Here is a 56493-nt window from a genome sequence, read left to right as displayed (position 1 = left end):
GAAGGCGGCCGGATCGAGCTGGAAGAGGGTCAGCAGTTCCTTGACCTTGGCGTCGATGCGGCTCTTTTCCCAGCCGAGCAGCGTTGGCACGGTGGCGATGTTTTCGCCGACCGTGCGATGCGGGAAGAGACCATGGCCCTGGATGGCATAGCCGATGCGTCGGCGCAGCTCGTAGCCGGGGATCGCGCTGTTCGGCTCGCCGTCGATCAGGATCTTCCCGGACGTCGGCTCGACGAGGCGGTTGATCATACGCATCAGCGTCGTCTTGCCCGAGCCGGACGTGCCGACGATGACGGTGATCGTGCGCGGCGCAATGGTCATCGAGACATTGTCGACGACGGTCGTATCGCCATAGCGCTTGGTGATGCTGTCGATCTCGATCATGCGGCCCTGCCGGGTTTGTTGCTGGAAAGTTCGGTCGCGGCATCGAGCACGATGGCGGCGGCGAAGGCGAGTGCGACGGTCGGCACCGCGCCGAGCAGCACGAGGTCCATGGCCGTCTGGCCGATGCCCTGGAAGACGAAGACGCCGAATCCGCCGCCGCCGATCAGGGCGGCGATCGTCGCAAGGCCGATGTTCTGCACGAGCACGATGCGGATGCCGGTGAGGATGACCGGGAAGGCGAGCGGCAGCTCGACACCGAACAGCCGCTGGCGATCCGTCATGCCGATGCCGCGCGCGGCGTCGTTGGCATCGCGCGGCACGCCGGCAAGGCCGACGACGGTGTTGGCGACGACCGGCAGCAGCGAATAGAGGAAAAGGGCCACGAAGGCAGGGGCCGCGCCGATGCCGCGAATGCCGTGCGCCTGAGCCCCCGGCACATGAAGCGCGATCCAGCCGAGCGGCGCGATCAACAGGCCGAACAGCGCGATCGACGGGATGGTCTGGATGATGTTCAAGACGTTGAGCACGCCGGCACGCAGCGCCTCGACGCGGTGGCAGAGGATGCCGAGCGGCAGGCCGACGAGCGTCGCCGCGGCAAGCGAACCGAGCGCCAGCACCACATGGCGGCTCGCCTCCAGCCAGAAGGTTTCGGCGCGGCTGCCATATTCCTTGAGGATCGACAGGCCGTCCCAGGCGCCGGACATCAAGAGCGCCGCAATGGCGCCGGCGACAGCCGCGAGCAGCGCGACACGGGCGAACGGCGAGAGTTTTAGCCGCGCCAGCGCATCCGCCGTCACCAGCGCGAAGGCAAAGCTGAGCAACCAGAAGCCGGAGGCCGGCGACACGCGGGCATAGGTGTTTTCCGGTGGCGTCAGGTGGCCGGCCGAAAGACCGATGAGGACGGCGAGCACGAGAAGCGCCACCAGCCCCAGCACCAGCCGGACGATCGTCGGCGTCTTCAGCACGATGAGGATGATGGATATCATGACGAAGGCGAGAAGTGCCGCGCCAAGCCCTGCGGGCAGTGCCTCAAGGATCGACCGCGCCTCGCCGGGCACGATGCGGTTTGCCCTGAATTGCGCAAACGGCGCCAGAAAGGCGCCGTAAGCCAGCAATGCGGCGATCACCACGCCGAGCTTGTCGATTTTGAGCCGCATGAACGCTTTCTGGGCGAGAGGTCCTCCGCCCGACCGGACGGAGGACAGACGGGCTTACTTGAGGAAGCCGTTCTTCTTGAGGAAGTCCTCGGCGACCGCCTTGGCCGGCTCGCCGCCGACCTGGACGCGGCCGTTGAGATCCTGCAGCGTCACGAGGTCGAGTTTTTCGAAGACCGGTTTGAGGATTTCCTCGATCTGCGGGTTGGCCTTCAGCACCTCTTCGCGGATGATCGGCGACGGCTGGTAGACCGGCTGCACGCCCTTGTCGTCTTGCAGAACGACGAGGCCCGACGGGGCGATGCCGCCATCCGTGCCGTAGACCATGGCGGCGTTGGCGCCATTCGTCTGGTTGGCAGCGGCGGCGATCGTCGCGGCGGTGTCACCGCCGGACAGCGTGATGAGCTGTTCCGGCTTCAGCGTGAAGGCGTAGGTCGTCTGGAAGGCGGGAAGAGCGGCCGCGGAATTGACGAATTCGGAGGACGCGGCAAGAACGACCTGTCCGCCGCCGGCCACGTATTTGCCGAAGTCGGTCAGCGTCACGAGCTTGTTCGGCTCGGCGACGTCCTTGCGCAGCGCGATCGCCCAGGTGTTGTTGGCCGGCGACGGTGTCAGCCAGACAATCTTGTTGGCATCGAAATCGAGCGTTTTCGCCAGCTCATAGGCCTTGGTCGCATCCTTCCAGGCCGGGTCCTCGGCCTTTTCGAAGAAGAAGGCGGCGTTGCCGGTATATTCCGGATAGATATCGATCTCGCCGGCGATGATCGCCTGGCGCACGACCGGCGTCGCACCGAGCTGCACGCGGTCCGTCGTCTGGATGCCGTTGGCGTTCAGAACCGACAGGATGATGTTGCCGAGCACCCCACCCTCGGTGTCGATTTTCGACGAGACGACGACCTGGGCCTGGGCGGCGCCGGCTGCAAGGCCGAGCGCCAGAGCTGCTCCTAGGAATTTGACGGTTGGGCGCATGTGAAAAACCTCTCGTTCTGTGCGGGAACCCATGGCGGCATTCAGACCACGTTTCGAAAAGCCCGTCCGGGCAAAGCATTCCATATATGGCGGCAATTCGCAAAAAACAGACCGCGCCGACGGTGCAATGCACGGCGTTTGTTGCCGCGTTCAAAGCGCTTTCAGGATTGTACGAAGAGGCGGCCTTTGGCAACAGAAACGCGTTGCAATTCACGGTCGCGTCCGACACTCTCGCAATCGGCCCACTCGCTTTCCGATACTGCATTGATCACCTGCCGGGAAACATCCCGGGCCGATGTCCGGCGCGGATTCTTCTGGGGGACACATGAGCATTTACATTCTCGCATTGCTGATCGGTGTCGTGGCGGGGCTTCGGGCGATGACGGCGCCGGCCGCCATCAGCATCGGCGCCGCCCTCGGTTGGCTGCCGGTCTCCGGCACCTGGGCAGCCTTCCTGGCCTATCGTTTCACGCCCTATATTTTCGGCGCGCTGGCGCTCGTCGAATTCGTCACCGACCAATTGCCGAGCACGCCGAGCCGCAAGGTGCCACAGCAGTTCGGCGCCCGCCTCGTCAGCGGCGCCTTCTGCGGCGCGGTCATCGGCACGGTTGGTGGCTCGCTGGTCGGCGGGCTCGTGGCCGGCATCGTCGGCGCGGTCATCGGCACGCTCGGCGGCGCCGAAGCCCGCCAGCGCCTCGTCGCCGCAACGGGCGGCCGGGATTTGCCCATTGCATTGCTCGAGGATGCGGTTGCCGTTCTACTCGGCCTCTTCGTCGTCTCGTCGGTGATCTGATGCAGACCTTCGATGCCATCATCATCGGCGCGGGCCAGGCCGGCCCGTCACTTGCCGGCCGGCTGACTGCCGCGGGGAAAAAGGTCGCGCTCATCGAGCGAAAACTCGTCGGCGGCACCTGCGTCAACACCGGCTGCATGCCGACCAAGGCCATGGTCGCCAGCGCCTATGCCGCCCATCTCGCCCGCCGCGGCGCCGACTACGGCGTGGTGACGGGGGCGGTTTCCATCGACTTCGCCAAGGTCATGGCCCGCAAGGACAAGGTGCGGTTTGACGCCCGCAAGGGCAACGAGGACTGGCTGAACGGCATGGAGGGCCTGACCTTCCTGCGCGGCCATGCGCGCTTCGAAAGCCCGACGGAGATCCGTGTCGGCGATGCGCTGCTGTCGGCGAAACAGATCTTCCTCAATGTCGGCGGCCGCGCCGTCGTGCCGGATTTTCCGGGTGTCGGGGACGTGCCCCATCTCGACAACGTGTCGATGATGGACCTGGCCGAAGTGCCGAAACACCTGATCGTCATTGGCGGCAGTTATATCGGGCTGGAGTTCGCCCAGATGTTCCGCCGCTTCGGCTCCGAGGTGACGGTGATCGAAAAAGGGCCGCGGCTGATTGCACGTGAAGACGAGGACGTCAGCGCCGCGGTGCGCGACATTCTCGAGCGCGAGGGCATCCAGATTCGCACCGGGGCGGCGTGCATCCGCTTCTTCCGGCAGGAAAGCGGCGTCGGGGTCGGCGTCGATTGCACGGCCGGCGCCCCGGAAATCAGCGGCTCGCACATCCTGCTCGCCACCGGACGGCGGCCGAACACCGACGATCTCGGCCTCGACAAGGCAGGCGTCGCAACGGACAAACGCGGCTACATCACCGCCGACGAGCGGCTGGAAACCAACGTGCCCGGCATTTTCGCGATGGGCGATTGCAACGGCCGCGGCGCCTTCACCCACACCGCCTACAACGACTTCGAGATCGTCGCCGCCAACCTGCTCGACAACGAGCCGCGCAAGGTGAGCGACCGTATCCAGACCTACGCGCTTTACATCGACCCGCCGCTCGGCCGCGCTGGCATGAGCGAAACGGAAGCGCGCAAGACCGGCCGCAAACTGCTGATCGGCACGCGGCCGATGACGCGGGTCGGCCGCGCCAAGGAAAAAGGCGAGACGCTCGGCTTCATGAAGGTGATCGCCGACGCAGACACCCGGGAAATCCTCGGCGCGTCGCTGCTCGGCACCGGCTGCGACGAGGCGGTGCAGAGCATTCTGGACGTGATGTATGCGGGCAAGCCCTACACGACGATCACGCACGCCGTGCACATTCATCCGACTGTGGCGGAACTGATCCCGACGGTTTTTGGCGACATGCAGCCGGTGGAATGAGAGAGGCCCGGGATCGCTCCCGGGCTCTTGTTTCGGAGACGAAGCCCCTCATCCCGCTGCCGCGACCTTCTCCCCGCAAGCGGGGAGAAGGCGAAGGACACAAACGCTCGCTCAAAAACGCCGCATAGCAATGCGGTAAGCCTGGCCGTGTGTCCCTTCTCCCCGCTTGCGGGGAGAAGGTGCCGGCAGGCGGATGAGGGGCAGCGCCTGCCGCGTTTACTTCCGAATCGTCAGCGCCGGGTTATGGGCGAAGAAGTTGTGCGGCATGATGTGCACGGTCTTCCACTCGGTCGACATGACCGGCCAGTCCTCCATACGTGGGATGTGGTGGAAGCCGGCGGAGAACCAGGTGACGATGTCCTTGCCCATCAGGCTCTGGTCTTTCTTCACCCATTCCGCGAGCGTATCGGAGCCATCGCTCTGCATGGCGAACTTGCCGCCGGCATAACGCTGTTCCGGGTCATAGACCGTGTTCCACACCGAATATTCGATATAGGCGTTGCGCTTCATCGGCGGGTCATTCTCGAAATCGAACGGGCCGTAGGACACATCGCCATGGTGGATCATGTAGCCCGGTTCATGGCCAAGATACCCTTCACGCGACGGATCGGAGATGTGGAAGTAGCGCGGCTGCGAGGACGAGAGCTTGTAGCGCGCTTCCATCTCCGTCATCGGCATCTTGTGCTCGACTGTCCACATCGACTTCCGCGGGCTCGACGCGTCGAGCTTGGCCGGCACGATGTCCATCGTCGAAAAATGATTGATCGGCTGGTCGACGTCGAAGTCGATGCGGAAGTTGAAATAATGGTCGTGGTTGGCGGCGACGAGGTTCGGCGCGATCAACGTACCATAGGCCGTATCCGCCTTTGCCGTCGGGTCCTTCATCGAGGTGGAGGCGACGCCCTTCACCGCATCGAGGCCGGTCGCGCCGACATAGATGTTGACCTGGCCGTTCTGCTGCAGGCGATAGTCGATGAGATAGTCGTAGTTGCCGACTTCGGAGGCCGTGCGCACCACGAGTTCCGTCGCAGGCCGCCCTTCCGCCGGCACCGGTTTTTCCGGCGTCTGCGCAAAGACTTCGAAATGGCGCCAGGCCGGATCGCCGATGCTGCGCTCGAAGACGCAGATCGCATCGGGAATGACGAGCGGCGAGCCCTTGTCGTCGGCAATCGTCGCCGGCAGGAAGGTCGCGTGCGAGGGGCAATCGATGCCGGCGCGAAGCGGGCTCAGGAACAGGCCGAAACCATATTCCCCGCTGTCCATATAGGTGCGCCAGTACCAGCCTTCCGTCGGGTCCATATAGGGCACGAAGACTTCGGAGAGATGCGCCTGGTAGATGACCGAACGCCAGGTGCCTGCATCGTTGACATCGAGATTGGAGACGACGAGACCGGGGCGTTTGTCGACGCGGAAATTGAAGCGCCACATGTCCCATTCGATATGGCTGCCGTCGATCTTGTAGTTCGGGCCGCCCTCCTGCACCAGCTTGACAGGGTTCGTCTCGGCCCGCAGCGGCAGGCGCTTGGCGACCTCTTCCTCGGTGTAGCCCCAGGCGTCCTTCGGCCCCTTGACGACGCCCGTATCGATGACGCGCTGCACTTCCTTCTTGCCGATGTCATAGATGGCAAAGAGGCCTTCGACCGGCTTGGCGTAGAAGTTGGAGCCCTCCGGAACCTGATAACACGGCACCTTCATCAGGCGGGAATTCTGGTATTCCTCGGTGAAGAAGTTGCCGCCGGTCAGCGGCAGGCAGAAGGCCTGCTCCGGCTTCAGCCCGCGCTTGGCAAGTCCCGCCACCATGTCCGGATGGCCGAGCGCGCCTTCCAGCGCGTTCATGAACTCGGTGAACAGCACCATCGGCTGGCCCGATGTCTTGGCATTGCTCTCGACCTTGCCCTGGGTGATATTGACCACCGCCTCGCTGAAACCCTCGGCGCTGGTGAAATAGACGGTCGCCTTGCGATCGAGGCTATCGCCCTCCTTCCACGCCAGCACGTCGGCCTTGGCCGGTTCCTTCAGCTCGATCAGCGGATAGAGCGTGTTGTCGTCCGCAACCTTCTCAGCGCGCAGGATCTGGTTGATCTTCTGGTATTCCTCGGCCGTCAGCCCGTCGAGCGGGTGGGCGGCGGCTGCGCCTGCGGCAAGGCCGAGCACCAGCGCCGTCGAGGCCAGGTGTTTGATAAGTCTCATGATCGTTCCCTCTTCTTGTTTGGTTCCGTCAGGCGAAGACCACCTGGATATCGGTGTATTCGGCAAGCCCCTCTTCGGCGAACTCGACGCCGATGCCGGAGGCCTTCACGCCGCCGAAGGGCGCATTGGGCTGGATGGCGCCATGTTTGTTGATCCAGACCGAGCCGCAGGCGAGCCGGCTCGCAACCGCCTTTGCGGCCGCGATATCAGACGACCAGACGGAGCCGCCGAGCCCGTTCGGGCTGTCATTGGCAAGCCGGATCGCCTCCTCAACATCGGAATAGCGGATGATCGGCAAAGCCGGGCCGAACTGCTCCTCGTCGACCAGCGCATCGCCGTTGCGAAGCCCGGCAACGATGGTCGGCGGGAAGAACAGGCCCTCGCCCGGCGCACCGCCGAGCAGCACCTTGCCCCGCCCCTTGGCATCCGCAACGAGCCGCGAAACCTTGTCGAACTGCATGCGGTTCTGGATCGGGCCGAGAATGCTCGCCTCCTCCATGCCGTTGCCGACCGGAATGTTTTTCGCATAGGCGACGAGCGCATCGCAGACGGCGTCATGGATCGTGTCGTGCACATAGAGCCGCTTCATCGCCGCGCAGGTCTGGCCATTGTTGATGAAGGCACCCCAGAACAGGCCCTCGGCAATCGCTTGCGGGTCCGCGTCCGGCAGCACGATGCCGGCATCGTTGCCGCCGAGTTCCAGCGTAAGCCGCTTCATGGTCGCGGCAGCAGACTGCATGACCTTCTGGCCGGTGGCGCAGGAGCCGGTGAAGACGATCTTGCGAATATCCGGATGCACCGACATGGCACCACCGAGATTGAAGGCCTTGTCGTCGCCCGTCACCACGTTGACGACACCCGGCGGCAGGACCTCGTTCATGATCTCGACGAGGCGCAGCGTCGACAGCGGCGTGTAGGGCGAAGGTTTGACGACGACCGTATTGCCGGTGCGTAGCGCGGGAAGAATATGCCAGACGGCGATCATCACCGGGAAATTCCATGGTGTAATCGAGCCGATGACGCCGAGCGGCTTGCGATGCAGCTCCACCCGGCCCGCCTCGTTGTCTTGCAACACCTTGACCGGAAGCGACAGTCCGGTCGTATAACCCGCCCAGGCGACGGCACCGCCGACCTCCCAGCGCGAGCCGAGGCCGTTCAGCGGCTTGCCCTGTTCCAGCGTGATGATCTCGGCGAGTTCCGCCGCATGCTCCTCGATCTTCGCCGTCACGGCCGCGCAAGCGGCCTGCAAGGCCGCGTCGGTCTGTGCCGACCACGTCGCGAACGCCGCCTTGGCGACGGCAACGGCGGCGTCCAGCTCAGCGCCGCCCATGTTCGGCGCGCGGCCGACCTCCTCGCCCGTCGCCGGGTTCAGCACGGCGAAGTCCGAGCCGACATGGGCCGGCTTGCCGCCGATGGTTGCCTTGAATTCCATCATTTCCGCCTCCTCCAAGGAATGGCCCACCTCCGGCGGGCACATCTGGTGGCAGAGATTAGGCGTTGGCGGGGCGTCAGACTTGGACGGCGCCGTCCCGCCTTTTGGACAAAAGCGTCAATGGCAGCGCGCGACCGCACCCGGCGTCGTGCCGTATTTCTTGCGGAACTCGCGGTAGAAATAGGAAAGGTCGTTGAAGCCGCAGTCGAAGGCGACGGCGGTCACACCCTCTGCCACCTGATTGCGGGCGGACAGCCGCGCATGGGCAAGCTCCAGCCGGCGATTGAGCAGCCGATGCCCCGGCGTTTCGCCAAGCGGCCGGAAGTGTCGCTGCAAGGTACGTTCCGGCACGTTGAGGCGGGATGCCAGTTCGCGCGGGCCAAAGGCCGGGTCCGCGCGGTGGCGGTCGATCATCGCCAGCGCCCGCGAGAGCAGCGTCTCGGCGGGGTTCGCAGTCCCCATCCCACGCGTCGAATGCAGGTAGGCGCCCATCAGGCAGAGGAACGCCTCGCCAAGCTGCGCCTGCGCGCCCTCCTCCATCAGCATCTTGGCGATGACGGCGCGCATGGCGAGCCAGAGCGGATCGTCACGCGAAATCGAAAGCCCGCCGGTGCAGGCATTGCCGAAACGATGCACCATCTCGTCGCGCGGGATGTGCAGCGACACCTGGTTGGAGCGTTCGCCGCGATAGAGAAAGCTCGAGGGTTTGACGGAATCGACGAGGAACATGTCGCCGGGCAGAAGCTCCGCGACCTGATCGCCCTGTTCGACGCGACACTGGCCGGCATCCTGCACCAGCAGGAAAAAATGCTCGCCGGGGTCCTGCCGGATGGAGCGGGTGTTGCGCGCCACCTCGGAGGCATCGAGCGCCACGATCGCCGTATCAAACGGGCCGACGCGCCGTGTGGTGACATCGCCGTTGACGACGCCCGTGCGCCGCATCGGCTCCAGATCGAACGAACCGCAGACCCGCCGGATCTCCGCCTCGAGAATTTCCACCTGTACCGGCTTGTGCCCCGGCGTCATCAGCGACTGCATCGCGCCCTCCCCGGCTCCAGCAGAATGCCTGTTCTCCCAAACCTATCTCATCACAGACCGCAGCGCTTGCCTATCGTTCAAGCGCCGAAAACCCGCCGGCCTCCGCTGCCCGGCGCAAACCATCGCAGGGCGGATCGGCAAGACCATCCGCCGCAAGGCGGTCGAGCACGGCCACGACGTCGCCAAGCCCGCGCGCTTCGGCATAATGCATCGGCCCGCCGCGCCAGCGCGGAAAGCCGTAGCCGTGGATTTTCACCAGGTCGATATCAGCGGAGCGCAGCGCCACGCGCTCCTCAAGAATGCGCGTCGCCTCGTTGACCATCGGCAGGACAATGGCGTCGGCGATGTCGGCTTCGTTCCACACGCGCTGCCGCTTACCCGCCGCCTCTTCGGCGATGATCGCCGCCACGGTTTCGGACGGTTTTGGCACACGGTCGCCCGGCTGGTAGTCGTACCATCCGCCGCCCGATTTCTGGCCGAAGCGCTGAAGCGCACAAAGCCGCTCCGCGACGGGCGCGAAAGGTATGTCGCCCCGTTCACGCGCCGCCTTGCGCTGGAAGGCGGCGATGTCGAGGCCACCGAGATCCTGTGCCTCGAACGGCCCCATCGGCAGGCCGAAGGCACGCAGGGCGGCGTCGACCGCCGAAGGCGTCGCGCCGGAGAGCAGCAGCCGCTCGGCCTGCGCGCGCGTCACCTTCAGGATGCGGTTGCCGATGAAACCATCACAAATGCCGGCGCGGACGGGGATTTTGGCAAGCAGGCGCGCGAGCGCGAAGCCGGTTGCCAGAACCTCCGGCGACGTCGCCCCGGTCGGCACGATCTCCAGCAGCTTCATGATATGCGCCGGGCTGAAGAAATGCAGGCCGAGGAAACGTTCGGGATGGCTTACGCCGTCGCTGATCGCATTCGGATCGAGATAGGAGGTGTTGGTGGCCAGAACCGCATCCGGCCGGCAGGCCGACGAGAGTTTTTCGAAGACCGCGCGCTTGACGGCGAGGTCCTCGAACACCGCTTCGATGACGAGGTCCGTATCGGCCAGCAGGGCATAATCGTCACCACCGGTGACACCGGCCATACGCTCATCGGCAATCGCCTGCGTCATACGCCCGCGCTTCACCGACCCGTCATAGATGGCCCGAACGTTGACAAGCCCGCGCTCGACTGCCGCCGCATCGCGCTCGATGAGAACCACCGGCAGGCCGGCATCGCGCAGCGCGGCAGCAATGCCCGCGCCCATCGTGCCGCCACCGATGACGGCCGCAGAGCGGATATCGCGCGGCGCTATCCCGGCAAGCTCCGGGGGGCGCGGCGCGGCGCGCTCGGCGAAGAACACATGGCGCAGCGCCGCCGCCTGTTCGGAACCGCGCAGGGCAAGAAACGTCTCGCGCTCGAAGGCCATGGCATCGGAAAAGTCCGCCTCGCTGGCCCTGCGCACGCTGGCAAGTGCCCGCAGCGGCGCGACTTCGCGCTTCGCCTTGGCAGCGACGGCCTTTTCGGCATTCTCCCAGAAGCCGGACTCGACGGCCGGTACCGCGCGGCGAGAGATCGGTTCCGGCAAGGGTTTTTCAGCAATGCCGTTTGCGAAGCCGATAGCGCCGGCGCGCAGGTCGCCATCGACAAGGGCATCGACGAGACCGAGCCCCTCGGCCTTCTTCGCGCTGACCGGGCTGCCGCTCGTCACGAGATCCACGGCCGCGGCGGGACCGATCAGGCGCGGCAGGCGCACCGTGCCGCCGGCACCCGGAATGATGCCGAGCTTGACTTCCGGCAGGCCGAGGCTCGCGGAGGCAAGCGCCACCCGATAGGCGCAGCCGAGCGCGACTTCGAGCCCGCCGCCAAGCGCACTGCCGTGGATCGCGGCGACCCAGGGCTTTTTCGCGCCCTCGATGTGCGCCACCACATCCGGCAGGTGCGGCGGCTGCGGCGGTTTGCCGAACTCGTTGACATCGGCGCCTGCAATGAAGGTCCGCCCGGCGCAGATCAGCACGACGGCCTTCACCGTCGCATCCGCATCGAGTTCCGCCACCGCCTCGACCAAACCCTGACGCAACGCCTGTGACAGGGCATTGACGGGCGGGTTGTCGACGGTGACGACGGCGGTGGATCCCTCGCGGGCAATGGTGGCGGTCATGGTCTCATATTCCCAGGTAAGCGGCGCGGATGCGTTCGTCCGCGATCAGGTCGGCGGCGGGGCCGGACATGGTGATGCGCCCCGTCTCCATGACATAACCGCGATCGGCGACGGAGAGCGCGCCAAAAGCGTTCTGCTCGACGAGGAGCACGGTGACGTCGAGCGCCTTCAGGCTTTTTACCACGTCGAAGATCTGCGCGACGAGGATGGGGGCGAGGCCCATGCTCGGCTCGTCGAGCAACAGGCACGAGGGGCGCGCCATCAGCGCACGGGCAATCGCCAGCATCTGCTGCTGCCCGCCGGAAAGACCGCCCGCAGCAAGGTTTCGCTTCTCCTTGAGGATCGGGAACATCGCGAAGGCGTCCTGCATGTCGCGCTCCACCTTGTCGTCGGCGAAGAGATAGGCGCCGAGCCGAAGATTTTCCTCCACCGTCAGGTTGGTGAAGATCTGCCGGCCCTCGGGCGACTGAGCGAGGCCGCGGCGCACGCGGGCATGCGCCGGCACGGTCGTCAGCGCCTCGCCGCGGAAGACGATAGAGCCCGAAGAAACCGGCTGGATGCCGGAAAGGCATTTCAGCAGCGTCGTCTTGCCGGCGCCGTTCGCGCCGACAACGGTGACGATTTCACCCGAGGCGACATCGAGATCGATGCCGTGCAGCACCTCGATGCGGCCGTAGCGCGAGCGCAGTCCCTCAACCGTCAACATGCTTCGCCTCCGTCGCCTGGGCACCCAGATAGGCTTCGATCACGCGCGGATTACGCGCAATCGCCGCCGGCTCGCCTTCGGCGATCTTCTCGCCGTGATCGAGCACCACGATATGGTTGGAAATGCGCATGACCATTTTCATGTCGTGCTCCACCAGGAGGATCGACACGCCTTCGGCCGCGACCTGCGCGATGAGGTGATCGATCTCCTCGGTTTCGACGGCATTGCAGCCGGCGGCCGGTTCGTCGAGCAGCAGCACACGCGGTTTCAACGCCAGCGCACGGGCGATTTCCAGCCGCTTCAGCGCGCCGTAGGAGAGCGAGCCCGCCTCCTGCTCGGCAGCACGGCCAAGGCCGACGCGGTCGAGCAACGCGCGGGCGCTTTCTCCCGACGCCTGGCTGCGGCGGCGCGCGGCGGGCAGCGCGAAGAGATCGGCAAAGACCGAGCCGCGCTCGTGCAGGTGATGGCCGGCGACGGCGTTTTCCAGCACGCTCATCGACTGGAAGATTTGCAGGTTCTGGAAGGTGCGCGACAGGCCGCGGCGGGCGAGCAGATGCGGCGGCATGCGGGTGACATCCTCGCCATCCAGCACGACGCGGCCGCGTGCCGGGGCATAGACGCCGGAGATCATATTGAACAGCGTCGTCTTGCCGGCACCGTTCGGGCCGATGACGGAGACGATCTCGCCGGGTTTCAAGGAGAAGCCGACATCGTGGACGGCACGCAGGCCGCCGAAATCGATGCCCAGGCCTTCGATCTGAAGCAGGCTCATTCCGCCCTCCCCCGGATGCGGCGCGTGATCGAGGGCAAGAGCCCCTCGCGCATGAAGATCATCACCAGCATCATGACGAGGCCGAGCATGAGCTGTTCGTATTCCTGGAAGATCGTCAGCACCTGCGGCAGGGTCGTCAGGATCGCTGCCCCGAGAATGGCGCCAAGCACGGAACCGGCACCACCGAGCACCGTCATGGTGACCATCTCGATGGAATGCATGAAGCCTGCGACATCCGGCGTGATGAACTTGTTCTGCAGCGCCAAGAGCGAGCCCGACACCGAGGCATAGATCGCCGAGAGCACGAAGGCGACGAGCTTGTAATGCGCGACATCGACACCGACCGTGCGGGCCGCGACCTCCGAACCATGCAGGGCGCGCAGCGCCCGGCCGGTCGGGCTATGGTAGAGATTGAGCGCCAGCCACGCGCCGAGCACCAGCACGAGGCCGGAAAAGGCATACCAGAACTCGGTGTTCGACAGGTCGATGCCGATCGCCTTCAGCACGGCGCGCAAGCCGAGCTCCGGCACCGCCATGCCATCCGGCCCGCCGGTCAGTTGCGCCTCGTTGGACAGCACCATGGAGACGAGGATGCCAAAGCCGAGGCTGGTGACGGCGAGATAATAGCCCTTGAGCCGCAGGATCGGCCGGCCGACGAGATAGGCGATAGCCGCCGACAGAAGCGCGCCGAGCACGGCGGCAAGCGCCGGGTGCAGGCCGAGATGAACGGGCGCCAGGGCACAGGCATAGGCGCCGATGCCCGCGAAACCGGCATGGCCCAGGCTGATCTGGCCGGCATAGCCGATGAGGATGACAAGACCCGTCACCGCCAGGCCGTTGACGAAGATCAGCGAGCCGACCCGGAAATAATAGGACGACGGGAAGAAGACCGGCGCGATGGCGATGACCGCGGCGAGGATGAGAAGCGTGGTCGCCTTGCTGGAAAGCCGCATGGTCACACCCGATCCGTCGACTTGCGGCCGAACAGGCCCTGCGGCATGGCGAAGAGCACGGCAAGAATGACGACGAAGGCCGCCGCATCCTTGTATTGCGAACTGATATAGCCGGCCGTCATGGCCTCCAGCACGCCCAGCAGCAGGCCACCGACCAGCGCGCCCTTGGGATTGCCCATGCCACCGAGCATGGCGGCGGCAAAGCCCTTGAGGGCAAGGGCCAGGCCGACATCGTAGCTCGTCAGCGTGATCGGCGTCACCAAGACGCCGGCCAGCGCGCCGATGGCGGCGGACATGGCGAAGGAAAGCGTCATCACGTACTTGGTGTTGATGCCGACGAGCTGGGCGGCGACGCGGTTGTTGGCGGTCGCCAGCACCGCGCGGCCGATCAGCGTGCGGGTGAAGAACAGCCAGAGACAGACGAAGACCGCAAGCGCGCCGGCAATGACCCAGAGGCTCTGCGGCAGGATGGTCGCGCCGCCGATGAGGATCGGCTGGTCGCCGGAAAAGGCCGGGAAGCGGTGCAACTGCTTGTCGAAGACGAGCTGTGTCGCGCCCCGGATAAAGATGGAGGCACCGATGGTGATGATGATCAGCGAGACGACGGGCGCGCCGCGCGCAGGCTCGATGGCGAGCTTGTTGAGCGCCACACCGATTGCCGCCGTCACGATGATGGCGATGAGGGCGGCAAGCGGCAGCGGCAGGCCGGCTGCATGCGCGAAGAAGGTGATCATGCCTCCGAGCATGACGAACTCGCCCTGGGCGAAGTTCACGACGTCGGAGGCGTTGTAGATGATCGTGAAGCCGAGGGCGACCAGCGCATAGACGGCGCCAACCGTGATCCCGGACAGAAGGAATTGCAGCAGTTCGGGCATGGAGGCCTCCGCTTCGCGCACGACGATTCCGCCGGCCTGCGCCCTAAAGCGCTGGCCGGCAGGTTCGATTACTCGACGATCTTCCAGCCGCCCTTTTCGATCTGCAGCATGCGGAAGGCCGAGAGGTCGAGGCCGAGGTGATCCTCGGCCGTCATGGTGACGGTGCCTGTGGTGCCGACGAGACCCTTGGTGCCCTCGATCGCATCGCGGATATCGGACGGCTCGGCGCTGCCGGCGCGCGTGATGGCATCGACGAGGATGCGCAGCGCATCATGGGCATAACCGCCGAAGGTCGAGACCGGCTTGCCGGTCGCCTTCTCATAGGCTTCCTTGTAGGCGACGACCACGGCGCGCTGCGGGTCGTTTTCCGGCAGCAGGCCGGCAACGAGCAGCGCCGTGCCCGGCAGGCGAACACCTTCCGCGGCTTCCGCGCCGGCAAGCTCGATGAAGCCGTCCGAGGCAACACCGTGCGACTGGTAGAGCGGCAGGCCGACGGCGAGCTGGGCATAATTGCGGGTCACGATCGCCGGGCCCTGGCCGAAGCCGGGGTTCAGCACGGCCTGAATGCCGTCCTTGCCCTTGATGTTGGTGAGCTGCGGCGTCATGTCGGCATCGGTCGGGCCATAGGTCTCGTCGGCCAGCACCTCGATGCCATAGTCGCCGACGATCGACAGGCACTGCTTGTGCATGGAGGCGCCGAAGCCGTCCGAACCCGAGATCATGCCGATCTTGGTGATGGCGTTCTTCTTCATGTCTTCAAAGATCTTCGCGCAGGCCATGCGGTCCGTGTGCGGCGTCTTGAAAGTGTAGGTCTTGACCGGATCGATGATCTCGATGGCGCCGGCGAGCGAAATGAAGGGCACTTCCGCATCCTCGAAGACCGGGATGATCGCCATGGAGGTGCCGGTCGTCGTGCCGCCGATCACGGCCACCACTTCGTCGTCTTCCACGAGGCGGGTCGCGAAGGTGCGCGCCTTGTTCGGGTCGCCGCCGTCGTCATAGATGACGAGTTCCAGCTTCTCGCCGTTGACGCCGCCGGCCGCATTGATCTCCTCGACCAGCAGCTTCAGCGTCTTGGCTTCCGGATCGCCGAGGAACGAGGCAGGGCCGGTTTCGGAAATGGTGGCACCGATCTTGATGTCGGCGAAAGCGGGGGCCGCAAGGATCAGGGCAAGGGCGGTGGTGGTGAGCACAAATTTCATGTCGGTTTCTCCTCCCAACAAAGACAAAGGGTTAAAGCGAAAACTCCTCCTACGCCGCGACAGGGCGGCGCCACATGACCACGCGGAACCGGTTGGCGACAAAAGCCGCATCCGTCAGGCTGGCATTGCCCGCGGGGTTTGCACCGGTGACGTGGAAATCGCTGAACGCGGCACTCTGGTTGACGTAGATGCCGCCGGTCAGATTGACCGAGAGATTGACGCCCGCCGTAGCGAAGCGGTCGGCGGCGGCAAGGATCTGCGCCTCGTCGGTGGCATAGAGGGCGGCGGTGATTGCGCCCTTGCGCTCGGCGAGGTCCGCCGCGCGGTTCACGCCATCGACGACGTCATCGACCGCGACGACGAAGGCGATGGGGCCGAACCTTTCTTCCGCATAGGTTTCGCTGTCCGCCACATCGACGGCGAGGATCAGCGGGGTTGCCGTGCGGGCATCGTCGAGGCCGTCGACGGGTGCGGAATCGCGCACGAGACGGCCGAGGGAACGGACGGTGGCGATGCGGGCAAGCGTCGCCGGATTGGCAATGGCGCCGCAGATGCCGGCGGCGCGGGCCGGGTCGGCCAGCAGGCCATCCACTGCGGCGGCGATGCCGGATGCCACATCGTCGAATGTCTTGTGGCCCTCATTGGTCTCGATGCCGCCGCGCGGCACAAAGATATCCTGCGGAGCGGTGCACATCTGGCCGGAATAGAGCGACAGCGAGAAGGCGATATTGCTGCACATGCCGGGAAAATTGTCGGTGGCGCCGATGACAATGGAGTTGACGCCCGCCTCTTCCGTATAGACGTCGGCGGTGCCGGCATTTTCACGGACCCAGGTCCCAAAACTGTTGGAACCTGTGTAGTCGACGATGGCGACGGCCGGATGCTGCACGAGGTCCTTGGTGATTTCGGAACCGGGCGCATCGGCCGCGAGCAGCACGATATCGGCGGCAAACCCCTCTTCCACCAGCACCTGACGGGCGATCTCGACGGTGATGGCGAGTGGCAAGATGGCGGCCGGATGCGGCTTGACGATGATGGTGTTGCCGGTGGCGAGGCTGGCGAAGAGGCCGGGATAGCTGTTCCAGGTCGGGAAGGTGTTGCAGCCGATAACCAGCGAAACACCGCGCGGCACGACACGCCAGTGTTTTTCCAGGACGATCGGCTCGCCCTTGCCCTGCGGCTTCGTCCAGGTCGCCGTCGCCGGCGTGCGGGTCATCTCGGCATAGGCGTAGGTGACGGCTTCAAGGCCGCGATCCTGCGCATGCGGGCCGCCGGCCTGGAAGGCCATGGCGAAAGACTGGCCCGTCGTGTGCACAACCGCATTGGCCATTTCGAAACTGCGGGCATTGAGGCGGGCGAGGATTTCGAGACAGATGCCGGTGCGCACCTCCGGCGAGGCGGCGGCCCATTGCGGGGCAGCGGCACGCGAGGCAGAGACAAGCATATCCACGGAAATGGCGGGATAGGTGATGCCGAGAGACGGTCCGTAAGGCGAGACTTCCGCACCAACGGAGCCTTCCGCCGGATGATCGGCGAGGACAAAGGCCTTGCCGATCCGCGCCTTGTAGGCAGCGAGCCCGTCATCCTTGGCGGTCTCGCCATAGATCTTGCCGCTCGGCACTTCGGGATAGGCAGACCAGAAGTCACGCTTGGCGGCCGCTTGCAAAGCTGCGTCCAGCGTCGGGCGATGGCGCTCGAAAAGTCCGGTCATGGCTGTTCCTCCCAGTCAGTGCTTTTATAATTGACTGACCGGTCGGTTTATGCAAGAGTTTTTTTACGGTCGCCGCTGGGAAGGGCGACAGGGAGGAAAAATGTCCACATCCGACACCATTCTGTCGGCGCTTGCCGATGGCGTTCTCACCCTCACGCTGAACCGCCCGGACAAGCTCAACGCCTTCAACGAAGAGATGCACCTGGCCCTGCGCGCCGGCTTCGAGCGGGCGCATGCGGATGAGGCTGTCCGTGCCGTCCTGCTCACCGGCGCCGGCCGCGGTTTTTGCGCGGGGCAGGATCTGGGCGACCGCGATCCCAAGAAGGGCGTGCCGGATCTCGGCCACACGATCGAGACCTTCTATAATCCGCTGCTGCGCCTGATCCGCAGCCTGGAAAAGCCGGTGATCTGCGCCGTCAACGGCGTTGCCGCCGGTGCTGGCGCCAATATCGCCTTTGCCTGCGACATCACGCTCGCCGCCCGTTCCGCCCGCTTCATCCAGGCCTTTTCCAAGATCGGCCTCGTGCCGGATTCCGGCGGCACCTGGAGCCTGCCGCGGCTGATCGGCGAAGCCCGCGCCAAGGCGCTGACGCTGACCGCCGAACCGCTCGGCGCCGAAACCGCCGCCGACTGGGGCCTGATCTGGCGCGCCGTCGACGACGACACGCTGATGGAAGAGGCCACTGCACTCGCCACTCGCCTCGCCGCCGGCCCGACGCGCGGTCTCGGCATGACCAAGCGCGCCATCCAGGCCGCCGCCACCAACTCGCTGGACGAACAGCTCGACCTCGAACGCGACCTGCAACGCGAGGCCGGCCGCAGCGCCGACTATGCCGAGGGCGTTTCCGCCTTCCTCGAAAAGCGCAAACCAGAGTTCTCCGGCAAATGAGCGCCGCGAGCCTCTCCCCCCAGGCCCTGGCCGAAGCCTGCGCCAAGGCCATGTGGGACGACGACAATGCCACCCGCCATCTCGGCATGGAGTTGATCTCCGTCGCTCCTGGCGAGGCGACGATCACCATGACGATCGCCGAGAGCATGACCAACGGCCACGGCACCTGCCATGGCGGCTACATGTTCACGCTGGCGGATTCGGCCTTCGCCTTTGCCTGCAACACCTACAACCAGCGCACCGTCGCCCAGCACTGCTCGGTGACCTTCATCGCACCGGCCTTCAGGGGCGACCGGCTGACGGCGACGGCGCGTGAAGTGTCGCGGCGGGGGCGCGGCGGCATCTACGATATCCGCATCAGCAATCAGGAGGGCGAGCACGTCGCGGAATTCCGCGGCCACTCGCGAACAGTCAAGGGTACGCACCTGCCGGAATGAGGCAGACCATCCCCACATTCTTGCCCCACATTCTTGGAGGAGAATTTCATGGAAGACCTGTCCCCCCGCCCCGGCGAGCTCGAAGCGATCGAGACGGCGTCGCGCGACGAGATTTCCGCGCTGCAGCTTCAGCGCATGAAATGGTCGCTGACCCACGCCTACGAGAATTCCCCCTTCTATCGCCAGCGCTTCGACGAGGCGGGCGTGCACCCTTCCGACCTCAAGACCCTGTCGGACCTCGCGAAATTCCCCTTCACCACCAAGAAGGACCTGCGCGATACCTATCCCTTCGGCATGTTCGCCGTACCGCGCGAAAAGCTTGCGCGCATTCACGCCTCCTCCGGCACGACCGGCAAACCGACCGTCGTCGGCTACACCAAGAACGATATCGACACCTGGGCGACCGTCGTTGCCCGCTCGATCCGCGCCTCGGGCGGCCGGGCCGGTGATATCGTGCATGTCGCCTATGGCTACGGCCTGTTCACCGGCGGGCTTGGCGCGCATTACGGCGCCGAAAAGCTCGGCTGCACCGTCGTGCCGATCTCCGGCGGCATGACCGAGCGCCAGGTCACGCTGATGCAGGATTTCAAGCCGCGCATCATCATGGTCACGCCTTCCTACATGCTTTCGATCCTAGACGAGTTCCGCCGCCATGGCATCGACCCACGCGAAAGCTCGCTCGCCGTCGGCATTTTTGGCGCGGAGCCCTGGACGAACGCCATGCGCGAGGAAATCGAGCAGGCCTTCGACATGCATGCCGTCGATATCTACGGCCTTTCGGAGGTCATGGGTCCGGGCGTCGCCAACGAATGCGTCGAGACGAAGGACGGCCTGCACATCTGGGAAGACCATTTCTACCCGGAAATCATCCATCCCGAGACCGGCGAAGTGCTGCCGGATGGCGAGATCGGCGAACTGGTCTTCACCACGCTCACCAAGGAAGGCCTGCCGATCATCCGCTACCGCACGCGCGACCTGACGCGCCTCTTGCCCGGCACCGCCCGCTCCATGCGCCGCATGGAAAAGATCACCGGCCGCTCCGACGACATGATGATCCTGCGCGGCGTCAACGTCTTCCCGACGCAGATCGAGGAACAGATACTGAAATGTCGCGGTCTTGCGCCGCATTTCCAGATCGAGCTGTCACGCGCCGGCCGCATGGACAACATGACGGTGCATGTCGAATGTACGGTCGAAATGGCCGACGAAGGCGCACGCGCCGGTTCGGCCAAGGAGCTTGCCCACCACATCAAGAGCATCGTGGGTGTTTCCACCAAGATCACCGTGCACGAGCCGGGCGGCGTTGCCCGCTCGGAAGGCAAGGCGAAACGGGTGGTCGACAACCGCCCGAAAGAATGAAACGCCGGACAAAACAATTCCAGCAAATTGCAGGGCGGTTTTGCATCCGGGATTGTGAAGAAACAAAGAGCCAGCGTCTCTCCGTTGCTACAGGACGAACAGAGAGACGCTAGCCCGGCACCGGCTTGACTGTGTATAGGGAGGGCGGCCGCCCTTCCGCGCAGCCGCAGCCCGAATGAGCAGAGCAGGACGACATGGCACGCACGCGCGCAGTGGATTTCGAGGAAAAACAGCGAGGCATTCTATCGAGTGCCGCGGCGGTGTTCGCCGAGATGGGCATGGAGAAGGCTTCCATGTCGCTGATCGCCTCGCACAGCAATGTCTCCAAGGCCCTGCTCTACCATTATTATCCCAGCAAGGACGCCCTGATCTTCGACATCGTGCGCACGCACCTGTCGGAGCTGGAAGAGGCGATCGAGGCGGCAGACCGCACGGACGTCGCGCCGCAGGATCGGCTGCGCCTGCTGGTGAAGGCCGTGCTGGCGAACTATGAGGGCCGCGATAACGAGCACAAGGTGCAGCTCAACGGCACCAGCGCGCTCTCCGAGCCACAGCTTGCCGAATTGCAGGCGATCGAGCGGCAGATCGTCAAGCGCTTCTCCGGCGTCATCCGCGACATCAACCCGGACCTCAACAAGGATCGCCCACTGCTGATGCCCGTCACCATGTCGCTCTTCGGCATGATGAACTGGGTCTATATGTGGTTCCGCCCGAACGGGCCGATCACGCGGGACGAATATGCCGATATCGCGACGACGCTGATCCTTGAGGGCGTCAAGGCTGTAAGTTGAGGCTTACGCATCTCACGTTCGATCTCTTAGATGAACGCGCCCCTCTCCGCCGTCATCCTCGGGCTTGACCCGAGGATCCAACCGCTGGGGCGAGGAGGCGTGGATCCTCGGGTCAAGCCCGAGGATGACGGAGAGGGGAGGTAGCGCCGGGCACAAAAGAGCGCTGCCTACTCCCCATCCCGCTCCACATCCTTGCCAGTCGTCGCAACCGACTCCAGTCGCTCCGCGAATTCGCGCCGCAGCGTGCGGCGAAGCTCGGCCGCCTTGTAGCGCCTGACATCAACCGTGCTTTCCGGCTGCAATTCCGGCACCCTTACCGGTTTGCCGGCCTCATCCACGGCGACCATGGTGAAATAACAGGAATTGGTGTGCCGGCGGTGGCCGGAGCGGATGTTTTCCGCCTCCACGCGGATACCAATCTCCATGGAGGTGCGGCCGGTATGGTTGACCGAGGCGCGGAAGGTGACGAGTTCGCCAACATGGATCGGCTCCTTGAACATCACCTGATCGACCGAAAGCGTCACCGCATATTGCTGCGAATAACGCGATGCGCAGGAGAAGGCGACGCGATCGAGCAGGTTGAGCAGCGCGCCGCCGTGGACTTTCCCTGAAAAATTCGCCATGTCGGGCGTCATCAGCACGGTCATTTCCAGGCGGCGCGGGTCCATTCGGTCACTCTCTCGTTTTGGCCACCATCGTCAGAACGTCGTATTGCGCGACGGTGGCGCCAAGCTGGTTCGTTACGTTGCAATCCCAGCGCACCTCGCCATGTTCGGCATTGGCGCGCGGGTTGATCTCCTTGCAGGTGAGCTGCACCTGCAACGTATCACCCGGATTGACCGGTGTCAGGAAGCGCAGATTGTCGACGCCGTAATTGGCGAGAACCGGACCGGGCGCGGGATCGACGAACAGTCCGGCGGCAAACGACACGATGAGATAACCATGCGCCACGCGCCCGTCGAAGAACGGGTTCGCCTTGGCGGCCTCCTCGTCCATATGGGCATAGAAGGTGTCGCCGGTGAAATTGGCGAAATGCTCGATATCGTCGAGCGTCACGGTGCGCGTCGCCGTGATCAGCTGGTCGCCGATCTTGAGTTCAGCCAGCGACTTGCGGAATGGATGCTCGCCGCCGGGCTGCGCCGCAGCCCCCTGCATCCACCGGCCAGTGACGGCAGACAACATCGTCGGCGCGCCCTGGATGGCGGTGCGCTGCATATAATGTTTGACGCCGCGCATGCCGCCCAGCTCCTCGCCGCCGCCCGCACGGCCGGGACCGCCGTGCACGAGGCCCGGCAGCGGCGAACCGTGGCCGGTGGACGACTTGGCGCTGACGCGGTTGCCGATCATCACACGGCCGTGGAAGGGCGCAAGGCCGAGCACGACCTCTTGCGCAAAGCCGGGGTCGTTGGTGAAGACGGAGGCGACGAGGCTGCCCTTGCCGCGGCGGGCAAGATCCACCGCCTCTTCGGCAGTGTCATAGGGCATGACGGTGCTGACCGGGCCGAAAGCCTCGACATCGTGGATCGCATGCGCCGAACCGGGCTTGTCGCAATAGAGCAGCACCGGATTGAGAAAGGCGCCGGCCGCAGCATCGCCCGACATGACGTTCGGCGCATCCGGATCGCCGGCGACGATTTCGGCATCGGCGGAAAGATCGCGGATGCGGGCGCGCACTTCCTCGCGCTGGTGGAGGCTCGCGAGCGGCCCCATGCGGACGGCTTCGTCGGCCGGGTTGCCGATCGCCGTCTTTGCAAGACGCGCACCGAGGCTTTCGATGAGGGCTTCACTGTAGGAACGCGGCGCAATGACACGGCGGATCGCCGTGCACTTCTGGCCGGCCTTCACCGTCATCTCGCGGGCGACTTCCTTGACGAAGAGGTCGAATTCCTCCGTGCCGGGTGCTGCGTCGAGACCAAGCACGGCAGCGTTCAGGCTGTCGGCCTCCATGGTGAAGCGCACGGAGTTTTCGACGATGGCCTTGTGCGTCTTGAGGCGCTGGCCGGTCGAGGCCGAACCGGTAAAGGTCACGGCATCCTGTCCCTCGACATGATCGAGCAGGTCGCCGACCGAGCCGCAGACGAGCTGCAAGGCGCCCTCCGGCAAGAGGCCGGTCTCGACGATGCGGCGAACCATGAGTTCGGTGAGATAGGCCGTCTGGCTTGCCGGCTTGACGATCGCCGGGACGCCGGCGAGCAGGGTCGGGGCGAGCTTTTCCAGCATGCCCCAGCAGGGGAAATTGAAGGCGTTGATATGCACGGCGACGCCCTGCAGCGGGCTCAGGATGTGCTGCGCGGAAAAGGTGCCGTCCTTGGAGAGCAGTTCCACGTCGCCATCGAGCAGCACGCGGGTGTTCGGCAATTCGCGCCGGCCCTTGGAGGCATAGGACAGCAGCGTGCCGATGCCGCCTTCGATGTCGACCCAGCTATCGGCACGGGTGGCGCCGGTCGCGGTTGATAGCGCGTAAAACTCTTCCTTGCGCTCCATCAGCGCCTGGCCGAGCGCCTTCAGCATGGCGGCGCGTTCGTGGAAGGACATCCGGCGCAGTGCCGGGCCGCCCTTCTCGCGGCCAAAGGCAAGCGCCGCCTTGAAATCCACGCCAGTGGAATCGATGAAGGCGACGGGCGCGCCCGTGGACGCGTCGAGCAGCGGCACGCCTTCCCTGGCACCGGCGACCCACTGGCCGCCGACATAGCTTTCGAGCCGGCGCGGCCGGTTTGCCATGACGTTCATGTCATTATCCTTCTTGTTTTTCCGCAATCCCGGACAGAAAACCGCTTCACACTTTTCTTGGGATTGCTCAATTCAGACCAAGCGCGGAAAGCTGCGCATCGACCTCCGCCTGCCATTCGGCAAGCAGGGTCTCGTTTTGTGTATGCCGCAGGCCGAAACGCGACTGCGTCTCGAAGCGGGCCGAGCCGGAATGGCCAAAACTTGCGGCAACGCGCGGATACCAATAGGCGACCGAAGCCTTCGCCTCGGTGCGGGCCTCCGCGTCATCGGCGATCTGCACGAGGCCGGCGAGGCCAAGTTCCGCATGGCGCGTCTCGCGCGGCAGGATGGCCCGGAACACCTCGGCGAGCGGCTGGTAGGAGACGCGCGACAGTTCCTTCAACTGCACGACGCTCGCCCGGCCCATCAGCACGTTCATGACCACGGCATCGACCCAGCCTTGCAGCGGATAGTGGAAGACGGAGAGGCGCATGTCGCCACCCTGGCGGGCCGCGCCGATATCGGCCTCGCGGGCAAGCCGCACCGCCCAGGGATGGTGCACGGCGTAACGCCCGCCATCCGCGCCGAAGGTTTCCATCACCCGCAGCACCTTGCCGGCATGATCGGCCTTTTCCAGCACGATGCGGGCGGCGGAAATGCGTTCCTGGATGCCCGGCGCATCGTTGATCGTGTCGGCGAAACCGGCGGAACCGGCCAGCTCACTGTCAACGAAGCTCGCCATCAGGCGCAGCAACTCGCCGCGATAACGCGGCGGCACGTTGGCCGGGGACGAAAGCACGCCGCCCTGCGCCAGATAGTCTTCGATCGGCATCGTATCGGACATGCGAATTCCCCCTACTGGTCGTAGCTGACGACGATACGGTCGGTGAGCGGGTAGCACTGGCAGGTCAGCACATAACCCTGGCGCACCTCGTAATCTTCCAGCGCGTGGTTGGTCTCCATCTCGACCTCGCCTTCCAGAACCTTGGCGCGGCAGGTGGAACAGACACCGGCCTTGCAGGCGTAAGGCGCATCCATGGAATTCTCGAGCGCGGCATCGAGCAGGCTCTGGCCGTGCTTGGGGAACTTGAAGATGCGTGTCGCGCCGTCGAGCGTGACGGTCGCCTCACAGGCGGCAGCATGGTCGGCGCCGTTGACCTGTTCCACCTTGCGCCGCGCCCGGCCGGGCTGCGAGGAGGCGAAGAGCTCGAACTTGATCTGATCGTCGCGCAATCCGTGGTCACGGAGCGCCGCGGCAATCGCCAGCATCATCGGCTCGGGGCCGCAGATAAAAGCGGTCGTCACCGATTTCGGGTCGATCCAGTTCTTGAACAGCGCCGCGCACTTTTCACCATCGATGCGGCCGGTGAAGAGGTCGATATCCTGCGCCTCGCTTTCCAGCACATGCAGCACGGAGAGCCGGCCGAGATAGAGGTTCTTCAGGTCCTCCAGCTCCTCGCGGAACATGATCGAGCTGATCTGCCGGTTGGCGTAAACGAGCGTGAAGCGGGCACGCGGCTCACGCGACAGCACCGTCTTGATGATCGAGAGCACCGGCGTGATGCCGCTGCCGCCGGCAAAACCGAGATAGTGTTTGGCCGTTTCCGGCTCCAAAGCTGTGAAGAAGGCGCCCATCGGCGGCATGGCTTCCAGCGTGTCGCCGGGCTTCAGGTTCTCGTTGACCCAGGTGGAGAAGCAGCCGCCATCGACGCGCTTGATGCCGACCTTCAGCACACCCTCGTCCTTGCCGGCGCAGATCGAATAGGAGCGGCGCAGTTCCTCGTCCTCGAACTTGCGGCGAAAGGTCAGGTACTGGCCCTGCGTGAAATCGAAGACGGCGCGGTCCTCGTCTGCGGGCCTAAGCGTGACCACGACCGCATCGCGCGTCTCGCGGCGAACGTCGGTGACGGTCAGGGGATGAAAACGTGCCATGCGTAGGCCCTTTCCATAGAGCAATTCCAGCAAAAGTGCGTCGCGGTTTTGCGTCCGGAATTGCGTAAAAACAAAAAGCTCTGGTGGTCAGATGCACTTGAAATAGTCGAACGGTTCCAGGCAGTCGGTGCAGCGATAGCTCGCCTTGCAGGGCGTTGAGCCGAACTGGCTGATCTTCTCGGTGTTCGCCGATCCGCAGCGCGGACAGGCGATCGTCAGGTTCGAGCGGCCGGACAGCCGGTCGATGCGCTTCATCAGCACGCCATCGGCGGCCGTGCCGTCGATCGGCGGGGCGATGCCGTAATCGCGCAGCTTCTCGCGGCCCTCGGCGCTGATCCAGTCCGTCGTCCAGGCCGGCGAGAGCTGGCGTTCCAGCTTCACCTTGGAAAGGCCCTTTTCCGCGAGCGCCGTCTCGATATCGAGATTGATGATCGTGGTGGCGGGACAGCCGGAATAGGTCGGCGTCACCGTCACCACCAGCGTATCTTCTCGCCAGGCGACATCGCGGATGATGCCGAGATCCGTCAGCGAGATCACCGGGATTTCCGGATCCGGCACCTCAGCCAGCCAGTGCCAGACCTCATCGATCGAGGGACGGAGCGCCGGGTCCATGGCTGCCTCCTACCAGGTGGCGCCCGGATAGGCGCGCTGGAGGAACTGCATCTCCGACAGGATGAAGCCGAGGTGCTCGGTGTGCACGCCGCGCCGGCCGCCCTTGTGCATGTAACCGTCGGCCGGCTTCTTCAGCGTGCCTTCGGTGAAGGCCTCGGTGACAATCTCGTCCCAGCCGGGCTTGAGGCTCTGCGGCTCCGCAATGACGCCGGCTTCCGCAAGCGCCGCATCCACCGCATCGGCGGCGAACATTTCGCCGGTATAGGGCCAGAGATCGTCCAGCGCCGCCTGCATGCGGCTGTGGCTTTCGGCGGTGCCATCGCCGAGGCGGATGACGAGGTCGCGGCTGCGGTCGAGATGGTAGGAGACCTCCTTGAAGGCCTTTTCGGCAATCTCCGCGATGCGCGTCTCGGTCGAGCCCTTCAGCGCCTTCAGGAGCAGGTAATGCCAGGCATCGAACAGGAATTGCCGCATCAGCGTCTTGCCGAAATCGCCGTTCGGGCGCTCGACCAGCAGAATGTTGCGGAAGTCGTAGCCGTCGCGCAGATAGGCGAGGTCATCAGCGGAGCGGCCCTTGCCCTCCACCTCGCCGGCAAGGCCGAGCCAGAGCTGGGTCTGGCCGATCAGGTCGAGCGCGGTGTTGGCAAGCGCGATATCCTCCTCCAGCGCCGGCGCGTGCCCGCACCATTCGGAAACGCGATGACCGAGGATCAGCGCATTGTCGCCGATGCGCAGCAGGAATTCGAGAAGTGCGGCCTGATCGACCGCCGGTTCAAGGGCAGCGCGCGCCATCACATATGCCCCACTTCATCCGGAATGTCGAAGAAGGTCGGGTGACGGTAGACCTTGGAATTCGACGGATCGAACAGCGGGCCCTTTTCCGAGGGGGCGCTGGCGGTGATCTCGGACGACCGCACCACCCAGATGCTGACGCCCTCGTTGCGGCGCGTATAGACGTCGCGGGCATTGTTAACAGCCATTTCGGCGTCGGGCGCGTGCAGGCTGCCGACATGGCGATGGTTGAGGCCGTGCTGACCCCGGATGAAAACTTCCCAAAGCGGCCATTCGCTGGACATCGTGCTCTCTCCCTTACTCGGCGGCGATCTTGGCGGCGGCGCGGCGGTCGGCTGCCTTTTCGGCATGCGCCGTCAGGCCGTCACGGAACCAGGCGCCGTCACTCCAGGCCTTCTTGCGGGCGTCGAGGCGTTCAGCATTGCAGGGACCGTTGCCGGCGATCACGTTGAAGAACTCTTCCCAATCCGGCTCGCCGAAATCGTGCCCGCCCTTTTCCTCGTTCCACTTGAGGTCCGGGTCCGGAACGGTGAGGCCGAGATACTTGGCCTGCGGCACGGTCTGGTCGACGAATTTCTGGCGCAGCTCGTCGTTGGAGTTCTGCTTGATCTTCCAGGCCATCGACTGCGCCGAGTGCACGGAGGCGTCGTCCGAGGGGCCGAACATCATGAGCGACGGCCACCACCAACGGTTCAACGCATCCTGCACCATGGCCTTCTGAGCCGGCGTGCCCTTCACCATGCGCGCCAGGGCGTCAAAACCCTGGCGCTGGTGGAAGCTCTCTTCCTTGCAGATGCGCACCATGGCCCGCGCATAGGGGCCGTAGGAACAGCGCTGCAAGGGCACCTGGTTCATAATCGCCGCGCCATCGACCAGCCAGCCGATCGCGCCGATATCGGCCCAGGTCAGTGTCGGATAGTTGAAGATCGAGGAATATTTAGCCTTGCCGGAATGCAGCTGCTCGTACATCTGGTCACGGCTGATGCCGAGCGTTTCGGCGGCACAGTAGAGATAGAGGCCGTGACCCGCCTCGTCCTGCACCTTGGCGAGCAGAATGGCCTTGCGCTCCAGGGTCGGCGCACGGGAAATCCAGTTGCCTTCCGGCAGCTGGCCGACGATTTCCGAATGGGCGTGCTGGCTGATCTGGCGCACCAGCGTCTTGCGATAGCCTTCCGGCATCCATTCCTTCGGCTCGATCTTCTGGCCGGCATCGACGCGTTCCTGAAAGGCGCGCTCATGAGGTTCCATCTCGTCGAGGGACCGGACGCGGGCGGCATCGGTCTTCACCATCTGGGCATACATGGTCTTTCCTCCTGGCTTGCGCGTCAGACGCGCTCGAGAATGATGGCAATGCCCTGGCCGACGCCGATGCACATGGTGCACAGTGCATAACGCCCGCCCTGGCGGTGGAGCTGGTAGGTCGCGGTGGTAACGAGGCGCGCACCGCTCATGCCGAGCGGGTGGCCGATGGCAATCGCCCCGCCATTCGGGTTCACATGTGCGGCATCGTCCGGCAGGCCGAGATCGCGCAGCACGGCAAGCGCCTGCGAGGCGAAAGCCTCGTTGAGCTCGATGACGTCCATCTGACCAAGCGTCAGACCGGCACGCTCCAGCACCCGGCGCACCGCCGGTGCGGGGCCGAAGCCCATGATGCGTGGCTCAAGCCCTGCTGCCGCCATGGCGACGACACGGGCTTTCGGCGTCAGGCCCTGCGCCTTCGCAACGGCCTCGCTGGCGATGATGAGCGCCGCTGCACCATCATTGACGCCGGAGGCGTTGCCGGCGGTGACGGAAAGGTCCGGGCCATTGACGCCCTTGAGCTTGCCAAGTTGTTCGGCCGTCGTGCCGGGACGCGGATGTTCGTCGCGGTCGACGACGAGCGGATCACCCTTCTTCTGTGGCACGGAGACGGGCACGATCTCATCGGCAAAGACGCCGGCCTCGTGCGCCGCCGCCCAACGCGCCTGGCTGCGGGCGGCAAACGCGTCCTGATCCTCGCGGCTGACGGCAAAATCGGCGGCGACGTTGTCGGCGGTTTCCGGCATGGAATCGACGCCGAACGCCTTCTTCATCTTCGGATTGACAAAGCGCCAGCCGATCGTCGTGTCGTAAACGGCATTCGACCGCGAAAAGGCGCTGTCGGCCTTCGGCATGACGAAGGGCGCGCGGCTCATGCTCTCGACGCCGCCGGCAATGACGAAATCGCAGTCGCCGGCACGGATGGCACGGGCGGCCATGCCGACGGCATCCATGCCGGAGCCACAGAGGCGATTGACGGTGGTGGCGGGAATGGAAACGGGAAGACCGGACAAGAGCACGGCCATGCGGCCGACATTGCGGTTGTCCTCGCCGGCCTGGTTGGCACAGCCATAGATAAGGTCATCGACCTTCGACCAGTCGACGCCGGGATTGCGTGCCATCAGGCCCGAAAGCGGCAGGGCCGCCAGATCGTCGGCGCGGACCGACGACAACAGGCCACCATAACGGCCGATCGGCGTACGGACAGCATCGCAGATAAAGGCTTCGGACACGCGGTTTCCTCCCAGTACCCAGGGTCGGCATGCCTCTCCCGAAACATTCGCCGACCGATCGGTTGGTTATTTACCACTCAATACGTCACAAATCAATGGATTATTTTCCAATTTCTGTGATGTGTCGTTTCAGCAGCTGGTATTCTAGCACAAACTGCATTTTTCCGTACGAAAAGAGCTTCAGATGGCGTCGCGCAACAGCGAAAGACGGCGCAGCGTCGCCTCGCTCGCTTCCGGAAGCGCACCGTCCGCCGTCACGAAATGGCGTGCGACATGCTGGTCCGCCTCGGGCGAGAGGCGAAGATAGAGGGTGCTGAACAGCCGCCGCGCCTCCTCGCCCGGCCAGTCTGCCGGCAGCGCCGCCTGCGGCAGGCGCGGATCACGCAGCACGACGAGGCGGAACTGATGGACAAGCACCAGCCGGGCGGCGAGGCTTTCGGCAGCCCCCAGCCGGGCGCCGCCGGCGAAGAGATCGGCAAGCCGCCCGAACCGCCCGATGAAACCGCGATAGGCATCGGCATGCTGCGCAAGGTTCCAGTGGTCGGCGGCAAAGGCGCCGAGATCCGCGTCACCGCTCACGACCTCCGCCCGGAAGAACACGGCCGGCTGAGTCAAGGACGGCATCGACCGCGCGCCCACCGCAAGCCTTGGCCCCAGCCGCGCATGGCCGGCGCGCTCCAGAACCTGCATCGCCTCGTCAGGCGCTGACCCCGTCAACTGCACGAAGTGCCAGTCCGCCACTTCGGGCGGGCCATAGAGCATGCGGGCGGCGGCAGCGAACTCGGTGCGGGCCGGTGCGGCCAGACGGTAAAAGCTGCGGCGCCCCTCGCGCTCGCCCGACAACTGGCCGGCGGCGACAAGACGCGAGACGGCGGTGCGCACCAATGTTTCGCTGATACCGACATCGGCGCAGGTCTCGATGAGATTGCCGGTCCAGACCACGCCTCCGCGCGGCTCCACCACGTCGCCATAGATGGTGACGATGAAGCCGGCCGCCTTCAGCGGGCTCTCCTCGATGATCGCCTTCATCAGCGCGCCGAACGCGCTTGCTGGCCTGTCCTTGTCGTCCGGCACGTCTGCCCGCCTTCACTTGCAATTTCGGTCGTGCCGAGACCTACCCCAGAATTGGCCGGAACGGAAAGCCCGCACGGGCACGGCACCAACAATCTCACAGAAGAGGGGCTGGTTTCGTCAGTAAATATTTAAGCCGCATCTGCCATCGTCCGCCGATAGCCGAACCTCGAGCAAACCGTCGCCGAGGGCTGGAGCGCGGAGACCGACGAAACACGATGACCGACCGGCATGCCCCACCATCCTTCCGGGGGCTGGGATATTATGTCCCCGCCATCGTCGTCGCGTTTGCGGTGCTCATCGCCGTCTTCCTTGCGGATGTGCAGAAGCGCCGGCTGGAGGAGGAGTATCTGCGCTCCTTCACCACCGAACAGCTCGGCCTGCTGCGCTCGCGCCTGCAGGGCAATATCCTCGGCAACGTCAAGCTGGTGCAGGGCCTCGTCGCCACGCTCTCGACCGAACCGACCATGCCCCCTGCCCGCTTTGCCGATCTCGCCGGCCGCATCTTCGACGAGGACAATCAACTGCGCAGCCTCGCCATCGCGCCGGATTTCGTCGTTTCCCTGGTCTATCCGCTGAAGGGCAACGAGCGCAGCCTCGGCCTCGACTACCGCAAGAACGAACGGCAGCGCGCCGCTGCCATGCAGGTAAAGGAACTTGGCCGGATGATCGTCACCGGCCCTGTCGATCTCGTGCAGGGTGGTCGCGGGGTGATTGCCCGCTATCCCATCCATGCCGGCAAGGACAATGCCTTTTTCGGCATCGCCTCGGCGGTGATCGACCTTGAAAAGCTGTTTTCCGCCAGCGGCTTCAAGAGCGACATGCGGGTTGCGCTGGCCATTTCCAGCCGGGCGCATGACGGCGGCGAGGCACGCACCTTCTTCAACACGAAAGCGGCCGTCGATGTCGATCCGGTGGTGATGACCATCGATATAGGCCACGAGACCTGGACCATGTCGGCCGCACCGCTGAAGGGCTGGCACCAGCCGTCAGCCGACCTCGGGCTGTTTCGCGGCGGACTTGCGCTGCTCGCCATCGTCATCGTCGCGCCGATGTTCTGGGTCGGTTACCTGATGAAGGACCGTCACCGCCATATCCTGGCGCTGCAGGACCGGGAAGACCGACTCGAAACCGTCTCGCAACGCCTGCAACTCGCGCTCGATGCATCCAAGGTCGGCGTGTGGGAATACGACACCGAGACCAAGGCACTCGCCTGGGATGCGCGCATGCGCGAACTCTACGGCGTGCCGCGGACACAGCCGGTTTGCAGCTACAAGGACTGGCGCGCGGCGCTGCATCCCGACGACATCGAGGAGGCCGAACGCGTTTTCGCCGACGCCATCGCGGCGGACAAACCCTACATTACCGAATTCCGCGTTTTGGCCAGAGACGGCAGCATCCGCCACATCCGCGCGCACGGCATGACCTATCGCGCGGTCTCGGGCGTAAAACGCATCGTCGGCGCCAACTGGGACGTGACGGCAGACAACCAGCTACAGGCGGACCTGCTGCAGGCAAAGCTGATGGCGGAGGCCCAGAACCGCGCGCTGGAGGATGCGCGCCTCGTGCTGGAGCACAATTCTCTGCACGACGCGCTGACCCGCCTGCCGAACCGCCGTTTCCTCGACCAGCAGATCGCGCTTGCCGGCAGCGGCGACGGCCGTCCGCTGACACTGCTGCATATCGACCTCGACCGCTTCAAGGATATCAACGATACGCTCGGCCATGCCGCTGGCGACGAAGTACTGAAACAGGCGGCCGGCGTCTTGCGCGCCCATGTGCCGGCGGAAGACTTCATCGCGCGCATCGGCGGTGACGAGTTCGTGCTGCTGTCGCGCCGCGACCCGATCATCGCCGACTTCGCCGCCCTTTCGGCCCGCCTGATCGCGGCGATCAGCGAGCCCATGGCAATCGAGGGCCATGATTGCCGCATCGGCGCAAGCATCGGCATTGCCACTCGCAATGACGCGGAGGAATCCACCGAGCAACTGCTCGTCAATGCCGATATCGCGCTTTACGAGGCCAAGCGCCGCGGCCGCAATCGCGTCGAGGCGTTCAACGACGACCTGCGCCTGCGTACCGTCGAGGTGAAGCGGCTCAGCGACGACATTCTGCGCGGCCTTGAGCGCGGAGAGTTCCGCCCGTTCTTCCAACCGCAGTTCGACGCGCAAACGCTGGAGATCGTCGGCGTCGAGGCGCTCGCCCGCTGGGACCACCCGTCCCGCGGTTTTGTTGCCCCCGATGTCTTCCTGCCCGTCGCCGAAAGCCTCAACGTCGTCGCCCAGATTGACGAGGCGATCCTCGACCAGGCGCTTTTGCAGGCCATGCGCTGGGAGGCGCAGGGGCTGGGAATCGCCCGCGTCTCGGTCAATGTCTCCTGCCAGCGCCTGCGCGATGAAAATCTCATCGAAAAGCTGAAGGCGATGAACATCCGCCCCGGCGCGCTGACCTTCGAACTGCTGGAATCGATTTCCTTCGATACCGCGGATGACGGATTGAAACAGGCGATCGAGGACATCAAGGCCCTTGGCATCGAGATCGAGATCGACGACTTCGGCAGCGGCCATGCCTCCATCGTCAGCCTGCTCGAACTGTCGCCCAAGCGGCTGAAGATCGACCGGCGGCTGGTGCAGCCGTTGACGCAGTCGACCGCACAGCAAAGCCTGGTGCAATCGATCATCGACATCGGAAAGGTCCGCAACATCGAAACGGTCGCCGAGGGTGTCGAGACGATGGCACATGCCGACTTGCTGCGCCGCCTTGGCTGTCATGTCCTGCAAGGCTACGCCCTTGCCCGGCCGATGGCGGCGGAGGATTTCCTCGCCTTCGCCAAGGCGCGCGCCTGGATGCCGGCGGCGGGAATGCCCCTTACGGCAAAAGCGCGCTGAGCGCGTCCGCAAGCACGCGCCCGTCATGGTGGCCGCGCTGCCATGGATCCTCGAACTCGCCGATCACCACCTCGGCGCCCAGCCGTGCGCCCGTGGCCTCCAGAGCCTCGGTACCGAGATAGGCGAACGACCCCGCCGTCTTTTCAAAGGGCAGGATCTGGCGGTTCGCGAGAACATGCGTGAAGGGCCGCACATCTGCCCCGCCCTGGGCCTGCCAGACGCTGGCGGCAACCTCCACCATGCGCGCCACATCCATCCCGCGCGTTTCGCGGCATTGCAGGATATTGCCGAGGAAAACGCGGCGGGCATGCACATTGCGCACGATCGCCGGCACGATCCCGTCGACCAGGAAATGCGGCAGCACGCTGGTGAAGAAGCTGCCCGGCCCGAAAACGATAGCATCAGCGCTTTCCAGACTTTCGATCACCGCTTCATTCGCCGGGACGGCGGCCCCATCGCCGGCGGAAAGCGCGATTTCGCGCACGCCCGTCGCACTGTCGGCATCGCCGAGCGCCGTCAGGCGGTGCTGCCCTTCGATGCGCGTGCCGTCATTCAGCACGGCCGAGAGTGCCACATCGTTCACCGCCGTCGAGGGCCAGACATGGCCGGCGACCTCGCACAGCTTGCGAAAGACGAAAATCGCCGTGTTGATGTCGCTGTTATGGGCAAGGTGCGCGCCGGTAAGGATGAAGTTGCCGATGCTGCCGTTGCGGAAATCGAAATCCGGGCCGATGGCCGCCCGGAACGTCCGCAGGTAATTGAGGATCGCGCCGCGCAGGCCGGGCTCCATGCGCTCCAGAAGCGGATGGCGGCCTTCGGCATAGAGCGCAAACTCCGTGCGGGCGTCCTGTTCGGCGCCGCTGGTCATGCGGGCATTGCAGACCTTCACCACGTCACCCGCCCGGCCTTCGCCATGCGCCATAGTCATCAGCGCCTGACGGATGTCGCCGACGGCGAGCACGCCGAGGCTTTCGCGGATTACCTTGGAACTGCCGCCGCTGTCCCAGGCCGGTACCACGCGCGTGAGGCGGACCGGCAGGGAGCAGAGCGCAAGGTTGATCGAGCGGCAGGCACTGCCGCCCGAAAAGAGCACGATATGCGGACGTCGGCCTTCGGCCATGCCTACTCCTGATGTTTTTGCCTACGGCCCGATATTGTAGGCCGCACCGATCAGGGTCTTGGTATAGTCCGCCTTCGGCGCGCTGAAAATGGCATCCGTCGGCCCCTCCTCGACGATCTTGCCGTCCTTCATCACCACGACATAGTCGGACATGGCCCGCACCACCGAAAGATCGTGGCTGATGAAGACGTAGGAGAGGCCGTGTTTGGCCTGGAGATCGCGCAGAAGCTCGATCACCTGACCCTGCACGGAGCGGTCGAGCGCCGAGGTCGGCTCGTCGAGGATGACCGCCTGCGGCTTCAGGATCATCGCCCGCGCAATGGCGATGCGCTGCCGCTGGCCGCCGGAGAATTCGTGCGGATAGCGGTTGCGCGCCGCCGGATCGAGCCCGACCTCCTTCAGCGCCTCGATCGCCCGCTTGTCGCGCTCGGCGCGCGAAAGCTGCGGCTCATGCACATAGAGCCCTTCGGTGATGATCTCGCCCACCGTCTGGCGCGGCGAGAGCGACCCATAGGGATCCTGAAAGACGACCTGCATGCTGCGCCGGAGCGGCCGCATGCCGTTGCGGTCGAGATCGGAAATATCCGTCCTGCCGAAACGATAGGCGCCCTTGCTGGCGATGAGACGCAGCAGCGCCCGGCCGAGCGTCGATTTGCCGGAACCGGATTCCCCCACGACACCGATCGTCTGGCCTTCGTGCAGGCTGATGCTGACATTGTCGACGGCGCGGAAGGTGGAGGCGCGCTTCTTCAGCAGACCGCCGTCGATCCTGTAGTCCACGACGACATTGCGACCTTCGAGGATGATCGGCGCATTATCCGCCGGAGCCGCCTTGCGACCGTGCGGCTCGGCATCGATCAACATGCGCGTATAGTCGGCCTTCGGGTTCTCGAAGATCTCGGCCGTCGCCCCTTGCTCGACGATCTCACCACGTCGCATGACGGCGACCCGTTCGGCAAAATGCCGGACGATGCCGAGATCGTGCGTGATGAGCACGATCGCCATATCGAAGCGTTTTTGCAGATCGCGCAACAGTTTCAGGATCTGCGCCTGGATCGTCACGTCGAGCGCGGTCGTCGGCTCATCGGCGATCAGGATATCCGGCTCGTTGGCAAGCGCCATGGCGATCATCACGCGCTGCCGCTGGCCGCCGGACATTTCGTGTGGATAGCTGTCGATGCGGCGATCCGGCTCGGGAATGCCGACAAGCTTCAGCAATTCCAGCACACGCGGCCTTGCCTGATTTCGCGTGCCGCCACGGTGATGCACGATCACCTCGGCGATCTGCTTGCCGATCGGGTAGAGCGGATCGAGCGAGGTCATCGGTTCCTGGAAGATCATGGTGATCTTCGCGCCGCGGATATCGTTCAAGGCCTTGGGCGGCAGGCCGACCATCTCCTGTCCACGATATTTCGCCGAACCTGAAACCCTGCCATTGCTGGCAAGCAGGCCCATGATGCCCATCATGGTCTGGCTCTTGCCGGAGCCGGATTCGCCGACGACCGCCAGCGTCTCACCGGGGCGGACATCGAGGTCGATGCCCTTCACGGCGTTGACGTCGCCATCCGGCGTCGTGAAGGAAACCTTCAGGCCGCGCACGGCAAGGATCGGTTCCATGGTGTTTTTGGTGTCTGCCATGTCAGCGATCCTTCGGGTCGAACGCATCACGCAGGCCATCGCCGACAAAGTTCAGCGAGAAGAGCGTGACGACGAAGAAGATGGCGGGGAAGATGAGCAACCACGGCGCCGACTGGATGTTGTTGGCGCCTTCCGCAATCAGCGAGCCCCAGCTCGTCAAGGGCGCCTGCACGCCGAGGCCGAGGAAGGACAGGAAGCTTTCCAGCAGGATCACCTTCGGCACGATGACCGTCACGAAGATGACGACGGGGCCAATCGTGTTGGGGATGACGTGCCGGCGGATGATCTGCCAGTCCGTCAGACCCAGAGCCTCCGCCGCGCCAATGAACTCCCGCCGTTTCAGCGACAGCGTCTGACCACGCACGATGCGGGCCATGTCGAGCCATTCCACCGCGCCGATAACGAGGAAGATCAGCACGAAGCTGCGCCCGAAGAAGACGACGAGCACCACGACGAGGAAGACGAAGGGCAGCGAGTAGAGGATTTCGACAAAGCGCATCATCACATTGTCGACCCGACCGCCCATATAGCCGGAGATCGCGCCATAGGTGACGCCGATGCCGAGCGAGACGAGGCTGGCGAGCAGGCCGACGGCAATAGAGATCTGCCCGCCGAGCATGACGCGTGCCATGAGGTCACGGCCGTTGGTGTCCGTGCCGAACAGGAAGTACTCCCGGTCGACGATGCCGCTGAGCGTGAGCTTGCGGCCCTCGTCCTCGGTCGTGACCACTTCTGTCTTGTCGAACTCGTTGGCCCGGTCGAAATAACGCGTCGCGCGCGGGTCGATCGGATCCTTCGCGGTGATGGTCGCGGTGAAGGTTTCCCCTTCGACGGTGAAGGATTGCAACTCGACGCGGGCGCGGGTCGCGACACCCTTCATCGCCTCCTCCAGCGTATCTTCACCCGGCCGCGGCTCAAGGCTCGGCGGGATCGTCACATAGGAGGAGAAGACCTGGTCATAGCTGTGGCTGATGAAAAACGGCCCGAAGAACGAGAAGCAGGCGATCAGCAACAGCATCACCGAGCCTGCCATGGCAGGGCGGTTGCGGCGGAAGCGCATGACGGCGAGCTGGAAAAGGCTGCGCCCCTTCACATCGCTCGCGGGGGTTACGGATACGACGGCATCAGTCATGGCGAACCCTCGGATCGAGCAGGCCATAGAGAATGTCGACGGCCAGGTTGAACACGATGACGAAGATGGCGATCAGCACGACCGTGCCCATGACGAGCGTATAGTCGCGGTTGATCGCGCCGAGCACGAAGTAGCGGCCGACGCCGGGAATGGTGAAGATCGTCTCCACCACCGCCGAGCCGGTGAGCAGGGCAGCGGCACAGGGTGCAAGGTAGGAGACGACCGGCAGCATGGCGCCGCGCATGGCATGCACGACAACCACCGATTTTGCCGGCAGGCCATAGGCCCGCGCGGTGCGGATATGGTCGGTGCGCAGCGCCTCGATCATCGAACCGCGGGTGAGCCGCGCGAAAACGGCGAGCTGCGGCAGGGCAAGCGCGATCATCGGCAGGATGAGAAAACGCAGCGACCCGTCCCCCCAGCCGCCGGCCGGCAGCCAGGCGAGCACGATGGCGAAGATCAGCGTCAGCACGGGACCGACGACGAAGTTCGGCACCGTGACACCGACGGTCGCCACCGACATGACCGCAAAGTCGAGCGCGCTGTTCTGGCGCAATGCCGCGAACGTGCCGACGATGACGCCGCCGACAAGCGCCAGCAGCAGCGCATAGAAGCCGAGCTCGACCGAATAGGGCAGCCCCTTGCCGATCAGTTCGGCGACGCTGTTATCCTTGTAGATGTAGCTCGGTCCGAAATCGCCGGTGACGGCATTGCCCATATAGGTGAGATATTGTCGCCAGAGCGGCTGATCGAGCTGGTAGGCCCGCATCAGGTTTTCCATCGTGGCGGGCGGAAGGGGGCGTTCGAGGTTGAACGGTCCGCCGGGCGCAAAGCGCATGAGAAAGAACGAGATTGTGACGACGATGAATAGCGTCGGCACGGCGCTTGCGAGGCGCCGCAGAACAAAAGAAAACATGGCCAAGACTCCTGAGCAATGGTGCGCGGCCCGGAAGGCCACGCACCATCAGCGGATCATTCAGAAACGCTGAGGAAACGGCTCAGGTGTTCGTTGTTGACGTTGTCCGCCCAGCCCTTGACCTTGTCGGAAACAAGCCAGAGGTCCGCCTGCGTCAGAAGCGGCGCGACCGGCTGCTCCTTCATCAGGATGACTTCTGCATCATGCATTAGCTTGGCGCGGGCCGCCGGATCCTTCTCGTCGTAGGATTTCTTCATGAGCCCGTCGAAGTCGGCGTTTTCGAAATGCCCGTAGTTGAAGGTCTTGTTGGCGCTGAGGCTGAGCGCCAGGAAGTTCTCCGCATCCGCGTAGTCGGCCTGCCAGCCAGCGCGTGCCACGTTGAAAGCGCCGCCTTCCTGCAGATAGGCATAGTGTGAGGACACATCGAGGTTCACCAGCGAGACATCGGCGGCAAACGTGTTCTTCCACATGTCGGCGATGGCCGTCGCCACGCGCTCGTGGTTCGGGTTGGTGTTGTAGCGGATCTCGATCTTCAGCGGCTTGCCGCCCTCGCCATAGCCGGCTTCCTTCATCAGTTCGAGCGCCTTGTCCTCGCGATCGAGCTGCGAGAGTGTGCCGAAATCGGCAAAGCCCGGCTCATAGCCCTGGAGGCCCGGGGGCACCATCGAATAGGCCGGCAACTGCGAGCCCGAGTAGATTTCCTTGGCAAGGAAGTCGCGGTCGACAGCCATGGAGAGCGCCTGGCGCACGCGCACATCGCTATAGGGCTCCTGGCGGGTGTCGAAAGCATAATAATAGGTCGCCAGCGACGGCGAGACACGGACCTGTTCACCATAGCTCTTCTTCAGGCGGTCGATCTGATCGGCCGAGAAGTTGTAGACGAGATCCATTTCCTTTGCTTCGAAGCGACGGACAGAGGCGGCCTGGTCGTCGATCGGGTAGAAGATCACCTTGTCCAGCTTGACGGCAGCGGCATCCCAATATTCCGGGTTCTTTTCCACGACGAGATTGTCGTTCGGCACATGGCTGATCAGCTTGAAGGCGCCGTTGGAGATCATCGTGCCGGGCTTGACGAAGTCGGCACCGTTCTTTTCGACGCTCGCCTTGGAGACCGGCAGCGCGGTCTGGTGCGCGAGCAGCTCGAGGAAGAACGGCGTCGGGCGCTCCAGCGTGATTTCCAGCGTCTTGGCGTCGACGGCCTTGAGGCCGAGCTGGTCGACACCGAGTTCGCCCTTGTTGACCTTCTCCGCGTTCTTGATCGGATAGAGGATGTTGGCGTAACCTGCCGCCGTCTTCGGATCCTCGACGCGGGCGAGCGAGAACACGAAGTCCTCTGCCGTCACCGGCGAACCGTCCGACCACTTGCCATTCTCGCGCAGCTTGAACGTATAGACCGTGCCGTCATCGGAAACCGTCCAGCTTTCAGCGGCACCCGGAATGATCTTGCCGGCCGTGTCATAGATCGTCAGGCCCTCGTAGAGGTCCTTCAGGATGAACGCTTCGATATTGATGGACGTGTGGGCCTGGTCGAGCGTCTGCGGCTCGCCGGCATTGCCGCGATGAAGCACCGCTTCCGCGAGCGCCGGGCTTGCGCCCAGGAGGATCGCACCGGCCAGAAGTGCTGCACGAAAGCCAATCAGTTTGTTTGCCATTTTTTATCTTCCTTCCCCGTTGTTTTTTTGGGTGCCCAATCAATTGTCCCTGTTTGTGCACTTGGCAAGACCCTAAAAACAGGAAATGCACAGCGTTCGCTGGGCTTCGGCAAAGATTGAAAAATCAGGGAAAAAACGGCCCAAAGGCTCGGTAGACGGCAAGAAATGAGAAAAATATTTGCGTTTGCCGAAATTATTCGCAGTTTTCTGCCCATCGTTTCGCAAGAATTTCTGCGATCAATCGCGCAATCAATTCACCGTCAGAAACGGAGTTCCAAGATGAACGTGTTGAAAACCCTCGCCGTCGCAGCCGCCCTTCAAGCTGCCGTTTTTGCTCCGGCCCTGGCTGGTGAAAACCTCGCCGCCGTGCAGTCGGCCGGCGCGCTGAAGATCGGCACCGAAGGCACCTATGCGCCCTTCACCTTCCATGACACCGACGGCAAGCTGGTCGGCTTCGACGTCGAGATCGGCGAGGCGATCGCCAAGAAGCTTGGCGTCAAGGCCGAGTTCCTGGAAGGCAAGTGGGACGGCCTGATCGCCGGCCTCGACGCCAACCGCTACGACGCCGTCATCAACCAGGTCGGCATCACCGAGGCGCGCAAGCAGAAATACGATTTCTCCGAACCCTATATTGCCTCCAAGGCCGTGCTGATCGTTCGCGGCGACGACGAGAGCATCAAGGGTTTCGCCGATCTCAAGGGCAAGAAATCCGCCCAGTCGCTGACCAGCAACTTCGGCAAGCTGGCCCAGGAAGCCGGCGCCGAACTCGTCGGCACTGACGGTTTCGACCAGTCGATCCAGCTCGTGCTGACCGGCCGCGCCGACGCCACGATCAATGACAGCCTGTCCTTCCTCGACTTCAAGAAGCACAAGCCGGACGCCAACGTGAAGATCGCCGCCGAGCAGGCCAATGCCGACTATTCCGGCGTGATCATCCGCAAGGGCGAGCCGGAGCTTCTGGAAGCCATCAACAAGGCCCTCGTCGATATCAAGGCCGACGGCACCTACCAGGCGATCTCCGACAAGTATTTCGGACAGGACGTCTCGAAGTAATTCTTCGAGCGGCCCCGCTTCGCGGCGGCCAATTCCTCGCCTATAGATAGAACCATGACCTGGCCGGGGATCACCCCGGCCAGCCGCATTTCCGGAGGTTTTCCCCGTGCCGCCGTGGCTTCAACTGATGCTGGACTCGCTCGTCCCCCTGCTCTGGGCAGCGCTCGTCTTCACCATTCCGCTGACCCTGCTGTCCTTCGTGCTGGGCCTGACGCTCGGCCTCGTCACCGCCGTCGTGCGGTTGTTCGGGCCGTGGCCGCTCGTGGCCATCGCGCGCTTCTATGTCTGGGTGATCCGCGGCACGCCCCTGCTGGTCCAGCTCTTCGTCATCTTCTACGGCCTGCCGAGCCTCGGCATCCTGCTCGATGCCTTCCCGGCCGCCCTCATCGGCTTCACGCTCAATGTCGGCGCCTATACGTCGGAAATCATCCGCGCCGTCATCTCGTCCGTACCGCGCGGCCAGTGGGAGGCGGCCTATTCGATCGGCATGAGCTGGTCGCAGGCGATGCGCCGCACCATCCTGCCGCAGGCAAGCCGCGTCGCCGTGCCGCCGCTTTCCAACACCTTCATCTCGCTGGTGAAGGACACCTCGCTCGCCGCCGCCGTTACCGTGCCGGAACTGTTCCAGACAGCACAGCGCATCGTCGCCACCACCTACGAGCCGCTGATCCTCTATATCGAGGCGGCGCTGATCTATCTCGCATTGAGTTCCGTGCTGTCCGCGCTGCAGGTCCGGCTTGAAAAGCGTTTTGCCCGTTATGGCGGTTTCCTGGAGGCCCGCACATGATCGAGCTCAGCCATATCGAAAAACGCTTCGGCGACAACCACGTGCTGCGCGATATCAGCCTGACCTTGGCCGAAGGCACCGTCACGGCATTGGTCGGCCCGTCCGGCGGCGGCAAGAGCACGCTCCTGCGCTGCATCAACCTGCTCGAGACGCCCACGTCGGGGTCCATCAAGCTTGGCGAGGAGAAGATCGACTTCGCGCCCGGCCGCAAGGTCGGCTGGCCGGCAATCCAGAAGCTGCGCCGCCAGACCGGCATGGTCTTCCAGAATTTCCAGCTTTTCCCGCACCAGACGGCCATCGCAAATGTGATGGAAGGCCTTGTGACCGTGCTGAAGTGGCCGGCCGACAAGGCGCGCGCCCGTGCGCTCGAACTGCTCGAAAAGGTCGGCATGGCGCACAAGGCCGATGCCTGGCCGGCAACGCTGTCCGGCGGCCAGCAGCAGCGCGTCGCAATCGCCCGCGCGCTCGCCCCCTCGCCGCGCGTTCTGCTCTGCGACGAGCCGACCTCCGCACTCGATCCCGAGCTTGCCGAAGAGGTCGTCGAGGTGCTGAGCAGGCTTGCCCGCGAGGGCACGACCATGGTCATGGCGACACACGACCTGCGTCTCGCCTCCCGTGTTGCCGATACCGTCGTCTTCCTGGATGGCGGCGTGATCGTCGAGCAGGGGCCGCCGCGGGCGCTCTTCTCGACACCCGAACGGGAGCGCACGAAAAAATTCATCGCCTCGCTCAGCGCACCGCACAGCTACGACATTTAAATGCGGCACTTCCGTTACGTGAGGCAGTAAATTCCTAGTCGCGGCAGTTGCATCGCACGGCCGATTCAAGCAGAGTGAAGAGATATCCATAGTTCGCCATGCCCCGGCATGTCCTATAGGGGAGAAAATCTCATGATCAAGAAAACGCCGAATCCCATCGACATCTTCGTCGGATCCCGCGTGCGCCTGCGCAGGCTGATGGTCGGCATGAGTCAGGAGGCGCTTGCCGACCGGCTGGGCGTGACCTTCCAGCAGGTACAGAAGTACGAGAAGGGCACCAACCGCATCAGCGCCAGCCGTCTCCAGGCAATCTCGGATGTTTTCCGCGTGCCACCGAGCTTCTTCTTCCAGGATGACGAAAACGCCATCCCGACGGCAGGCGTGGCGCATGAGACCGGCGACGTTTCCACCTTCGTTTCCTCGAAGGAGGGTCTCGATCTCAACCGCGCCTTCCTGAAGATCGGAGATTCGGGCGTGCGCAAGTCGATCATCGCGCTTGCGACGGCCCTTTCCAAGGCAAGTGCCGAACAGGCAGGCGAGCGCGCAGACAACGCACCGGAACTGCGGGTCTGATCCCAAATGCCAGCACGGCTGCAGACGCTTGGCCATCTGCGCCTGCTCGACGAGGGCGGTAACGAGATCGTCTTTCCCGAAAAGGCGCTTCTGATCCTCTGCTATCTCCAGACACGCGGCATAAACGAAATGCCGCGGTCGGACGCTGCAAGCCTCTTCTGGGACGATGCCAACAGCTCGGCGGCCTTCGCCAATCTGCGGCAAACCGTTTCCCGTGCACAAAAGCGCCAGCGGGACCTCGACCGGACCTACCTCATATTCACTGACACGACGATCGCACTCGGACCGGAGCCGATCACCAGCGATATCGAGCAGGTCCGCGACGGCGCCAGCCTTAACATTCTTGCGGATCTTCTGACCGAAGACTTCCTGAAATACGTCAAGGCGGGCAACCGGGCGCTTGCTAACTGGATTGCCCTGCAAAGGGCGGCACACGCCGCCCTGCTGCGCACCGCCCTGCTCGACCGCAACGCGTCCGAGGGCGCATCGCGTCAGGCGCGCTCAGCCGCCGCCCTTCGCCTGCTCGAGAGCAACCCGGACGACGAGGATGTCCGTGCCGCGCTGACCGGCCGCCCGGCCGCTTCCACCAGCCTGATGACCTTGCAGCAGCCCGCCCGGATCCTGACGCCGGAGGAAATCGACATCTCGCTGCCGCGGCAAAATCCGCCGCGTGTCGTGTTGCTGCCGCCGGTGACGACGCTCGCCGCCCGAACCGCCGCGCGCTTTTCCGAAGCGCTGATCGAGGACGTGACGATCGGTCTCTGCGCGCTGCGCTCCATTTCGATCATCGCGCCGCATACCGCCGCGCAGATTTCGCTGCAGGCCGACCGGGCGACCACCTACGAGCGCCACAAGATCAGCTACATCCTCGAAACGAGGCTGCGTGACGAGGGCGATCGCCATACGCTCTTTGCCCAGTTGATCTTCTTCGGCAGCGACGAGGTGATCTGGGCCGAACGTTTTCCCCTTTCGGCGGAGGGCCTGGCCCGGTCTCGCCAGATGATTGCCCATCAGATCGCCGGGGCGCTCGCCACCGAAATCGAGCGCAACGAACTCGTGCGAAACGACTATGAGTTCGACGCCGGCGCCTATCGCAGCTTCCTTGTCGGACAGGGGCAGCTCAAGCTGCTCGACCTGCGCGACATTCGCCGTGCCCGCAAGAGCTTTCGCGAGTCCCTGCAGTCGAGAGGCGATTTCGCGCCGGCCATGAGCGGGCTGTCACGCAGCTATTTTCTCGAATGGCTGGTGACGGCACGCGGCGACGAAGAACTCCTGAAAAAGGCGGAGCGCCACGCCGAGGAGACCGTTCGCACCGACGATCGTCTTCCCTCCGGCTACCGCGAACTCGGGGTCGCAAAACTCTATGCGCGCCAGTTCGATGAAAGCGCGGAGCATATGGAACGCGCGGAGGTGCTGAGCCCGAACCATGCCAACGTTGTCGCAAGCTATGCCGACACGCTGGTCCAGGGCTCGCGGCCGGACCTCGGCCTCACGAAGATCCAACGGGCGATCGATCTCAATCCGCTGCCGCCGGACGATTATTTCTGGATCGCCGCCGGCGCCAGCTACTCGATCGGCCTCTACGAGCAGGCGCTCGACTATATTGCGCGCATGAAAGACCGCGTGCCGGCCGATCGGCTTGCGGCCGCGAGCTGCGGCATGCTGGGCGATACGAAAAAGGCACGGCAGTTCATCCGCCGCACCTACGATGTCCATCCCACCTTCGATCTCGAAAGCTGGATGGCGATTGTCCCCTTCAAGGAAGAATGGCAGCGCCAGCACTACTACGAGGGGCTGAAAAAGGCCGGATTTTAACAACCACACTCCAACAAGGGAATCGTGACATGGCAAGAATCGTTGTGCTGGGTTTGCAGGGAGAAAACGGGCTTTGGGTGGTCGATCTCGACGCCGGCACCGTCGCAACACTGCCAACGCCCACGACAGGCGCGTTGAAAGATGCAGACGACCTGCGCAAGGCTGGCGCGACAGTCATCAAGGGTGTCAACCTGGCAGCGCTTGCCACGTCGCTGGACGCCGCATCCGGTGGATACATGGACGCCGATGGCGGCTACATGGACACGGACGGCGGATATATGGACAAGTGAGCGTCCAAAGGATCGCTCTGTGACGACCTACTCGGACCGCATCTGCAGTCCCGAGCAGACCTGGAGCCGGATCGAGGCGCTGTTGCCTCGGTTCGGCGTCACACGCCTCTCCCGCCTGACCGGCCTCGACCGGATCGGCATTCCGGTCTGGAACGCCGTCAGCCCGAATGCCCGTTCGATCGTCATCAACCAGGGCAAGGGCATCACCGACATAGACGCCAAGGTTTCCGCCGCCATGGAAGCGCTGGAGCGGGCCATTGCCGGCGAGCCGCTCGTTGCGACGCGGCGCGCGGCGCGGCGCGATTTCGCGTGCACTGGCGAGACCTGCCTGCCGCTCGATATCTTCATCGCCGCCAAACAACCATTCCTGACGGAAGACGAAACCCTCGACTGGCTTGTCGGTCATGATATCCGTACAGGCGAACGCGTCTGGGTGCCGCGCGCGGCCGTGTGCCTCGACAGGACCGACACCAAACCACGCTTCTGGCAATCCTCTGACGGCCTCGCCTCCGGCAACAGCGAGACCGAAGCCATCCTGCACGGTCTGCTCGAACGCATCGAGCGCGATGCCGACCGCCTCTGGCGCCTGTCGCCCCGCGCAAAACGGCTCGCCACCGCCATCGACCCGGCAAGCTTCGGCGACCCCGTCGTCGATGCCCTGGCGGCCCGCATCCAGCAGGCCGGGCTGGAGCTGCGCCTTTTCGATATTACCAGCGACATTGCCATCCCGACCTTTGCCGCCGTGCTGGGCGATACCGGCCTGTTGGCAAAGAAACAACCGCTCTTCCACGACGCGACCATCGGCTACGGCACGCATCCGGTCGCCGCGCGGGCCATGATCCGGGCGCTGACCGAAGTCGCCCAGTCACGCCTGACCTATATCAGCGGTGCGCGGGACGATCTTTTTGCGGAAACCTTCACCCGCACCCTGGCGCCGGAAACACTTGCCCTCTTCGAATCACGCCCCGGTCCGGCAAAAACCTACACCGCGCCGCAGGGCGACGCCGCCACCCTCCTTGCCTATTGCCTGGAACAACTCGCAGCGGCCGGGATAGCGCAGGTCGTCGCCGTCCCCCTCAGCGACGCCACCCTTCCGGTTTCGGTGGTCAAGGTGATCGCACCCGCTCTCGAAAACCCGGAAGGAGCGCGGCGCCATGCCCTCGGGTCGCGCGCCCTGTCCCACATGCTGTTCGGCACCTCATGAACGTTCTCTTCGTCGGCCCCAGCCTTCCCGATGCGGCCGCATTCTGCGGCGATGCGATCCATGTCCGCCCACCCGCCGCGCATGGCGACGTGCTCGCCGCGGTGCGGGACGGCGCAACGGCGATCGGCATCGTCGACGGCAATTTCGAGCATGTGGCGCCCGTCTGGCACAAGGAAATCCTCCATGCGCTCGATCAGGGCGTGGCAGTTTTCGGCGCGGCCAGTATGGGCGCCTTGCGCGCCGCCGAATGCGATGCATTCGGCATGGTCGGTGTCGGGCGCATCTATCAGGATTATGCCACCGGCCGTCGGGTCGATGATGCGGACGTCGCTCTTCTGCACGGCCCCGCCGAACTCGGCTATCCGGCACTTTCCCTTCCGCTGGTCAATGTCGATGCCACGCTGGACCGGGTGGAGGGGCTTGATAAGTCTGCGATATTAATGTTTCGCGATATTGCCGCAGCGCTGTTTTACAAGGACCGGACCTGGCCTGCGATCATCAAGGCCGCCGGAAAGACGGAAGACCGCGATCGCATCCTGCAACTTCTCCATGCAGCGACCGTGAACCAGAAGCGCGAAGACGCGCTCGCCCTTGTCCGCGCCCTGGTGGATTTCTGCCCTCAAACCCCTGCAAAACGCGGAAACTGGTCGTTCAGGGCAACGACGCTTTGGCGGTCCGTCGCCGATCAACCACAAACGCAATAGAACGTGCAATTTCCCATTCCGCGTGTGTCACGCTTGAGTCACGCGCAGAACCCAAGAGTCACGCCTATACTCGCTGCAGGGGTACAGAGTGAGCGTTGCTCCGGGGGCATTGAACATGAACATCGACACTATTGATATGGAAGACCGCGGTACGGAATTGCTGGCGCTGGCGCGGCTCGTCGCCTTTGCACTGGAATCCGCCAAGTCGCTTGATGCCGAAGTCGTGGAATTCTGCCTGGACAAAGCACTGAGGGCGGTGCTGGACCAGATCGACGAACCATCGCGCATGATGCTGACATCCAGCGACATCACGCTGATGAACCGTTCGGCACTCTGCTGAGCGACGAGATCGGCCGGTCCGCCGGCCGAAGCCAAGCCGCCGTCCTCCTCCGCGGCGCTGATCGCGCGCGCGGCCCGTACCTGCGGGCCGCCGCCGATCTTCGAGATCCATAGCCGAGCAGGCCGTTCGCCCAGCCCGCAGGCTGGAAATGGCGATCCGGTCTTTTCCCGGCAGCCTGGAACCGTTACGCAGGAGCCGCGAGACGGCTATTCGGCGCCTGGAACGGAGAACGGCATGTTGGATCCCACGACCATCATCTTCGGCAGGGCAATCCACGCCCTGGCACCTCCGCCATGTGCACGGATGAAGATGCGCCGGTCGGTATAGGCCATGAGCGCTTTCGCAGCCTATGGCAGTCTCTTCCTCGCCGCGTTCGTCGCCGCAACCATCCTGCCCGCCCAGTCCGAGGCCGTGCTCGCCGGCTTGCTGGCCGCCGGCCAGCATTCACCGACGATCCTGGTTCTCGTCGCCGGCATCGGCAATGTGCTCGGCTCCGTCGTCAACTGGCTGCTCGGCCGCAGTGTGGAGCGCTTCCGCGACGCGCGCTGGTTCCCCGTCAGCGCGAAAAACCTCGACCGTGCAGGACACTGGTATCGCCGGTATGGCTGGTGGAGCCTGCTTCTGAGCTGGTTGCCGTTCATCGGCGATCCGCTGACGGTGGCCGCCGGTATCATGCGCGAACCGTTCCCGCGTTTCCTGCTCGTCGTCTCCATCGCCAAATTCGGCCGCTACATCGTGCTTGCAGCGCTCGTCCTGCATTGGCTCTGAATTTTTTTCAACGGTGATGGAATGGGCACCACCCGGCGCTCGTATATTGGGACATGAACGGAAAGACACCCGGCTTCAACGTGATCGGACAGCTTGCGGCGCTTCGGCGCTATGCGCTCTCGCTCGTCCGCAATCCGGACGATGCGGAAGACCTGGTGCATGACGCGCTGGTGAAGGCCTATGAGCGCCAGTCGACCTTCCGCACCGGCGCGAATGTGCGCAACTGGCTGATGTCGATCCTGCACAACGCGCATATCGACCGGCTGCGCCAGCGGCACTCGCAAAAGCGCCGCCATGACGCCGCAGCCGAGGTGGCGGAAACCTCCGTGCCGGCAAACCAGGACCATTCGGTTCGCCTCACGCAGTTGCGCAACGCCTTCTTCTCCCTGCCGGAGGAGCAGCGCGAAGCCCTGCACCTCGTCGCCATCGAGGAGCTTTCCTACCAGGAAGCGGCCGACACGCTCGGCATCCCGGTCGGCACGCTGATGTCGCGCGTCGCTCGCGCCCGCCAGCGGCTGCGCGCCTTTGAACAGAACGGCGCTGCGGCGCCGGTCACGCATCTCAGAATCGTCGGAGGCACTGGCGATGACCAGCAATGATCCCATCCTCGAATCCGATCTCAACGCCTATGTCGACGACCAGCTCGCCGTTGGCCGGCGTATCGAGGTGGAAGCCTATCTGTCTGAACGGCCGGAGGTCGCCGCCCAGATCATGAAGGATCTTCGTGTGCGTGACGAACTGCGCCTTGCGCTCGCCGAGCACCGCACGGTGACCCGGCAGGCAACACGCGAAGCCGCGCGCCTGCTCGAACGCGCACTGTCGCGCCGCCGCATTTTCTCCGTCTTCCGCCGTGCCGCCACCATTGCGCTCTTTGTCGCCGCCGGCTGGACCGCGCATGCGACGCTTGGGCCATTCGGCGCAACGCAGGTCATTGCCTCAACACCGCCGCCGGCCTTTGTCGAAGAGGCGGTCAGGGCGCACAAGACCACGCTGCTGCGCGACACAATGGCCTCCCAACCGGAAACCGAGATCTTCGATCCGGCCGAAATCCGCTCGGCGACGGCCATTGTGCTGCCGAACCTGCCGAAGGGCTGGACAGTGGTCGACACCCAGGTCTTCCCCTCCGCCTACGGCCCGAGCGTCGAATTGGTGCTCGAACCGCGCAAGGATGAACGCCTGTCGCTTTTTGCGGTGCGCCCCGGCTCGTTTGCCGTGCAGCACGTCCTGCTCTTCCACGCCGACAATGCCCGTGCCGCCTACTGGCAGATCGGCGACGTCGCCTATGCGCTGGTGTCGGAAAGCCTTAAGGCCGACGACCTGGCGGAAACCGCGCGAGACCTCTCGCGCACGCTTTACTGATCAACCGTTCCACCGAAGGAGACCCATGATGGAACCCGTACAACAGCGATTTGGCTATGGCGCGCAGGCGCAGTCGGCCGCCCTCTTCGACGAGGGCCTGCGCAAGCACATGCTGCGCGTCTACAACTACATGGGCGCAGGCCTGGTCATCACCGGCCTCGTCGCCTTCATCGTCGGCTCGACGCCAGCCCTCTACGTGCCGATCTTCTCCTCACCGCTGAAGTGGGTGGTGATGCTGGCGCCGCTCGCCTTCGTCTTCTTCTTCTCGTTCAAGATCCAGACGATGTCGGCCGGCACGGCGCAGATGATGTTCTGGGCCTTCTGCGCCGTCATGGGCCTGTCGCTCGCCTCCGTGTTCCTCGTCTTCACCGGCACGAGCATCGCCCGCACCTTCTTCATCGCCGCCACGATGTTCGGCACGACGAGCCTTTACGGCTACGTGACGAAGCGTGACCTGTCGAAGTTCGGCTCGTTCCTGATCATGGGTCTGATCGGCGTGGTCATCGCCTCGATCGTCAACATCTTCCTCGGTTCGAGCGCGCTGCAGTTCGCGATTTCCGTGATCGGCATCCTCGTGTTCGTCGGCCTCACCGCCTGGGACACGCAGAACATCAAGGAACAGTATGCGGAAAACATCGACCAGGAATCGCAGCAGAAGATGGCCGTGTTCGGTGCGCTTTCGCTCTACCTGAACTTCGTCAACATCTTCCAGCTGCTGCTGAATTTCACCGGCGAGCGCGAATAGTTTTCGCTATGAATTCAATGGCGACGGCGGGGTAAAACCCCGCCGTTTCTGTTTGTCGGAGGCACATACTCCACCCTCAACGTCATTCTCGGGCTTGACCCGAGGATGACGGAGGAAAGGTCCCGCGCTCCATTTTTTGCACAGCAAAAAGTAAGTAAAAACTTACATATTTTACCGTGTTGACAAATCGCCCCCGAGCGTCTTTGCTTAAGGCATTCACCAGGGGGGTCCCGACAAGGGGCTGAGATTCTGCTGGCTTTCGCAGCGCAGTGACCCGTTGAACCTGATCCAGTTCATACTGGCGTAGGGACGGTGCAAGCGCTGTTTTGGCTCGTGGTCCGATATCCGGATTCCGTGTCGGCGTCTTTCCATCATTCCGGCTCTAGGACTGGGTCTCCAACTTTGACCTTGGAGCCTCACGATGAATATTGCCGCTCAAAAGCTTACCCCGACCGTTACCACCGGCGCCCTGCCCGCCTCGCGAAAAATCCACATTGCCGGCGAACAGCACCCGCATATCCGCGTGCCGATGCGCGAGATTTCCCTACATCCGACCTCCGGCGAACCGCCGGTCGTCGTCTACGATGCCTCCGGCCCCTATACCGATCCCAACCATATCGTTGCCATCGAGGCCGGCCTGCCGCGCCTTCGCGAAGCCTGGGTTGCCGCCCGCGGCGATACGGAAGGTTATGAGGGCCGCCACATCCGTCCGGAAGACAACGGCTTTGCGACAGGCGAACGGCTGACGCCGGAATTCCCCGTCCGCAACCATCCCCGCCGGGCGACCGATGGCAAGGCGGTGACGCAGCTTGCCTATGCCCGTGCCGGCATCGTCACGCCGGAAATGGAATTCATCGCCATCCGCGAAAACCTCGGCCGCAAGGCGGCAAAGGAGGCGCTTCCCCGCGACGGCGAGAGCTTTGGCGCGCACATTCCGGATTTCGTGACGCCGGAATTCGTCCGCCAGGAGGTCGCGAGCGGTCGCGCGGTCATCCCCGCCAACATCAACCATCCGGAAGCCGAACCGATGATCATCGGCCGGAATTTCCTGGTGAAGATCAACGCCAATATCGGCAACTCGGCCGTCACCTCGTCCATGGCGGAAGAGGTCGAGAAGATGGTCTGGGCGATCCGCTGGGGTGCGGATACGGTCATGGACCTGTCCACCGGCCGCAACATCCACAACATCCGCGAATGGATCATCCGCAATGCGCCGGTGCCGATCGGCACGGTGCCGCTCTACCAGGCGCTGGAAAAGGTCAACGGCATTGCAGAAGACCTGACCTGGGAGGTCTATCGCGACACGCTGATCGAGCAGGCCGAGCAGGGCGTCGACTACTTCACCATCCATGCCGGCGTACGTCTTCCCTACATCCCGCTCACCGTCAACCGCGTCACCGGCATCGTCTCGCGCGGCGGCTCGATCATGGCAAAGTGGTGTCTTCATCACCACAAGGAAAGCTTCCTCTACGAGCATTTCGAGGAAATCTGTGACATCTGCCGCGCCTATGACGTCACCTTCTCGCTGGGCGACGGCCTGCGTCCCGGCTCGATTGCCGACGCCAACGACGCCGCGCAATTCGCCGAACTGGAGACGCTTGGCGAGCTGACGCAGATCGCCTGGGCGAAGGACTGCCAGGTCATGATCGAAGGCCCCGGCCACGTGCCGATGCACAAGATCAAGGAGAACATGGACAAGCAGCTGAAGACTTGCGGCGAGGCCCCCTTCTACACGCTTGGCCCGCTGACGACGGACATCGCGCCCGGCTACGACCACATCACGTCGGGCATTGGCGCGGCGATGATCGGCTGGTTCGGCACGGCCATGCTCTGCTACGTCACGCCGAAGGAACATCTCGGCCTGCCGGATCGCAACGACGTGAAGGTCGGCGTCATCACCTACAAGATCGCCGCGCATGCCGCCGATCTCGCCAAGGGCCATCCCGCGGCAAAACTGCGTGACGACGCGCTGTCGCGCGCCCGTTTCGAGTTCCGCTGGGAGGACCAGTTCAACCTCTCGCTCGACCCGGAAACGGCGCGGTCCTTCCACGACGAGACATTGCCCAAGGAAGCGCACAAGGTCGCGCATTTCTGCTCGATGTGCGGCCCGAAATTCTGCTCCATGCGCATCTCGCACGATATCCGCGCCGAGGCGCAGAAGGAGGGGCTGGAGGCGATGGCCGCAAAATTCCGCGAGGGTGGCGATCTCTACATGCCGCTCGGCAACACACCCGCTGGAGAATGACCATGCGCATCCTCGTCAAGGGGGCCGGCGTTGCCGGCCTGACGGTCGCCTGGCAGCTTTATCGCCACGGCTTCGACGTCACGATCGCAGAGCGCGCCGGAAAAGTCGGCACCGGCGCCTCCGGCTTTGCCGGCGGCATGCTGGCGCCGTGGTGTGAACGGGAAAGTGCGGAGGAGCCTGTGCTGACGCTTGGCCGCTCGGCCGCCGATTGGTGGGAGGCGGCATTGCCCGGCCATGTCCAGCGCAAGGGAACGCTGGTCGTGGCCGGCGGGCGCGATGCCGGCGAACTGGACCGCTTTGCCGGCCGCACGAGCGGCTGGGAATGGCTGGACGATGCCGGGATTTCGGCGCTTGAGCCGGATCTCGCCGGGCGTTTCCGCAAGGCCCTGTTCTTCCGGCAGGAGGCGCATCTCGATCCGCGCAAGGCGCTTTCCGCGCTGACCGCGGGCCTGGAGGAAGCCCGCATGCGTTTCCTCTTCGGCGCAGCCGGCGCGCCAGAGCGCTACGACCGGGTGATCGACTGCACGGGGGCGGCCCGGATCGGCCGCATCCCGAACCTTCGCGGCGTGCGCGGGGAAATGCTGTCGCTGGAAAGCGACGAGATAACCCTCTCCCGCCCCGTCCGCCTGCTGCATCCGCGCCATCCGATCTACATCGTGCCGCGCGAGAAGAGCCGCTTCATGATCGGCGCGACGATGCTTGAAAGCGAGGATGCCGGCCCCGTCACCGCCCGCTCGCTGATGGAATTGCTCAATGCCGCCTATGCGCTCCACCCGGCGTTCGGGGAAGCGCGGCTGGTGGAAACGGGGGCAGGCGTGCGCCCTGCCTATCCCGACAACCTGCCGCGCATGACGGAAGACGGCGACACAATCCACGTCAACGGCTTCTACCGGCACGGCTTCCTGCTGGCGCCGGCCATGGCGGGCGAGGTCGCGCGGCGGCTTCTTGCAGAGCAGAGACAACCGGAAAGGCGGGCATCATGACCTTCATCATCAATGGCGAGGAACAGCAGGTTGCGGCCGCGACGCTCGCCGACCTGCTCTCCACCCTCGACTACGAGGGCGAATGGCTGGCGACGGCGGTGAACGGCGAGCTGGTGCACCGCGAAGATCGCGCCGGCTTCACGCTTGGAGACCGCGACCGCATTGAAATCCTCTCGCCCATGCAGGGAGGCTGATATGCTGAAACTCTACGATATCGCGGTTCAATCCCGCCTGTTGCTCGGCACCGCGCGCTTTCCGTCCCCCGCCATTCTGGCCGAGGCGGTGCGGCGCTCCAAAACGGAAATCGTCACCGTCTCGCTGCGCCGGGAAACGTCCGGCGGCAAGGCAAGCGGCGCCTTCTTCGACCTTATCCGCGAGCTCGGCGTGCGCGTGCTGCCCAACACCGCCGGCTGCCATAGCGTTCAGGAGGCCGTGCTGACGGCAAAGATGGCGCGCGAGGTCTTTCGCACCGACTGGATAAAGCTGGAGGTGATCGGCCATCACGATACGCTGCAGCCCGACGTCTTCGGCCTCGTCGAGGCGGCGCGCATCCTCACAGCCGAGGGCTTCCAGGTCTTTCCCTACACGACCGACGACCTCGTCGTGGCGGAAAAGCTGCTTGAGGCCGGCTGCCGGGTCTTGATGCCCTGGTGCGCGCCGATCGGTTCGGCGATGGGTCCGGTCAATCCGATGGCGCTGCGCACGTTCCGGGCACATTTTCCGGACTTGCCGCTGATCGTCGACGCCGGTATCGGCCGGCCCTCGCACGCCGCCCAGGTCATGGAACTTGGCTACGACGCCGTGCTGCTCAACACCGCCGTCGCGGGTGCCGGCGATCCGGCCAGCATGGCTGAAGCCTTTGCCCTTGCCATCGAAGCCGGCCGCCTCGCCCACTCTGCTGTCCCGCTCGAACCGCGCGACATGGCCGTTCCCTCCACTCCCGTTATCGGAAAGGCCGTCTTCTCATGAAGCTCGACCCATTCTACCTCATCGTCGACAGCGCCGACTGGATCGAACGCCTCGTGCCGGTCGGCGTGAAACTCGTGCAACTGCGCATGAAGGATTTGCCGGAGGATCGGCTGCGCACGGAAATCCGCCGCGCGAAAGCAACCTGCACGCAATACGGCTGCCAGCTGATCATCAACGACTATTGGCGGCTCGCCATCGAGGAAGGCTGCGATTGCGTGCATCTCGGGCAGGAAGATCTGGCCACGGCTGACGTCGCCGCCATCCGCGCCGCCGGTATGAAGCTCGGCCTCTCCACCCATGACGGCGCCGAGCTTGAGACCGCACTGGCGGAAAAACCCGACTACGTGGCGCTGGGGCCGGTCTGGCCGACGATCCTGAAGAAGATGAAGTGGGCGCCCCAGGGCGTCGAGCGGCTGAGAGACTGGAAAACCCGCATCGCCCCCCTTCCCCTCGTCGCGATCGGTGGCCTCAACCCGGATCGCCTGTCCGCCGTCTTCGAAAACGGCGCCGACAGCGCGGCCGTGGTGACCGACATCACGCTCAATGCCGACCCGGAGGCCCGCACGCGCGAATGGATCGAGCGCACGGCACGCTGGCGCTGATCAAAGCTTCCAGAGTCGCTTGGCATTGTCCGCAAAGACGCGCTGCTTGTCCTCCAGGCTGACGCCGGAGAGCAGCGCATGCGTCGCGCCGATCCAGGTGGAGAGCCCGCCGCCGAGCGTGCAGACGGGCCAGTCGCTGCCCCAGGCCATGCGGTCGAAACCGAAGTTCTCCGCCACATGGGCGAAATAGGGTTTCAGGTCCTCGAGCGTCCAATTTTCCGCGCCATAGGCCGGAATGCCGGAAAGTTTCACCGTCACGTTCGGCCGGCGCGCGATCTCGGAGACCGGCCCTTTCCACACGTCAAAACCACCGGCCTTGATATCCGGCACGCCGCAATGGTCGAGCACGAAGGAAACATCGGGGGCGAGGTCGGCCAAGGCAATCGCCTTTTCGATCTGGTGCGGCAGAACGCACAGATCGAAATTGAGCCCCGTACCGGCAAGACGCCTGATATTCTCGCGGAAAAGCGCGCCCTCGGACACATCATCCGGCACGACATGCAGCACGCGGCGGAAACCGCGCACGAAGGGGGTCGCGAGGACCCTGTCGAGATAGGCCGGAAAATCCGGCGATTCCGGCCGGCAGGAAGCGATGGCCCCGGCAAGCAGGCTGCCGTCCTCCCGCGCCAGTGCCTCGACCATCTCCGTTTCTCGCGGAATGTCGCTCTCCGCGACATCGACTTCCATATGCAAGGCGGCGACGATGCCGACCCTGCGCGCTTCCTGCGCATAGATCTTCTGCGTTAAATCGGCATCGAGCGGCGGCACGCTGGCGAGCCAGGGATAGGAGAGCCGATCCCGATAGATGAGATGCAGGTGCGTATCGATGATCATGCGGGTCTCCTCCGAATGCGATGGAGACTGCCACAGAAGAATGATCCATTCAAATACGAATTGGACACATCGTCTTCAGCGCGAAAAACCCGATGCGACCTTCCAAATCGGTGCAGGGCCGCTACCTTCTCTCCCATCACAGGAGAAACCGGATGAAGATCAGCGCACGCAACCGCCTCAAGGGCAAGATCGTCGAAGTCATTCTCGGCGCAACCACCGCCCATGTCCGTATCGATGTCGGCGGCTCGATCATTACCGCCGCGATCACCAATGATGCGGTAAACGATCTCGGCCTTGCCGCCGGGCAGGAGG

Annotated in this window: 56 protein-coding genes and 1 riboswitch (2 of these 57 cut by a window edge); of the genes, 26 read left to right on the top strand and 30 right to left on the bottom strand. The window is 64.3% G+C overall.

Features of this window, described 5'->3' with window-relative positions; all coding sequences use genetic code 11:
- The 3 genes in view from GR138_RS19190 to osmF are tightly spaced (at most 54 nt apart) and all read right to left on the bottom strand, a layout consistent with a single transcriptional unit that may run on beyond the window.
- Window positions 1-384, bottom strand: the beginning of a protein-coding gene (locus GR138_RS19190) for an ABC transporter ATP-binding protein (protein WP_160860872.1). It extends 555 nt beyond the left edge of the window; the window shows 384 of its 939 coding nt (coding positions 1-384); it begins with the start codon at window positions 382-384; its stop codon lies beyond the left edge, outside the window.
- A complete protein-coding gene (locus GR138_RS19185) occupies window positions 381-1541 on the bottom strand; it encodes an ABC transporter permease (RefSeq protein WP_160860871.1) in 1161 nt (386 codons plus the stop codon). Before GR138_RS19185 ends, GR138_RS19190 begins: the two co-directional genes overlap by 4 nt.
- A gap of 54 nt (window positions 1542-1595) precedes the next feature.
- The gene (gene osmF, locus GR138_RS19180) at window positions 1596-2507 is read right to left on the bottom strand and encodes a glycine betaine ABC transporter substrate-binding protein OsmF (protein ID WP_160860870.1); all 912 of its coding nucleotides are present in this window, start codon (window positions 2505-2507) and stop codon (window positions 1596-1598) included.
- Window positions 2508-2832: 325 nt separating this feature from the next.
- Between osmF and GR138_RS19175 the strand changes: the two genes are divergently transcribed.
- The gene (locus tag GR138_RS19175; protein WP_160860869.1) at window positions 2833-3300 is read left to right on the top strand and encodes a DUF4126 domain-containing protein; all 468 of its coding nucleotides are present in this window, start codon (window positions 2833-2835) and stop codon (window positions 3298-3300) included.
- Window positions 3297-4673 carry an FAD-containing oxidoreductase gene (locus GR138_RS19170; RefSeq protein WP_160861080.1) on the top strand — a complete coding sequence of 459 codons (1377 nt, stop codon included), beginning with the start codon at window positions 3297-3299 and terminating at the stop codon, window positions 4671-4673. The genes GR138_RS19175 and GR138_RS19170 overlap by 4 nt, the downstream gene beginning before the upstream one ends.
- A 216-nt stretch (window positions 4674-4889) precedes the next feature.
- Here GR138_RS19170 and GR138_RS19165 read toward each other — a convergent pair whose 3' ends face one another.
- The 10 genes from GR138_RS19165 to paaN form a co-directional block, all read right to left on the bottom strand.
- Complete coding sequence (locus GR138_RS19165) at window positions 4890-6863, bottom strand: copper amine oxidase (RefSeq protein ID WP_160860868.1); 1974 nt, start codon at window positions 6861-6863, stop codon at window positions 4890-4892.
- A 28-nt stretch (window positions 6864-6891) separates the two neighbouring features.
- Window positions 6892-8298, bottom strand: a complete 1407-nt coding sequence (locus GR138_RS19160) for an aldehyde dehydrogenase family protein (protein ID WP_160860867.1) — start codon at window positions 8296-8298, stop codon at window positions 6892-6894.
- Between the two features lie 114 nt (window positions 8299-8412).
- The gene (locus GR138_RS19155) at window positions 8413-9333 is read right to left on the bottom strand and encodes a helix-turn-helix domain-containing protein (RefSeq protein WP_160860866.1); all 921 of its coding nucleotides are present in this window, start codon (window positions 9331-9333) and stop codon (window positions 8413-8415) included.
- Between the two features lie 70 nt (window positions 9334-9403).
- Window positions 9404-11464 carry a 3-hydroxyacyl-CoA dehydrogenase NAD-binding domain-containing protein gene (locus GR138_RS19150; protein WP_160860865.1) on the bottom strand — a complete coding sequence of 687 codons (2061 nt, stop codon included), beginning with the start codon at window positions 11462-11464 and terminating at the stop codon, window positions 9404-9406.
- A 4-nt stretch (window positions 11465-11468) separates the two neighbouring features.
- The gene (locus GR138_RS19145; RefSeq protein ID WP_160860864.1) at window positions 11469-12170 is read right to left on the bottom strand and encodes an ABC transporter ATP-binding protein; all 702 of its coding nucleotides are present in this window, start codon (window positions 12168-12170) and stop codon (window positions 11469-11471) included.
- On the bottom strand, window positions 12157-12942 hold the full coding sequence (locus GR138_RS19140; RefSeq protein WP_160860863.1) for an ABC transporter ATP-binding protein: 786 nt from the start codon (window positions 12940-12942) through the stop codon (window positions 12157-12159). Before GR138_RS19140 ends, GR138_RS19145 begins: the two co-directional genes overlap by 14 nt.
- Window positions 12939-13895: a branched-chain amino acid ABC transporter permease gene (locus GR138_RS19135; protein ID WP_202402727.1), complete on the bottom strand. Its 957-nt coding sequence runs from the start codon at window positions 13893-13895 to the stop codon at window positions 12939-12941. Before GR138_RS19135 ends, GR138_RS19140 begins: the two co-directional genes overlap by 4 nt.
- Before the next feature lie 2 nt (window positions 13896-13897).
- The gene (locus GR138_RS19130) at window positions 13898-14770 is read right to left on the bottom strand and encodes a branched-chain amino acid ABC transporter permease (protein WP_160860861.1); all 873 of its coding nucleotides are present in this window, start codon (window positions 14768-14770) and stop codon (window positions 13898-13900) included.
- A 68-nt stretch (window positions 14771-14838) separates the two neighbouring features.
- On the bottom strand, window positions 14839-15972 hold the full coding sequence (locus tag GR138_RS19125; RefSeq protein WP_160860860.1) for an ABC transporter substrate-binding protein: 1134 nt from the start codon (window positions 15970-15972) through the stop codon (window positions 14839-14841).
- A gap of 49 nt (window positions 15973-16021) precedes the next feature.
- Window positions 16022-17683, bottom strand: a complete 1662-nt coding sequence (paaN, locus tag GR138_RS19120) for a phenylacetic acid degradation protein PaaN (protein ID WP_160860859.1) — start codon at window positions 17681-17683, stop codon at window positions 16022-16024.
- A gap of 100 nt (window positions 17684-17783) precedes the next feature.
- Here paaN and paaG point away from each other — a divergent pair, with 100 nt between their 5' ends.
- The 4 genes from paaG (at window position 17784) to GR138_RS19100 (ending at window position 21159) form a co-directional block, all read left to right on the top strand.
- Entirely contained in the window at window positions 17784-18572 is a 789-nt protein-coding gene (gene paaG, locus GR138_RS19115; RefSeq protein WP_160860858.1) for a 2-(1,2-epoxy-1,2-dihydrophenyl)acetyl-CoA isomerase PaaG, read from the top strand.
- A complete protein-coding gene (gene paaI, locus GR138_RS19110) occupies window positions 18569-19009 on the top strand; it encodes a hydroxyphenylacetyl-CoA thioesterase PaaI (RefSeq protein WP_160860857.1) in 441 nt (146 codons plus the stop codon). The genes paaG and paaI overlap by 4 nt, the downstream gene beginning before the upstream one ends.
- A gap of 48 nt (window positions 19010-19057) precedes the next feature.
- Window positions 19058-20368 (top strand): phenylacetate--CoA ligase PaaK, encoded by a 1311-nt coding sequence (paaK, locus tag GR138_RS19105; protein WP_160860856.1) that lies wholly within the window; start codon window positions 19058-19060, stop codon window positions 20366-20368.
- 194 nt (window positions 20369-20562) lie between these two features.
- Window positions 20563-21159, top strand: coding sequence for a TetR/AcrR family transcriptional regulator (locus GR138_RS19100; protein WP_160860855.1), 597 nt, complete (start codon window positions 20563-20565; stop codon window positions 21157-21159).
- A 167-nt stretch (window positions 21160-21326) separates the two neighbouring features.
- On the opposite strand, the gene GR138_RS19095 is transcribed toward GR138_RS19100, so the two are convergent.
- The 10 genes from GR138_RS19095 to paaX all read right to left on the bottom strand — a co-directional run bounded on the left by GR138_RS19095 (window position 21327) and on the right by paaX (window position 30809).
- Complete coding sequence (locus tag GR138_RS19095; protein ID WP_160860854.1) at window positions 21327-21827, bottom strand: acyl-CoA thioesterase; 501 nt, start codon at window positions 21825-21827, stop codon at window positions 21327-21329.
- A 4-nt stretch (window positions 21828-21831) separates the two neighbouring features.
- Window positions 21832-23889 carry a phenylacetic acid degradation bifunctional protein PaaZ gene (gene paaZ, locus GR138_RS19090; protein ID WP_160860853.1) on the bottom strand — a complete coding sequence of 686 codons (2058 nt, stop codon included), beginning with the start codon at window positions 23887-23889 and terminating at the stop codon, window positions 21832-21834.
- Window positions 23890-23956: 67 nt separating this feature from the next.
- Window positions 23957-24712: a Phenylacetic acid catabolic protein gene (locus tag GR138_RS19085; RefSeq protein WP_160860852.1), complete on the bottom strand. Its 756-nt coding sequence runs from the start codon at window positions 24710-24712 to the stop codon at window positions 23957-23959.
- An 11-nt stretch (window positions 24713-24723) separates the two neighbouring features.
- Complete coding sequence (paaE, locus tag GR138_RS19080) at window positions 24724-25800, bottom strand: 1,2-phenylacetyl-CoA epoxidase subunit PaaE (protein WP_160860851.1); 1077 nt, start codon at window positions 25798-25800, stop codon at window positions 24724-24726.
- Window positions 25801-25887: 87 nt separating this feature from the next.
- Window positions 25888-26412 carry a 1,2-phenylacetyl-CoA epoxidase subunit PaaD gene (paaD, locus tag GR138_RS19075; protein WP_160860850.1) on the bottom strand — a complete coding sequence of 175 codons (525 nt, stop codon included), beginning with the start codon at window positions 26410-26412 and terminating at the stop codon, window positions 25888-25890.
- 9 nt (window positions 26413-26421) lie between these two features.
- On the bottom strand, window positions 26422-27204 hold the full coding sequence (paaC, locus tag GR138_RS19070; RefSeq protein ID WP_160860849.1) for a 1,2-phenylacetyl-CoA epoxidase subunit PaaC: 783 nt from the start codon (window positions 27202-27204) through the stop codon (window positions 26422-26424).
- Window positions 27204-27488 (bottom strand): 1,2-phenylacetyl-CoA epoxidase subunit PaaB, encoded by a 285-nt coding sequence (gene paaB, locus GR138_RS19065; RefSeq protein WP_120668644.1) that lies wholly within the window; start codon window positions 27486-27488, stop codon window positions 27204-27206. The genes paaC and paaB overlap by 1 nt, the downstream gene beginning before the upstream one ends.
- 13 nt (window positions 27489-27501) lie before the next feature.
- Window positions 27502-28506: a 1,2-phenylacetyl-CoA epoxidase subunit PaaA gene (gene paaA / locus GR138_RS19060; protein WP_160860848.1), complete on the bottom strand. Its 1005-nt coding sequence runs from the start codon at window positions 28504-28506 to the stop codon at window positions 27502-27504.
- Window positions 28507-28529: 23 nt separating this feature from the next.
- The gene (gene pcaF / locus GR138_RS19055) at window positions 28530-29735 is read right to left on the bottom strand and encodes a 3-oxoadipyl-CoA thiolase (protein ID WP_160860847.1); all 1206 of its coding nucleotides are present in this window, start codon (window positions 29733-29735) and stop codon (window positions 28530-28532) included.
- Window positions 29736-29915: 180 nt separating this feature from the next.
- Window positions 29916-30809: a phenylacetic acid degradation operon negative regulatory protein PaaX gene (gene paaX, locus GR138_RS19050; protein ID WP_420853674.1), complete on the bottom strand. Its 894-nt coding sequence runs from the start codon at window positions 30807-30809 to the stop codon at window positions 29916-29918.
- A 215-nt stretch (window positions 30810-31024) separates the two neighbouring features.
- Between paaX and GR138_RS19045 the strand changes: the two genes are divergently transcribed.
- On the top strand, window positions 31025-33694 hold the full coding sequence (locus GR138_RS19045) for a bifunctional diguanylate cyclase/phosphodiesterase (protein WP_160860846.1): 2670 nt from the start codon (window positions 31025-31027) through the stop codon (window positions 33692-33694).
- On the opposite strand, the gene GR138_RS19040 is transcribed toward GR138_RS19045, so the two are convergent.
- From GR138_RS19040 to GR138_RS19020, 5 genes are read right to left on the bottom strand one after another with little or no spacing between them, the layout of a single operon-like run.
- On the bottom strand, window positions 33675-34814 hold the full coding sequence (locus GR138_RS19040; protein ID WP_160860845.1) for a gluconeogenesis factor YvcK family protein: 1140 nt from the start codon (window positions 34812-34814) through the stop codon (window positions 33675-33677). The two genes, GR138_RS19045 and GR138_RS19040, sit on opposite strands and share 20 nt — an antisense overlap.
- A gap of 21 nt (window positions 34815-34835) precedes the next feature.
- The gene (locus tag GR138_RS19035) at window positions 34836-36479 is read right to left on the bottom strand and encodes an ABC transporter ATP-binding protein (protein ID WP_160860844.1); all 1644 of its coding nucleotides are present in this window, start codon (window positions 36477-36479) and stop codon (window positions 34836-34838) included.
- Window positions 36454-37584: an ABC transporter permease gene (locus tag GR138_RS19030; protein WP_160860843.1), complete on the bottom strand. Its 1131-nt coding sequence runs from the start codon at window positions 37582-37584 to the stop codon at window positions 36454-36456. The genes GR138_RS19035 and GR138_RS19030 overlap by 26 nt, the downstream gene beginning before the upstream one ends.
- Window positions 37577-38500, bottom strand: coding sequence for an oligopeptide ABC transporter permease OppB (gene oppB, locus GR138_RS19025; RefSeq protein WP_160860842.1), 924 nt, complete (start codon window positions 38498-38500; stop codon window positions 37577-37579). The genes GR138_RS19030 and oppB overlap by 8 nt, the downstream gene beginning before the upstream one ends.
- A gap of 56 nt (window positions 38501-38556) precedes the next feature.
- Window positions 38557-40152: a peptide ABC transporter substrate-binding protein gene (locus GR138_RS19020; protein WP_160860841.1), complete on the bottom strand. Its 1596-nt coding sequence runs from the start codon at window positions 40150-40152 to the stop codon at window positions 38557-38559.
- Window positions 40153-40431: 279 nt separating this feature from the next.
- Between GR138_RS19020 and GR138_RS19015 the strand changes: the two genes are divergently transcribed.
- From GR138_RS19015 to GR138_RS18975, 9 genes are all read left to right on the top strand, one after another.
- Complete coding sequence (locus GR138_RS19015; RefSeq protein ID WP_160860840.1) at window positions 40432-41205, top strand: amino acid ABC transporter substrate-binding protein; 774 nt, start codon at window positions 40432-40434, stop codon at window positions 41203-41205.
- A 106-nt stretch (window positions 41206-41311) separates the two neighbouring features.
- Entirely contained in the window at window positions 41312-41992 is a 681-nt protein-coding gene (locus GR138_RS19010; protein ID WP_160860839.1) for an ABC transporter permease subunit, read from the top strand.
- Window positions 41989-42750, top strand: coding sequence for an amino acid ABC transporter ATP-binding protein (locus tag GR138_RS19005; RefSeq protein ID WP_160860838.1), 762 nt, complete (start codon window positions 41989-41991; stop codon window positions 42748-42750). The genes GR138_RS19010 and GR138_RS19005 overlap by 4 nt, the downstream gene beginning before the upstream one ends.
- A 132-nt stretch (window positions 42751-42882) precedes the next feature.
- Window positions 42883-43323, top strand: coding sequence for a helix-turn-helix domain-containing protein (locus GR138_RS19000; RefSeq protein WP_069061004.1), 441 nt, complete (start codon window positions 42883-42885; stop codon window positions 43321-43323).
- A 6-nt stretch (window positions 43324-43329) separates the two neighbouring features.
- Window positions 43330-45138: an AfsR/SARP family transcriptional regulator gene (locus GR138_RS18995; RefSeq protein ID WP_160860837.1), complete on the top strand. Its 1809-nt coding sequence runs from the start codon at window positions 43330-43332 to the stop codon at window positions 45136-45138.
- A 29-nt stretch (window positions 45139-45167) separates the two neighbouring features.
- Window positions 45168-45428, top strand: coding sequence for a hypothetical protein (locus GR138_RS18990; RefSeq protein WP_160860836.1), 261 nt, complete (start codon window positions 45168-45170; stop codon window positions 45426-45428).
- 19 nt (window positions 45429-45447) lie between these two features.
- Entirely contained in the window at window positions 45448-46632 is a 1185-nt protein-coding gene (locus GR138_RS18985; protein WP_338091118.1) for a YcaO-like family protein, read from the top strand.
- Window positions 46629-47336 (top strand): TfuA-like protein, encoded by a 708-nt coding sequence (locus GR138_RS18980; RefSeq protein WP_160860834.1) that lies wholly within the window; start codon window positions 46629-46631, stop codon window positions 47334-47336. Before GR138_RS18985 ends, GR138_RS18980 begins: the two co-directional genes overlap by 4 nt.
- A 115-nt stretch (window positions 47337-47451) precedes the next feature.
- Window positions 47452-47676 (top strand): hypothetical protein, encoded by a 225-nt coding sequence (locus tag GR138_RS18975; protein WP_160860833.1) that lies wholly within the window; start codon window positions 47452-47454, stop codon window positions 47674-47676.
- Window positions 47677-47882: 206 nt separating this feature from the next.
- Here GR138_RS18975 and GR138_RS30835 read toward each other — a convergent pair whose 3' ends face one another.
- A complete protein-coding gene (locus GR138_RS30835; protein ID WP_276508799.1) occupies window positions 47883-48008 on the bottom strand; it encodes a hypothetical protein in 126 nt (41 codons plus the stop codon).
- Between GR138_RS30835 and GR138_RS18970 the strand changes: the two genes are divergently transcribed.
- From GR138_RS18970 to GR138_RS18930, 9 genes are all read left to right on the top strand, one after another.
- Window positions 48007-48444 (top strand): YqaA family protein, encoded by a 438-nt coding sequence (locus GR138_RS18970; RefSeq protein WP_160860832.1) that lies wholly within the window; start codon window positions 48007-48009, stop codon window positions 48442-48444. The genes GR138_RS30835 and GR138_RS18970 overlap by 2 nt on opposite strands.
- A gap of 53 nt (window positions 48445-48497) precedes the next feature.
- Window positions 48498-49043 carry a sigma-70 family RNA polymerase sigma factor gene (locus GR138_RS18965; RefSeq protein ID WP_160860831.1) on the top strand — a complete coding sequence of 182 codons (546 nt, stop codon included), beginning with the start codon at window positions 48498-48500 and terminating at the stop codon, window positions 49041-49043.
- Window positions 49030-49803 carry an anti-sigma factor family protein gene (locus tag GR138_RS18960; RefSeq protein ID WP_160860830.1) on the top strand — a complete coding sequence of 258 codons (774 nt, stop codon included), beginning with the start codon at window positions 49030-49032 and terminating at the stop codon, window positions 49801-49803. The genes GR138_RS18965 and GR138_RS18960 overlap by 14 nt, the downstream gene beginning before the upstream one ends.
- 28 nt (window positions 49804-49831) lie before the next feature.
- Window positions 49832-50548 (top strand): Bax inhibitor-1/YccA family protein, encoded by a 717-nt coding sequence (locus GR138_RS18955; protein WP_160860829.1) that lies wholly within the window; start codon window positions 49832-49834, stop codon window positions 50546-50548.
- A gap of 211 nt (window positions 50549-50759) precedes the next feature.
- Window positions 50760-50876: riboswitch (TPP riboswitch) on the top strand.
- Between the two features lie 93 nt (window positions 50877-50969).
- Window positions 50970-52793, top strand: coding sequence for a phosphomethylpyrimidine synthase ThiC (thiC, locus tag GR138_RS18950; protein ID WP_160860828.1), 1824 nt, complete (start codon window positions 50970-50972; stop codon window positions 52791-52793).
- 2 nt (window positions 52794-52795) lie between these two features.
- Entirely contained in the window at window positions 52796-53776 is a 981-nt protein-coding gene (gene thiO, locus GR138_RS18945; protein ID WP_202402724.1) for a glycine oxidase ThiO, read from the top strand.
- The gene (thiS, locus tag GR138_RS18940) at window positions 53773-53970 is read left to right on the top strand and encodes a sulfur carrier protein ThiS (RefSeq protein WP_069060992.1); all 198 of its coding nucleotides are present in this window, start codon (window positions 53773-53775) and stop codon (window positions 53968-53970) included. The genes thiO and thiS overlap by 4 nt, the downstream gene beginning before the upstream one ends.
- 1 nt (window position 53971) lies before the next feature.
- Window positions 53972-54745, top strand: coding sequence for a thiazole synthase (locus GR138_RS18935; RefSeq protein ID WP_160860826.1), 774 nt, complete (start codon window positions 53972-53974; stop codon window positions 54743-54745).
- Window positions 54742-55347 (top strand): thiamine phosphate synthase, encoded by a 606-nt coding sequence (locus GR138_RS18930; protein WP_160860825.1) that lies wholly within the window; start codon window positions 54742-54744, stop codon window positions 55345-55347. The genes GR138_RS18935 and GR138_RS18930 overlap by 4 nt, the downstream gene beginning before the upstream one ends.
- On the opposite strand, the gene GR138_RS18925 is transcribed toward GR138_RS18930, so the two are convergent.
- Window positions 55348-56181, bottom strand: coding sequence for an amidohydrolase family protein (locus GR138_RS18925; RefSeq protein ID WP_160860824.1), 834 nt, complete (start codon window positions 56179-56181; stop codon window positions 55348-55350).
- A 152-nt stretch (window positions 56182-56333) separates the two neighbouring features.
- Here GR138_RS18925 and GR138_RS18920 point away from each other — a divergent pair, with 152 nt between their 5' ends.
- Window positions 56334-56493 carry the 5' portion of a TOBE domain-containing protein gene (locus GR138_RS18920; RefSeq protein WP_160860823.1) on the top strand. 50 nt of this gene lie beyond the right edge of the window, so only the first 160 of its 210 coding nucleotides appear in the window; the start codon lies at window positions 56334-56336; its stop codon lies beyond the right edge, outside the window.

The organism is Shinella kummerowiae (genome assembly GCF_009827055.1).
Taxonomy (GTDB): Bacteria; Pseudomonadota; Alphaproteobacteria; order Rhizobiales; family Rhizobiaceae; genus Shinella; species Shinella kummerowiae.
This window is presented reverse-complemented; position numbering and strand designations above follow the sequence as displayed.

Coding starts and splice junctions, on each gene's coding strand:
- GR138_RS19185 (WP_160860871.1), bottom strand. CDS start 1,541: ATGCGGCTCAAAATCGACAAGCTCGGCGTGGTGATCGCCGCATTGCTG.
- osmF (WP_160860870.1), bottom strand. CDS start 2,507: ATGCGCCCAACCGTCAAATTCCTAGGAGCAGCTCTGGCGCTCGGCCTT.
- GR138_RS19175 (WP_160860869.1), top strand. CDS start 2,833: ATGAGCATTTACATTCTCGCATTGCTGATCGGTGTCGTGGCGGGGCTT.
- GR138_RS19165 (WP_160860868.1), bottom strand. CDS start 6,863: ATGAGACTTATCAAACACCTGGCCTCGACGGCGCTGGTGCTCGGCCTT.
- GR138_RS19160 (WP_160860867.1), bottom strand. CDS start 8,298: ATGATGGAATTCAAGGCAACCATCGGCGGCAAGCCGGCCCATGTCGGC.
- GR138_RS19155 (WP_160860866.1), bottom strand. CDS start 9,333: ATGCAGTCGCTGATGACGCCGGGGCACAAGCCGGTACAGGTGGAAATT.
- GR138_RS19150 (WP_160860865.1), bottom strand. CDS start 11,464: ATGACCGCCACCATTGCCCGCGAGGGATCCACCGCCGTCGTCACCGTC.
- GR138_RS19145 (WP_160860864.1), bottom strand. CDS start 12,170: ATGTTGACGGTTGAGGGACTGCGCTCGCGCTACGGCCGCATCGAGGTG.
- GR138_RS19140 (WP_160860863.1), bottom strand. CDS start 12,942: ATGAGCCTGCTTCAGATCGAAGGCCTGGGCATCGATTTCGGCGGCCTG.
- GR138_RS19135 (WP_202402727.1), bottom strand. CDS start 13,895: ATGCGGCTTTCCAGCAAGGCGACCACGCTTCTCATCCTCGCCGCGGTC.
- GR138_RS19130 (WP_160860861.1), bottom strand. CDS start 14,770: ATGCCCGAACTGCTGCAATTCCTTCTGTCCGGGATCACGGTTGGCGCC.
- GR138_RS19125 (WP_160860860.1), bottom strand. CDS start 15,972: ATGAAATTTGTGCTCACCACCACCGCCCTTGCCCTGATCCTTGCGGCC.
- paaN (WP_160860859.1), bottom strand. CDS start 17,683: ATGACCGGACTTTTCGAGCGCCATCGCCCGACGCTGGACGCAGCTTTG.
- paaG (WP_160860858.1), top strand. CDS start 17,784: ATGTCCACATCCGACACCATTCTGTCGGCGCTTGCCGATGGCGTTCTC.
- paaI (WP_160860857.1), top strand. CDS start 18,569: ATGAGCGCCGCGAGCCTCTCCCCCCAGGCCCTGGCCGAAGCCTGCGCC.
- paaK (WP_160860856.1), top strand. CDS start 19,058: ATGGAAGACCTGTCCCCCCGCCCCGGCGAGCTCGAAGCGATCGAGACG.
- GR138_RS19100 (WP_160860855.1), top strand. CDS start 20,563: ATGGCACGCACGCGCGCAGTGGATTTCGAGGAAAAACAGCGAGGCATT.
- GR138_RS19095 (WP_160860854.1), bottom strand. CDS start 21,827: ATGGACCCGCGCCGCCTGGAAATGACCGTGCTGATGACGCCCGACATG.
- paaZ (WP_160860853.1), bottom strand. CDS start 23,889: ATGAACGTCATGGCAAACCGGCCGCGCCGGCTCGAAAGCTATGTCGGC.
- GR138_RS19085 (WP_160860852.1), bottom strand. CDS start 24,712: ATGTCCGATACGATGCCGATCGAAGACTATCTGGCGCAGGGCGGCGTG.
- paaE (WP_160860851.1), bottom strand. CDS start 25,800: ATGGCACGTTTTCATCCCCTGACCGTCACCGACGTTCGCCGCGAGACG.
- paaD (WP_160860850.1), bottom strand. CDS start 26,412: ATGGACCCGGCGCTCCGTCCCTCGATCGATGAGGTCTGGCACTGGCTG.
- paaC (WP_160860849.1), bottom strand. CDS start 27,204: ATGGCGCGCGCTGCCCTTGAACCGGCGGTCGATCAGGCCGCACTTCTC.
- paaB (WP_120668644.1), bottom strand. CDS start 27,488: ATGTCCAGCGAATGGCCGCTTTGGGAAGTTTTCATCCGGGGTCAGCAC.
- paaA (WP_160860848.1), bottom strand. CDS start 28,506: ATGTATGCCCAGATGGTGAAGACCGATGCCGCCCGCGTCCGGTCCCTC.
- GR138_RS19045 (WP_160860846.1), top strand. CDS start 31,025: ATGACCGACCGGCATGCCCCACCATCCTTCCGGGGGCTGGGATATTAT.
- GR138_RS19040 (WP_160860845.1), bottom strand. CDS start 34,814: ATGGCCGAAGGCCGACGTCCGCATATCGTGCTCTTTTCGGGCGGCAGT.
- GR138_RS19035 (WP_160860844.1), bottom strand. CDS start 36,479: ATGCGTTCGACCCGAAGGATCGCTGACATGGCAGACACCAAAAACACC.
- GR138_RS19030 (WP_160860843.1), bottom strand. CDS start 37,584: ATGACTGATGCCGTCGTATCCGTAACCCCCGCGAGCGATGTGAAGGGG.
- oppB (WP_160860842.1), bottom strand. CDS start 38,500: ATGTTTTCTTTTGTTCTGCGGCGCCTCGCAAGCGCCGTGCCGACGCTA.
- GR138_RS19020 (WP_160860841.1), bottom strand. CDS start 40,152: ATGGCAAACAAACTGATTGGCTTTCGTGCAGCACTTCTGGCCGGTGCG.
- GR138_RS19015 (WP_160860840.1), top strand. CDS start 40,432: ATGAACGTGTTGAAAACCCTCGCCGTCGCAGCCGCCCTTCAAGCTGCC.
- GR138_RS19005 (WP_160860838.1), top strand. CDS start 41,989: ATGATCGAGCTCAGCCATATCGAAAAACGCTTCGGCGACAACCACGTG.
- GR138_RS19000 (WP_069061004.1), top strand. CDS start 42,883: ATGATCAAGAAAACGCCGAATCCCATCGACATCTTCGTCGGATCCCGC.
- GR138_RS18995 (WP_160860837.1), top strand. CDS start 43,330: ATGCCAGCACGGCTGCAGACGCTTGGCCATCTGCGCCTGCTCGACGAG.
- GR138_RS18990 (WP_160860836.1), top strand. CDS start 45,168: ATGGCAAGAATCGTTGTGCTGGGTTTGCAGGGAGAAAACGGGCTTTGG.
- GR138_RS18980 (WP_160860834.1), top strand. CDS start 46,629: ATGAACGTTCTCTTCGTCGGCCCCAGCCTTCCCGATGCGGCCGCATTC.
- GR138_RS18975 (WP_160860833.1), top strand. CDS start 47,452: ATGAACATCGACACTATTGATATGGAAGACCGCGGTACGGAATTGCTG.
- GR138_RS18970 (WP_160860832.1), top strand. CDS start 48,007: ATGAGCGCTTTCGCAGCCTATGGCAGTCTCTTCCTCGCCGCGTTCGTC.
- GR138_RS30835 (WP_276508799.1), bottom strand. CDS start 48,008: ATGGCCTATACCGACCGGCGCATCTTCATCCGTGCACATGGCGGAGGT.
- GR138_RS18965 (WP_160860831.1), top strand. CDS start 48,498: ATGAACGGAAAGACACCCGGCTTCAACGTGATCGGACAGCTTGCGGCG.
- GR138_RS18960 (WP_160860830.1), top strand. CDS start 49,030: ATGACCAGCAATGATCCCATCCTCGAATCCGATCTCAACGCCTATGTC.
- GR138_RS18955 (WP_160860829.1), top strand. CDS start 49,832: ATGGAACCCGTACAACAGCGATTTGGCTATGGCGCGCAGGCGCAGTCG.
- thiC (WP_160860828.1), top strand. CDS start 50,970: ATGAATATTGCCGCTCAAAAGCTTACCCCGACCGTTACCACCGGCGCC.
- thiO (WP_202402724.1), top strand. CDS start 52,796: ATGCGCATCCTCGTCAAGGGGGCCGGCGTTGCCGGCCTGACGGTCGCC.
- thiS (WP_069060992.1), top strand. CDS start 53,773: ATGACCTTCATCATCAATGGCGAGGAACAGCAGGTTGCGGCCGCGACG.
- GR138_RS18935 (WP_160860826.1), top strand. CDS start 53,972: ATGCTGAAACTCTACGATATCGCGGTTCAATCCCGCCTGTTGCTCGGC.
- GR138_RS18930 (WP_160860825.1), top strand. CDS start 54,742: ATGAAGCTCGACCCATTCTACCTCATCGTCGACAGCGCCGACTGGATC.
- GR138_RS18925 (WP_160860824.1), bottom strand. CDS start 56,181: ATGATCATCGATACGCACCTGCATCTCATCTATCGGGATCGGCTCTCC.